51 protein-coding genes and 1 tRNA gene (1 of these 52 running past the window's edge) are annotated in these 57,531 nt (G+C 70.3%); 31 read left to right on the forward strand and 21 right to left on the reverse strand.

The features are described 5' to 3' along the window. The 5 genes from ASG96_RS01005 to ASG96_RS01025 all read left to right on the forward strand — a co-directional run. A protein-coding gene (locus tag ASG96_RS01005) for an aminoglycoside phosphotransferase family protein (protein ID WP_057586014.1) crosses the window boundary here: on the forward strand, positions 1-567 show its 3' portion. It extends 486 nt beyond the left edge of the window; only the last 567 of its 1,053 coding nucleotides appear in the window; the start codon falls outside the window, past its left edge; the stop codon is at positions 565-567. Between the two features lie 92 nt (positions 568-659). Continuing rightward, entirely contained in the window at positions 660-1,964 is a 1,305-nt protein-coding gene (locus ASG96_RS01010) for an O-antigen ligase (RefSeq protein ID WP_057586015.1), read from the forward strand. A 59-nt stretch (positions 1,965-2,023) separates the two neighbouring features. Then, on the forward strand, positions 2,024-3,292 hold the full coding sequence (locus tag ASG96_RS01015; protein ID WP_162261997.1) for a polysaccharide biosynthesis C-terminal domain-containing protein: 1,269 nt from the start codon (positions 2,024-2,026) through the stop codon (positions 3,290-3,292). Next, a complete protein-coding gene (locus ASG96_RS01020; protein WP_057586019.1) occupies positions 3,289-4,320 on the forward strand; it encodes a hypothetical protein in 1,032 nt (343 codons plus the stop codon). Before ASG96_RS01015 ends, ASG96_RS01020 begins: the two co-directional genes overlap by 4 nt. A gap of 45 nt (positions 4,321-4,365) precedes the next feature. Beyond that, the gene (locus ASG96_RS01025) at positions 4,366-4,995 is read left to right on the forward strand and encodes a sugar transferase (RefSeq protein WP_056756136.1); all 630 of its coding nucleotides are present in this window, start codon (positions 4,366-4,368) and stop codon (positions 4,993-4,995) included. Here ASG96_RS01025 and ASG96_RS01030 read toward each other — a convergent pair. After that, positions 4,958-6,622 carry an MBL fold metallo-hydrolase gene (locus ASG96_RS01030; RefSeq protein WP_369813556.1) on the reverse strand — a complete coding sequence of 555 codons (1,665 nt, stop codon included), beginning with the start codon at positions 6,620-6,622 and terminating at the stop codon, positions 4,958-4,960. The two genes, ASG96_RS01025 and ASG96_RS01030, sit on opposite strands and share 38 nt — an antisense overlap. A gap of 115 nt (positions 6,623-6,737) precedes the next feature. Further along, the gene (locus ASG96_RS01035) at positions 6,738-6,986 is read right to left on the reverse strand and encodes a hypothetical protein (RefSeq protein WP_057586026.1); all 249 of its coding nucleotides are present in this window, start codon (positions 6,984-6,986) and stop codon (positions 6,738-6,740) included. A gap of 378 nt (positions 6,987-7,364) precedes the next feature. Here ASG96_RS01035 and ASG96_RS01040 point away from each other — a divergent pair, with 378 nt between their 5' ends. Next, positions 7,365-8,234: an alpha/beta fold hydrolase gene (locus tag ASG96_RS01040; protein ID WP_056756146.1), complete on the forward strand. Its 870-nt coding sequence runs from the start codon at positions 7,365-7,367 to the stop codon at positions 8,232-8,234. A 1-nt stretch (position 8,235) separates the two neighbouring features. On the opposite strand, the gene ASG96_RS01045 is transcribed toward ASG96_RS01040, so the two are convergent. Both ASG96_RS01045 and ASG96_RS01050 read right to left on the reverse strand, forming a co-directional pair. Further along, positions 8,236-9,093, reverse strand: coding sequence for a hypothetical protein (locus ASG96_RS01045; protein WP_056756149.1), 858 nt, complete (start codon positions 9,091-9,093; stop codon positions 8,236-8,238). Between the two features lie 145 nt (positions 9,094-9,238). Beyond that, complete coding sequence (locus ASG96_RS01050) at positions 9,239-9,682, reverse strand: MarR family winged helix-turn-helix transcriptional regulator (protein ID WP_057586027.1); 444 nt, start codon at positions 9,680-9,682, stop codon at positions 9,239-9,241. An 80-nt stretch (positions 9,683-9,762) separates the two neighbouring features. On the opposite strand from ASG96_RS01050, the gene ASG96_RS01055 reads away from it, so the two are divergent. The 11 genes from ASG96_RS01055 (at position 9,763) to ASG96_RS01105 (ending at position 22,772) form a co-directional block, all read left to right on the forward strand. Further along, the gene (locus tag ASG96_RS01055; RefSeq protein WP_056756153.1) at positions 9,763-10,389 is read left to right on the forward strand and encodes a DsbA family protein; all 627 of its coding nucleotides are present in this window, start codon (positions 9,763-9,765) and stop codon (positions 10,387-10,389) included. 55 nt (positions 10,390-10,444) lie between these two features. Further along, a complete protein-coding gene (locus ASG96_RS01060) occupies positions 10,445-11,128 on the forward strand; it encodes a maleylpyruvate isomerase family mycothiol-dependent enzyme (RefSeq protein ID WP_057586030.1) in 684 nt (227 codons plus the stop codon). Between the two features lie 112 nt (positions 11,129-11,240). Continuing rightward, positions 11,241-12,884 carry an AMP-binding protein gene (locus tag ASG96_RS01065; RefSeq protein WP_057586033.1) on the forward strand — a complete coding sequence of 548 codons (1,644 nt, stop codon included), beginning with the start codon at positions 11,241-11,243 and terminating at the stop codon, positions 12,882-12,884. A gap of 272 nt (positions 12,885-13,156) precedes the next feature. Continuing rightward, complete coding sequence (locus ASG96_RS01070; protein WP_057586035.1) at positions 13,157-15,049, forward strand: hypothetical protein; 1,893 nt, start codon at positions 13,157-13,159, stop codon at positions 15,047-15,049. Between the two features lie 188 nt (positions 15,050-15,237). Further along, complete coding sequence (gene argS / locus ASG96_RS01075) at positions 15,238-16,998, forward strand: arginine--tRNA ligase (protein WP_056756164.1); 1,761 nt, start codon at positions 15,238-15,240, stop codon at positions 16,996-16,998. 55 nt (positions 16,999-17,053) lie between these two features. Beyond that, a complete protein-coding gene (locus ASG96_RS01080) occupies positions 17,054-18,265 on the forward strand; it encodes an alpha/beta fold hydrolase (protein ID WP_057586038.1) in 1,212 nt (403 codons plus the stop codon). Between the two features lie 57 nt (positions 18,266-18,322). Next, the gene (locus tag ASG96_RS01085; RefSeq protein ID WP_082591548.1) at positions 18,323-19,567 is read left to right on the forward strand and encodes an alpha/beta fold hydrolase; all 1,245 of its coding nucleotides are present in this window, start codon (positions 18,323-18,325) and stop codon (positions 19,565-19,567) included. A gap of 113 nt (positions 19,568-19,680) precedes the next feature. Continuing rightward, entirely contained in the window at positions 19,681-20,859 is a 1,179-nt protein-coding gene (locus tag ASG96_RS01090; RefSeq protein ID WP_057586045.1) for an NAD(P)/FAD-dependent oxidoreductase, read from the forward strand. A 68-nt stretch (positions 20,860-20,927) separates the two neighbouring features. Beyond that, positions 20,928-21,488, forward strand: a complete 561-nt coding sequence (locus tag ASG96_RS01095) for an OsmC family protein (protein WP_057586048.1) — start codon at positions 20,928-20,930, stop codon at positions 21,486-21,488. Positions 21,489-21,568: 80 nt separating this feature from the next. After that, entirely contained in the window at positions 21,569-22,279 is a 711-nt protein-coding gene (locus tag ASG96_RS01100; protein ID WP_057586051.1) for a flavodoxin family protein, read from the forward strand. A 109-nt stretch (positions 22,280-22,388) separates the two neighbouring features. Next, positions 22,389-22,772, forward strand: coding sequence for an SHOCT domain-containing protein (locus ASG96_RS01105; RefSeq protein ID WP_057586054.1), 384 nt, complete (start codon positions 22,389-22,391; stop codon positions 22,770-22,772). A 125-nt stretch (positions 22,773-22,897) separates the two neighbouring features. Here ASG96_RS01105 and xylB read toward each other — a convergent pair whose 3' ends face one another. The 6 genes from xylB to ASG96_RS01135 form a co-directional block, all read right to left on the reverse strand. After that, a complete protein-coding gene (xylB, locus tag ASG96_RS01110; protein ID WP_057586057.1) occupies positions 22,898-24,343 on the reverse strand; it encodes a xylulokinase in 1,446 nt (481 codons plus the stop codon). Then, positions 24,316-25,842 (reverse strand): mannitol dehydrogenase family protein, encoded by a 1,527-nt coding sequence (locus ASG96_RS01115; RefSeq protein WP_057586060.1) that lies wholly within the window; start codon positions 25,840-25,842, stop codon positions 24,316-24,318. Before ASG96_RS01115 ends, xylB begins: the two co-directional genes overlap by 28 nt. Positions 25,843-25,939: 97 nt before the next feature. Continuing rightward, entirely contained in the window at positions 25,940-26,725 is a 786-nt protein-coding gene (locus ASG96_RS01120; protein WP_056756193.1) for an SDR family oxidoreductase, read from the reverse strand. Next, the gene (locus ASG96_RS01125; RefSeq protein ID WP_057586063.1) at positions 26,722-27,573 is read right to left on the reverse strand and encodes a carbohydrate ABC transporter permease; all 852 of its coding nucleotides are present in this window, start codon (positions 27,571-27,573) and stop codon (positions 26,722-26,724) included. The genes ASG96_RS01120 and ASG96_RS01125 overlap by 4 nt, the downstream gene beginning before the upstream one ends. Then, complete coding sequence (locus ASG96_RS01130; RefSeq protein WP_057586066.1) at positions 27,570-28,514, reverse strand: carbohydrate ABC transporter permease; 945 nt, start codon at positions 28,512-28,514, stop codon at positions 27,570-27,572. The genes ASG96_RS01125 and ASG96_RS01130 overlap by 4 nt, the downstream gene beginning before the upstream one ends. Positions 28,515-28,635: 121 nt before the next feature. Then, a complete protein-coding gene (locus tag ASG96_RS01135) occupies positions 28,636-30,000 on the reverse strand; it encodes an ABC transporter substrate-binding protein (protein ID WP_057586069.1) in 1,365 nt (454 codons plus the stop codon). Between the two features lie 336 nt (positions 30,001-30,336). On the opposite strand from ASG96_RS01135, the gene ASG96_RS01140 reads away from it, so the two are divergent. From ASG96_RS01140 to ASG96_RS01155, 4 genes are all read left to right on the forward strand, one after another. Next, positions 30,337-31,260 (forward strand): AraC family transcriptional regulator, encoded by a 924-nt coding sequence (locus tag ASG96_RS01140; protein WP_056756204.1) that lies wholly within the window; start codon positions 30,337-30,339, stop codon positions 31,258-31,260. A gap of 150 nt (positions 31,261-31,410) precedes the next feature. Continuing rightward, positions 31,411-32,976 carry a Re/Si-specific NAD(P)(+) transhydrogenase subunit alpha gene (locus ASG96_RS01145; RefSeq protein ID WP_057586072.1) on the forward strand — a complete coding sequence of 522 codons (1,566 nt, stop codon included), beginning with the start codon at positions 31,411-31,413 and terminating at the stop codon, positions 32,974-32,976. A 6-nt stretch (positions 32,977-32,982) separates the two neighbouring features. Next, positions 32,983-34,371 carry a Re/Si-specific NAD(P)(+) transhydrogenase subunit beta gene (gene pntB / locus ASG96_RS01150; RefSeq protein WP_057586076.1) on the forward strand — a complete coding sequence of 463 codons (1,389 nt, stop codon included), beginning with the start codon at positions 32,983-32,985 and terminating at the stop codon, positions 34,369-34,371. A gap of 196 nt (positions 34,372-34,567) precedes the next feature. Then, positions 34,568-35,239, forward strand: a complete 672-nt coding sequence (locus ASG96_RS01155; protein WP_057586079.1) for a helix-turn-helix domain-containing protein — start codon at positions 34,568-34,570, stop codon at positions 35,237-35,239. A gap of 70 nt (positions 35,240-35,309) precedes the next feature. Here ASG96_RS01155 and ASG96_RS01160 read toward each other — a convergent pair whose 3' ends face one another. The 3 genes from ASG96_RS01160 to ASG96_RS23715 all read right to left on the reverse strand — a co-directional run bounded on the left by ASG96_RS01160 (position 35,310) and on the right by ASG96_RS23715 (position 37,975). Then, positions 35,310-36,809 carry an APC family permease gene (locus ASG96_RS01160; RefSeq protein WP_057586081.1) on the reverse strand — a complete coding sequence of 500 codons (1,500 nt, stop codon included), beginning with the start codon at positions 36,807-36,809 and terminating at the stop codon, positions 35,310-35,312. Positions 36,810-36,985: 176 nt separating this feature from the next. Continuing rightward, the gene (locus ASG96_RS01165; RefSeq protein WP_057586084.1) at positions 36,986-37,786 is read right to left on the reverse strand and encodes a PH domain-containing protein; all 801 of its coding nucleotides are present in this window, start codon (positions 37,784-37,786) and stop codon (positions 36,986-36,988) included. Between the two features lie 18 nt (positions 37,787-37,804). Then, positions 37,805-37,975, reverse strand: coding sequence for a hypothetical protein (locus tag ASG96_RS23715; protein ID WP_200958604.1), 171 nt, complete (start codon positions 37,973-37,975; stop codon positions 37,805-37,807). A gap of 188 nt (positions 37,976-38,163) precedes the next feature. On the opposite strand from ASG96_RS23715, the gene ASG96_RS01170 reads away from it, so the two are divergent. Beyond that, positions 38,164-39,153: a small ribosomal subunit Rsm22 family protein gene (locus ASG96_RS01170; RefSeq protein WP_235509015.1), complete on the forward strand. Its 990-nt coding sequence runs from the start codon at positions 38,164-38,166 to the stop codon at positions 39,151-39,153. A 31-nt stretch (positions 39,154-39,184) separates the two neighbouring features. Here the strand turns inward: ASG96_RS01170 and upp are convergent, their stop codons facing one another. Further along, positions 39,185-39,823 carry a uracil phosphoribosyltransferase gene (upp, locus tag ASG96_RS01175; protein WP_056756223.1) on the reverse strand — a complete coding sequence of 213 codons (639 nt, stop codon included), beginning with the start codon at positions 39,821-39,823 and terminating at the stop codon, positions 39,185-39,187. A gap of 17 nt (positions 39,824-39,840) precedes the next feature. Here upp and ASG96_RS01180 point away from each other — a divergent pair, with 17 nt between their 5' ends. Continuing rightward, on the forward strand, positions 39,841-40,347 hold the full coding sequence (locus ASG96_RS01180; RefSeq protein WP_057586086.1) for a nucleoside deaminase: 507 nt from the start codon (positions 39,841-39,843) through the stop codon (positions 40,345-40,347). A gap of 33 nt (positions 40,348-40,380) precedes the next feature. Here the strand turns inward: ASG96_RS01180 and ASG96_RS01185 are convergent, their stop codons facing one another. Continuing rightward, positions 40,381-41,742, reverse strand: coding sequence for an RNA polymerase sigma factor (locus tag ASG96_RS01185; protein WP_057586088.1), 1,362 nt, complete (start codon positions 41,740-41,742; stop codon positions 40,381-40,383). A 159-nt stretch (positions 41,743-41,901) separates the two neighbouring features. Here ASG96_RS01185 and ASG96_RS01190 point away from each other — a divergent pair. Next, a tRNA-Ser gene (locus ASG96_RS01190) sits at positions 41,902-41,991 on the forward strand. 151 nt (positions 41,992-42,142) lie between these two features. Here ASG96_RS01190 and ASG96_RS01195 read toward each other — a convergent pair. Genes ASG96_RS01195 through ASG96_RS01205 form a run of 3 tightly spaced genes read right to left on the reverse strand, consistent with a single transcriptional unit; the run spans position 42,143 to position 45,839 of the window. Then, a complete protein-coding gene (locus ASG96_RS01195; RefSeq protein ID WP_057586090.1) occupies positions 42,143-43,660 on the reverse strand; it encodes a sensor histidine kinase in 1,518 nt (505 codons plus the stop codon). A gap of 11 nt (positions 43,661-43,671) precedes the next feature. Next, the gene (locus tag ASG96_RS01200) at positions 43,672-44,025 is read right to left on the reverse strand and encodes a response regulator transcription factor (RefSeq protein ID WP_056761406.1); all 354 of its coding nucleotides are present in this window, start codon (positions 44,023-44,025) and stop codon (positions 43,672-43,674) included. Next, complete coding sequence (locus tag ASG96_RS01205; protein ID WP_162261998.1) at positions 44,022-45,839, reverse strand: TRAP transporter substrate-binding protein; 1,818 nt, start codon at positions 45,837-45,839, stop codon at positions 44,022-44,024. The genes ASG96_RS01200 and ASG96_RS01205 overlap by 4 nt, the downstream gene beginning before the upstream one ends. A 315-nt stretch (positions 45,840-46,154) precedes the next feature. Between ASG96_RS01205 and ASG96_RS01210 the strand changes: the two genes are divergently transcribed. The 5 genes from ASG96_RS01210 to ASG96_RS01230 all read left to right on the forward strand — a co-directional run bounded on the left by ASG96_RS01210 (position 46,155) and on the right by ASG96_RS01230 (position 53,162). Next, the gene (locus ASG96_RS01210) at positions 46,155-47,939 is read left to right on the forward strand and encodes a histidine kinase (protein ID WP_057586094.1); all 1,785 of its coding nucleotides are present in this window, start codon (positions 46,155-46,157) and stop codon (positions 47,937-47,939) included. A 162-nt stretch (positions 47,940-48,101) separates the two neighbouring features. Next, positions 48,102-48,749 carry a response regulator transcription factor gene (locus ASG96_RS01215; protein WP_057586096.1) on the forward strand — a complete coding sequence of 216 codons (648 nt, stop codon included), beginning with the start codon at positions 48,102-48,104 and terminating at the stop codon, positions 48,747-48,749. Between the two features lie 254 nt (positions 48,750-49,003). Continuing rightward, on the forward strand, positions 49,004-49,234 hold the full coding sequence (locus tag ASG96_RS01220; protein ID WP_157610587.1) for a hypothetical protein: 231 nt from the start codon (positions 49,004-49,006) through the stop codon (positions 49,232-49,234). 310 nt (positions 49,235-49,544) lie between these two features. Further along, positions 49,545-52,181 carry an adenylate/guanylate cyclase domain-containing protein gene (locus ASG96_RS01225; RefSeq protein ID WP_057586098.1) on the forward strand — a complete coding sequence of 879 codons (2,637 nt, stop codon included), beginning with the start codon at positions 49,545-49,547 and terminating at the stop codon, positions 52,179-52,181. A 144-nt stretch (positions 52,182-52,325) separates the two neighbouring features. After that, the gene (locus tag ASG96_RS01230; RefSeq protein WP_056761426.1) at positions 52,326-53,162 is read left to right on the forward strand and encodes a helix-turn-helix transcriptional regulator; all 837 of its coding nucleotides are present in this window, start codon (positions 52,326-52,328) and stop codon (positions 53,160-53,162) included. Positions 53,163-53,247: 85 nt separating this feature from the next. Here the strand turns inward: ASG96_RS01230 and ASG96_RS01235 are convergent, their stop codons facing one another. The 3 genes from ASG96_RS01235 to ASG96_RS01245 all read right to left on the reverse strand — a co-directional run bounded on the left by ASG96_RS01235 (position 53,248) and on the right by ASG96_RS01245 (position 56,538). After that, positions 53,248-54,318 (reverse strand): hypothetical protein, encoded by a 1,071-nt coding sequence (locus ASG96_RS01235; protein WP_057586105.1) that lies wholly within the window; start codon positions 54,316-54,318, stop codon positions 53,248-53,250. Then, positions 54,311-54,814 carry an RNA polymerase sigma factor gene (locus ASG96_RS01240; RefSeq protein WP_057586107.1) on the reverse strand — a complete coding sequence of 168 codons (504 nt, stop codon included), beginning with the start codon at positions 54,812-54,814 and terminating at the stop codon, positions 54,311-54,313. Before ASG96_RS01240 ends, ASG96_RS01235 begins: the two co-directional genes overlap by 8 nt. Before the next feature lie 134 nt (positions 54,815-54,948). Further along, positions 54,949-56,538: a helicase HerA-like domain-containing protein gene (locus ASG96_RS01245; RefSeq protein WP_057586109.1), complete on the reverse strand. Its 1,590-nt coding sequence runs from the start codon at positions 56,536-56,538 to the stop codon at positions 54,949-54,951. 51 nt (positions 56,539-56,589) lie between these two features. Here ASG96_RS01245 and ASG96_RS01250 point away from each other — a divergent pair, with 51 nt between their 5' ends. After that, positions 56,590-56,886 (forward strand): type II toxin-antitoxin system VapB family antitoxin, encoded by a 297-nt coding sequence (locus tag ASG96_RS01250; RefSeq protein WP_020145941.1) that lies wholly within the window; start codon positions 56,590-56,592, stop codon positions 56,884-56,886. Positions 56,887-56,931: 45 nt separating this feature from the next. Beyond that, a complete protein-coding gene (locus ASG96_RS01255; RefSeq protein WP_057586111.1) occupies positions 56,932-57,468 on the forward strand; it encodes a LytR C-terminal domain-containing protein in 537 nt (178 codons plus the stop codon). Positions 57,469-57,531: the final 63 nt, after the last annotated feature.

Here is a 57,531-nt window from a genome sequence, read left to right on the forward strand (position 1 = left end):
CAGGCGCTCGCGAGGCGCCTGCGCGAGCGGTGGCCGGCGGGCGAGGCCTCCTCGGACGTCGCCTCCGATGTCGCCTCCGATGTCGCTGAGAGGGTCACGGACCTCGACTCACGACTCCTGATGCCTCCGGGGTCGCCGCTGTCGGTGGTGCACGGCGACTTCTGGTGCGGCAACGTCCTGCGCACCGGTCGTCGCGTCACCGGGGTCGTGGACTGGGAGCATGCGGTCATCGGCGGCGACCCGGTCAGGGACCTGGCCCGTTTCGTCGTGAGCTACCTGCTCTACCTCGATCGGCACACCCGGCCGGGACGCGCCGTCCGTGGACACCCCGGCCTGACGGCGGGCGGCTGGGGGGAACCGATCCGGTATGCCGCCCACGGCGTCGGGTGGCTGCCATCACTCGTCGGGCAGGTCCTCTCCGAGGCACTCGTCGCAACAGGGCGAGACGGTCACCTGTGGCGCGACGTGCTCGCGCTCGCCACGGTCGACGTCGCGGCGCACAGCGACCACGCCGACTTCGCGGCCCAGCACCTGCTGCTTGCCGAGGAGCTGCTGCGATGGCCGTGACCACGCGTCCAGCGCCGCCCCTGACGCCGACGTCCCGTGCGGGCCGGCGACCGTCGCCTGCCCGTCGCGCGGACGGGGGCCGCACGAGCGGCGTGCCGACACGAGCCGTTACCTGGCATCCGGCCGACCGGCTCCCGCTCGACGACCCGTACTTCGCGCGCGGGCCACGCCACGTCGGATACGTCCTCGCCGCATCCGTGGTGATGCTCCCCCTCCTCGTGCCGAGCGGTCCCGGCAACACGGCACTCGCCGATGTCGGGATCCTCGCGCTCGTCGTGGTCGTCGTCCTGTGGTTGCGGCACGAGCACGTCCCCGTCGGGGTGCCGTACCTGCTGCCCATGGGCCTGCTCGTGACGGCGGGCGCCACGTCGGCCTTTCAGTCCGGTGCCGAGTCGGCGGTCCTGGCGGTTCTCCAGGACATCTTCTGCCTGCTGTGGGCTGCTGCGATCGCGAATGCCGTCCGTCGCCGGCGGTGGCTGCTCGACGTGCTGCTCCGCGCCTGGGTGTGGTCCGGCGTCTTCTGGGCCGGCGTGCTCTGTGCCGGTCGCATCGCCGGCATCTCGTGGATGGCCGGTCTCAGCGCCAAGGACGGCGGGCGTGCCTCGCTCACGTTCGACGACCCCAACCTCGCGGCCAACTACTTCCTCGTGTGCATCGCCCTCATCCTCGCGACGTCCGTCATCCGACACCGGGTGGCCCGGGGCCTCGCCGTCCTCCTGGTCCTCCTGGCCATCGTCTTCACGGGGTCGAACGGCGCCGCCGTCGGCCTCGCGGTGATGGCCGGTGTGGGAGTGCTTCTGCGACTCCGACGACGGCAAGGCGTCCTGGCGGCCCTGGCAGCCGCGTTCCTGGCCGCGGCCGGTGTGGCCCTCGTCGTCCCGCAGGTGAACCTCTCCGCGATCGGGCAGAAGGCCGCCGACAGCGTCCAGATCCTCAAGGACTCCCTGGGTCGGTCGGACGAGTCGAGTGGATCGCGCGAGGCACTGGCCTCGGAGACCCTCGGCCTCTACCTCGGCGGGGACCTCGTGGGTGTGGGGCCGGGGCGGACCAAGGCCGCCCTGAAGGGGGAGGCCGCTCCGTACGTCAAGGAGGCCCACAACGACTACCTCGCCACGCTCGTCGAACGAGGCGCGCTCGGAGGGCTCGGGCTGGTCGCCCTCATCGCGGTGACCGCCGTCAGGCTCGGGCGGGTCGCGACGTGGACCCAGTCCCGCTGGGTGAGCCACGTCGTGCCGCGCCCCGAGTTCCTGCTCGCGCTCGGCTGCGCTCTCGCCGCGGCTGCCCTGTTCTACGAGGTGCTGCACTTCCGTCACATCTGGGCCCTGCTGGGCCTCGTCGCCGGGATCGACCCAGCGGCGTGGGGCTTCGAGCGCCGAAACCCGGGGCCGGTCCGATGAACCGGGGTCGGCCCGGCGTCCTGCGCCGTAGGGCGTTCCGGGGCACGGCGGCGCGATCCGTGGTGGGCAACATCGGCGCCCGGCTCGTGGCGCTGGTCTCGGTGGCGCTGGTGACCGTGCTCGTGGCCAGGTCGGGCGGCGCCGAGGACGTCGGGCTGCTCGCCCTGATGCGTGTCCTCCCGGGCCTTGTCGGCGTCGTCGCGGCATGTGGGTTGCCCGGGTCGATGGGGTTCTTCGTGGCGGGCCCCGAGGCGGCACACCCACGGCTGTGGCCGACGATTCACGCCGCGCTGCTTGCCGGCGCTCTCGTCGGCACGGCCGTGTGGCTCGTGCTGACGCCCGTCATCCACGACCACCTCATGAGCTCGACCTCGTATGCCGTCGTCGCCGTCACCGGCATCACCGTGGCCACCCAGCTCCCTGTCGCTGTCGGGAAGGCATGCCTCCAGGCCCTCGACGACTCACGCGGTTCGAACATCGTCACCGCCGCGGAAGAGGCCGCCTTCGTACCCGTCTACCTGCTCCTCTGGGTCTGGGGAGTGCGCGGTGGATGGCTGCTGCTCCTCTCCCTGCTGGTCGCAGACGTCGTCGTCGCGGCACACGCCTGGGTGCGCATCGGTCGCAGGGTGCACCTGCGAGGAGCCGCGCTCATCGGGCGCCCGGACCTGGCGCTCGGCCGGCGGATGGCTGCCTTCGGGCTCCGCAGCCAGGTGGGCGGCATCCTCAACCTGCTCAACCTGCGTCTCGACGTCGTCGTCCTCGGGGCGATGGCCGGCCCTGCCCAGGTCGGTGTCTACGTCGTGGCCTCGAAGTACGCGGAGCTGTTGCGCCTGCCGGGTCTGGCGCTGACGTGGGTCACGTATCCGAACTTCTCTCGCCGAGCCGCATCGGTCGCGTCGGCTGGCTCTGTGGCTCCGGCGGCTCGGGCGCCAGCCCCTCCGGCGCGGCGGCCGTTCCCGACCGTCGGCCAGCTCCTCGCGTTCGGCGTGCTCGCCGGGGTGCTCCTGGCCGCCAGTGCCTTCGTGGTGCTGCCGGCCGTCTACGGGGAGCAGTTCAGTGCCGCCGCGTTGCCGGCGGCCGTCATCTCGCTCGGCCTCGTGGCCGAGCCCGCGGCAGGAGTCGCGTCCGGGTTCCTGCTCGGGTCGGGTCGACCTGGGCTCAACTCCGTCGTCCTCGGCGGCGGCTTCGCGGTCACGCTGGTGCTGGACCTTCTGCTCATCCCGCGCCACGGCTCGTTGGGTGCGGCCTGGGCAAGCGCCGTGGCCTATCTGACGACGGACGTGCTCCTCATCCGGGCCTGGAGACGACTTTCACAGGAGCAGCCATGAGCAGCAGGGTCCCGCGCTCCCTCCGCGCCGCTCTGCGCGGGGGCCTGCTCGTCCTCGTCGTGTCCTCGGCCGCCTGCACGACAGCCGGGGGCCAGGCCGGTCCGGCCGCCCCGATCCCCGCACCGTCCACCGTGCGACCTCAGTACGTCGCCCTGGCGCAGGCCGTGGTCGCCCAGCACGCCACCGCCTGGGTCGAGACCGACCTGCTCGCGGCCTGGGTCAAGGGACCCTCGCGCTACGAGGCGGTGCTCGCCACGGTCATCCAGCTCGCCGACCGCCCGGGCGTGGCCGGAGTCAAGATCGCGGACGAGCTGGGCTACGACGACGGGACGGACCCGGCCACTGCACTCGCCTTCCTCAAGGCGACGACCGCTGCGCTGCACGCGCGGCTGCCCGGCCGCAAGGTGCTCATCGACGTCATCGTGCCGCAGCTCGGCTGCCTCGGGTGGCAGCGCGACACCGTGCCTTCGGTGTCCACCGAGTGCGCCGCTCGGGAGGTATCGAAGAACCCGGCGACCTCGCTCGCGGCCGTCGACTCGTACGTCGCACAGGGTGGCCTGGACGTCATCGACCTGAGCCCGGGCCTGCGGTCGAGCGCGGAGTATGCGGCCCGGGGCACGACGCGGGACGAGGCGATGGCCGCGGTGTGGGACGAGGCGACGCGTCGTTGGGGCGGCACGGTGCGGTTGCAGGCGCGCAAGGCGCTGGCCCATCCCGGGCGCTATGACGGCACCGCTGCCGATGCCGCCGCGGACGTCCACACCTTCGTGGACATCCCGCTCGCGCACGGGGCGAAGGCCGTCGACATCTGGGCGTGGAGCCAGCCCTACAAGGGTGGCACCTACACGATCACGGACCCCGGCCTCCGGACGAACCCGCTCGTGGAGGCCCTTCGCGCCCGTCGTGCTCGTGGAGCCCAGCTGTGGACCCACATGACCCCGTCGTCGCTCCAGGTGGGGCTCGAGGCGGACGTCGCGTCGATGCGGACCATGTTCGGCACCGTCTTCGTCGCGTCAGGGACGGGGTGACTTGTGACTGGATTGACCCGGCACGCCGCGCTGCGGACGCCGCGGGTGGGAGCCATCTCGACGGGACGACGAGCGCTCGACCTCGTCGTGGCCCTGACCGCTCTCGTCCTGCTGTGGCCGGTTCTTCTCGGTCTCGCCCTCGTCGTGCGTCTGTCGAGCCCGGGGCCCGTCATCTTCCGCCAGCAGCGACTCACGAGGGGGCACGCGGCCTTCACCATGTACAAGTTCCGCACGATGCGGGTGGGTGTCGGCGGCCCTGAGGTCACGAGGGCCGGCGACTCACGAGTGACCGGGCCGGGTCGTCTCATGAGGCGCACCAGCCTCGACGAGCTCCCGCAGCTCATCAACGTCCTTCGTGGTCAGATGACCCTCGTCGGGCCGCGTCCGGAGACGCCGGCGCTCGCGGCCAAGTACCCCGCCGCGCTCCAATGGGTCCTCGACGAGACGCCCGGCCTGACCGGTCCGGCCCAGATCACCCTGCGTGACGACGTGACCATCTCGGGGTCGGCGGACGACGTCGAGCAGTGGTACATCGAGCGCCTGGTGCCCCGACGGGTCGCGGCCGACCTGACCTTCCTGTGCCGCCCGACGCTGCTGGCGACGCTGCACGTCATCGCGATGACGGTCCGCTACCTGCTCAGGGGACGACGGCCGGGGATCCGAGCGGGCGCGTGACGAGGGGATCGCAGCGGGCGTTGAGACACTCGCCCGTCGCGAGGTCGAAGTCGAAGTTGTGACCCAGACACCGCAGCACACCGTCGCGGATGACCGCGCCGTGCGTGAGGTCCTCTCCTGCATGCGGGCAGTACCTGCTGACCTGCCACCCGTGGTCGCCGTCGGTGAGGACGACGCTGTCGTTCGGGTTCCGCTCGGCCTCGAACGACTCCACGGCCGCGAGGGCGCCGGCATCCGCGTGCTTGAGCAACCCGACCAGGTAGTCGTTGTAGCGGTCCGGATCGCGCCACGCGGAGATGCGGAGGGAGAGGAACAGGTCCTCCCAGCGCACCCGGCCCATCAGCACCGCGTCGAGCCAGCGGGCCTCGACCGTGATCTGGTAGCCGGGGTGCGACGTGCTGCCGGTCAGGTCGACCCGGCACTCCGACGGTCCGAGCTCGACGTCCCACGTCCCGCCGTCGTCGCCCGTGACGACGAAACGGACCGTCATCCCGATGCGGTGCAGGAAGTAGTCGGAGAGCGTCCCGAGCTCGGTGAAGTGGTCGGCGAAGCGTTGCGAGAGCCCACTGCCCCGGGGCGGATCGGGGTTGGCGGCATACACCGCGGCCACCTCGTGCGCCCGCCGCTCCGCATACTCACGCAGGTAGTCCCGCAGGGGGTCGGGCAGCCCCGCGTCGAGCGTGCCGTCGTGAGCGCCGCCCGCGAGGCTGAAACCGTCCCAGCGCGGGTCTCGGTCGACCACGCCGGTGCCCACGTCGATCCGGTCGCCGGGCATGAGCGGCTCGACGGCCATTCCGGGGAGCCTCGACCGGAGGAAGGCGGCGGCCTGCGCGGTGTCGGGGAAGATGCCGGGCGGTGCCATGCGCTCGTTGTGGTGGACGAGCACGGGATCGAGGAAGCAGGGCGGCCCGGCATACGGCATCACGGTCCGGGGCGGTGCCGCCCGCAGGAGCCGACTGAGGGCCTTGAACTTGCCCATGCGCTTGTCCGCGCTGATCGAGGCGACGACCTCCGGTGGGTACTCGTAGCAGATGGGGTGCCACGACGCGCCCGACATCTGCACGCCCATGAGGTCGAGGGGGCGTCCAGCCTCCTGGGCGGCCCGCCGCAGCTGCGCCACCGAGAGGCGCGCGTCGTTCGTGTGGAGGATCGCGTGGCCGGCCGCGACGACGAGGATCGCCGAGTCGTGGCACATCGGCGACAGCTCCTGGATGACGGTGACCCAGTCCCCGCGGTCGTTGAGCGCCAGCCGCTCCCAGCTGCGGAGCTCGATGAGGACGTTGCGGATGCCGGCCGCGCGGATGCGTTGGACCATCTCCGGCGCGGGATAGCGAGGGACGACGATGCGCACACGCTCGGGAAGCTCCCGGAGGAGGTCGAGATCGAGGTGGTCGAGGTGCTCGTGCGAGATGGCCACCCAGTCGGCGTTCAGCACATCCGCTCGTCGCAGGTGCGAGTTGTCGGGGAACGGGAACCATGAGCCGAGGAAGGCCCCTCCGGGCGACATCCACGGATCACACAGCATGGTGAGGTGGGGAGCGTCGATCCGCAGCCCAGCGTGCCCGAGAGAAGTGACAACAGGTGCGACCACGCGGCCATCGTCACGGACGGCGGGTGCAGCGGCCACCGTCCCCTGTGTGACTCGCTTCTACGGCAGGTGCTGTACGCGACGCCTCGACACCTGTGCCCACGCCCGAGCCCGCTGGCGGGTAGGCACCGGCGTGGGTCACCCGGTCACGTGGTCACCTGGGTGACCCAGGTCCTCCGGGAACGGTCGGAGGAGCACTCGGGTGCACGCGGCGGGTGGTCGAGGGCATTCGCTCGGTCGCGAGCAGGCCGCTGGCGAGCGAGATCGCGACGGACGGCATCTGGACGAGGAAGTCACGCAGGTCGCCGAACCCGGAGACGACGTCGTCGCCGAGGAGCGCGGTGGCGCCGCGCAGGCCCAGGCCCCCGACGGTGAGCACGAAGAAGCCACCGAGGAGGAGCACGAGACGCGGTGGCCGGCCGGCCGCGACGCGATCCCCGCCAAGGTGCCGAGGGCGATACCGGCCAGGAGGGTGCCGGTGATGTCTCCCACGAGCCGCGTGGCGCCCTGCTGGACCAAGTAGGTGCCGATGACGGTCGGGACGAGCCAGGGCAGCGTCGAGAGCGGGGCGAAGGCGCCGCCGAAACCACGCGAGTCCGGAAAATCTCGGTGTCTATGCCCTGGATTCCCACGCTGGTCGATAGCGTGCGAGGCACCCTGAGGTGAGGAGAGTCCATGTCGAACCAGTCGCATACGGACCGGCACGGGCACGGTTCTCGTGTTGATCGCCCGTTGACGGCCGGCGCGCCGTTCTCCACGGCGCGCGGGGAGGTGTGACGCGGTGACCACCTCCGGGCTGGCCGAGCGATGGACGTCCAACGACGGCGTCAAGGTCTTCTACCGCGAGTCGTCGGGGCCGCCGGGTGCGGCCCCGATGATGCACCTGCACGGCTTCGGGCTCTCAGGTCGTTACCTGCTCCCGACGGCCGAGCTGCTCGCCGGCGAGTTCCGGACGCTCGTGCCCGACCTCCCGGGCTTCGGGCGCAGCGGACGGCCGCGTCAGCCCCTAGACGTGCCCGAGCTGGCCCAGGCGGCAGCGGAGTTCCTCGACGACCGGGGCATCGAGAAGGTGACGCTCGTCGGCAACTCGATGGGCTGCGCCGTCATCTGCGAGTTCGCGCACCTCTACCCGGAGCGGCTCGAGCGGGCCGTGCTCGTCGCGCCTGCGGGTGGGCTCCACAACCAGCCGCTGCCCCGGGCGCTCCGACAGCTCGCGCGGGACGGCATACGCGAGCCGTTGGGGCTCATGCAGGTGGCGGTGCCGGACTACCTGAGGTTCGGGGTGCCGAGCACGCTGCGGATGTTCCGCGCCCTGACCCGCTACCCGGCGCTCGACCGGCTGCTGCAGCTGCACATCCCGACCCTCGTCGTGCTCGGGAGCGCCGATCCGCTCATGCCCGCGCCGCCGAGGGTCAAGGAGGTGGCTGGGCAGATCGACAACTCGGTCCTGCTCGTCGTCATCCACGGAGCCGCCCACGCCATCAACTTCAGCCACCCGGGCGAGCTGGCCAACGTCATCCGGCAGTTCATGTCCGACGAGCCGATCGTCGACGACCCGGACTCACCGGGGCAGGCCCGCGTCTACGAGATCCACCGGGGTGTCCACCTGCCCGGCCCGACGGACGGGCAGGTGGACGACGGCTCGGCGTGACTCAGGCGCGCGGCCTGCGCAGGCGGAACGAGTCCGAGTCGGTCGCCTGGACCTGCTGACCGGTGAAGGCGTCGTTGGCCGTCGCCGTCGTGCTCACCGTGACGCTGCCGGCCTGGAACCGCTCGGCGCCGACGTAGACGGGGAAGTCCCAGGTATACGTCCGCCCCACCCAGCAGTCGACGTACACCGAGGCGGAGCCGGCCACGGTCGTCTTGCGGACGGTCTGCGAGACGACCCCACCGACGACGGTCGGTGCGTCGGAGGAGCACGTCAGCGTGCCGGTGACGACGACGCCGCCCTCCTGGGTGAGGGTGGCCTCGGTGTTCGCGACGGTGAGCTGCAGCAGCGGCGCGGCGGTGGCCAGCCCGACGTCGATCTGGCCGCGGGCCGCCGGCGTCTGGTCGTCGCAGTGCTGCTCGAAGGTGGCCGCGAACCGCGTCACCGCGCCCGAGGTGTCGGTGGTGATCGTCTGGACCGTGAAGGTCGAGGACGACGTGTTGCACCCACGGCCGTTGCCGCCGTAGTCGAACCCGGCCACTCCGACGTCGTTGAACGGGTATCGGGTGGCCGTATAGGTCGTGCCGGACGTCAGCGCCTGGCCGGTGGGTGCGGCGGCGTCGATGGTCCAGCCGTCGCCGTTCGCGGCCTGGATCGTGACGGCGACGTGCTGGGCGTCGCCGGACAGTGAGATCCGGTCACCGGGGGTGCTGTACGCGTACGACAGCCCTTCGGTGATGTAGTCGCCGGCATCCCCCTGGATGGCGACGGTGCCCGCCCCCGGAGCGGCGTGGACCGGAGCGGCCAGCGTGACCGCTGCGACGACGGCGAGGCTGAGTGCGGATGTGAGTGTGCGCAGCAAGAGGTGCTCCCCTGCTCGGTGCCCGTTGGGGCTGATCCGTCCGACCCCTGCTTGATCGGTGGACGAACGCTATGCCTGTGACGGGTCTCCGTGGGGCCTTGTGGGGTCGCCGTCTTCGAACGGCCCGCGTGTCGTCCGGGTCGGCTCACGCGTCGTCGCGGTAGGGGTCGGTGATCTCGCGCAGGAGGGTGAGCGCGTCGCGCAGCTCCCGCATGCGCCTCGGGCCGAGGTGGCGCTCCCACTCCTGCTCGATGCGTCGCTCCTCGGCGCGGGCGATCGGCAACAGGGCCTCGGCCTTCCCGGTGAGCCGGACGAGGCGGGCCCGGCCGTCCGTCGTGTCAGGCACCCGCTCGACGTAGCCGGCGTGCTCGAGCCGGTCGACGATCGCGGTGGCCGTCTGCTTCGTGACCTGTGCCTGCTCGGCGAGGTCCGTGAGGCGGGTCCCGTGTGGTCCGATGCGCGCGGCGACGCGCGCCTGGGCCAGGGTGATGTCGTCGATGCCGGCGCGGCGCATCGCCGCGACGACTCGCGTCTCGACGTCGCGCGACGCGATGAACATGAGGAGGCCGACGAACGGCTCGGATGTCATGACACCTCTTGAAACTAGTCATATAGTCGAACTATATTGGTCAGGCTATCGAACTAGATGATAGCGAGAGGAGTAGAGCGATGAGCGCTCGACCTGCCGTCGTCGACCTGTGGTTCGACCCCGTGTGCCCGTACTCGTGGACCGCGTCTCGCTGGCTCGAGGAGGTCCGGGCGCGCCTGCCCCTCGAGGTCCACCACCACGTCATGAGCCTCTACCTGCTCAACGAGCGCCGCACCGACGTCGCTCCGGAGTACCGCCGGAACGTGGAGGACTCGCGAGGGCCGTCACGCGTCGCCACCGCGCTGGTGGAACGCTGCGGCGAGGAGGCCCTGGGTGCCTTCTACACCGCGTTCGGCACCCTGGTCTTCGACGTGTGGCGCCGCCCCACGAGTGCGGAGTACCACGTCGCGGTGCGGTCGACGCTCGCCTCGCTCGGTCTCTCCGCCGACCTCGAGGACGCCATGGAGACCGACGAGCACGACGAGGCCATGCGCCGCAGCCACGACGCGGGACTCGCCCGGGTCGGTGGAGAGGTCGGCACTCCGACGATCCACCTCGACGGCACGGCCTTCTACGGGCCCGTGCTCAACGCGATCCCGCGCGGCGACGACGCGCTGCGTGTCTTCGAGGGTGCTCGGCTGCTCGCCGGCTACCCCGAGTTCTTCGAGCTGAAGCGGACCCGGTCGCGGCCGCCCGTCTTCACCTGATCCAGACCATGCCGCGCGCGCAGCTGCGCCACGATGACAGACAGGAGGGATCGACATGGGACCTGACGTCACACGACCGGACCTCGACGAGATCTGGACCGCGATCGACGACCAACGCGTCCGCACCGTGGAGATGCTCGAGGAGCTCACCGACGAGCAGTGGGAGCATCCGTCGCTCTGCGAGGGCTGGACGGTGCGGCACGTCGCGGCGCACCTGACCCTCCAGCGCCAGCACCTGCCGGACGTCGTCCGTCTCCTGGTCGAGCACCCGCGCCTGCTGCGCAGCGTCGGTCTCAACCGCATGATCCACGACTCGGCCGTGGTCCGGGCCGCGCTGCCGACCGACGAGATCGTCGTGCGCATCCGGGCCGGCGTCGGGTCACGACGGCACAACTCCTTCGTGACGCCACGCGAGACCCTGACCGACAGTCTCGTCCACGCCCAGGACATGGCGATCCCGCTCGGCATCGACCTCGAGATGCAGACGGTCGGCGCGCTGATCGCGCTCGACCGCACGTGGGCGACCCGACACACCTGGCTCGGCACGGTGGTCCGACAGCTGCCGATCGACGGCTACCGACTCGTGGCCACCGACGCGGACTGGACGGCAGGCAGTGGTCCGCCGGTCATCGGACCCGTCGCCGCGCTCCTGCTGCTCGTCACCGGCCGTCCGGTCGCGCTCGCGCGACTCGAGGGGGACGGCGCCGCCCAGCTGAAGATGCAGGCGCAGCCCGCCTGACGGCATACCTCCGGGGGTGGCGACGGCCACGGCGGACATCCCTTGCGCCCGCGGGGACGCGGGCGGTTGGGTGTGGTGAGACCGTCCACCGCCGCACGCCGGGAGGCCACCGATGACCGCCGCACCGCCCGCCACGCTCGACCCGAGCCTCTCGCACACGCGGGGCGAGACCGACACCCCACTGCTCGAGACGACGATCGGCGACAGCTTCGACGCCACGGCCGAGCGGTTCGGCGAGCGTGACGCCCTCGTCGACGTCACGCAGGGCCGTCGCTGGACGTACGCCGAGCTGCGGGGCGACGTGGACCGGCTGGCTCGCGCGCTGCTCGCCGTGGGCGTCGTCACGGGGGACCGCGTCGGCATCTGGGCCCCCAACTGCTCCGAGTGGACGCTCGTGCAGTACGCGACCGCGAAGATCGGCGCCATCCTCGTCAACATCAACCCGGCCTACCGGTCCCACGAGCTGCAGTACGTCCTCGGCCAGGCCGGCATCTCGACGCTCGTCGCGGCCGAGTCGTTCAAGACGAGCAACTACCGGCAGATGATCGACGAGGTGCGCGACGAGGTCGGCGGCCTCGAGCGGGTCGTCTACATCGGCACCTCGGACTGGGACGAGCTCGTGGCCCGCGCCGACGAGGTGGCGCCCGAGGAGCTCGCGCGCGTGCAGGCCGGACTCGCGAACACCGACCCGATCAACATCCAGTACACCTCCGGCACAACGGGATTCCCCAAAGGCGCGACGCTGAGCCACCGCAACATCCTCAACAACGGCTACTTCGTCGGCGAGCTGTGCGACTACACCGAGGCCGACCGGGTCTGCATCCCCGTGCCCTTCTACCACTGCTTCGGGATGGTCATGGGCAACCTCGCCTGCACGACCCACGGCGCCTGCATGGTCATCCCGGCACCCGGCTTCGACCCCGCCCTGACCCTGCAGGCGACCCAGGACGAGAAGGTCACCTCGCTCTACGGCGTGCCGACGATGTTCATCGCGGAGTGGAACCTGCCGTCGTTCGCCGACTTCGACCTGTCCACCGTGCGCACCGGCATCATGGCCGGATCTCCTTGTCCCGCAGAGCTGATGAAGAAGCTCATCGCGGCCGGCATCGAGGAGATGACGATCTGCTACGGCATGACGGAGACGTCGCCGGTGTCGACGCAGAACCGCACCGACGACTCGTTCGAGCAGAAGGTCGGCACGGTCGGCCGCGTCGGACCGCACCTCGAGATCAAGATCGTGGATCCCGTGACGGGAGAGACCCTTCCGCGGGGCACGGCCGGCGAGTTCCTGACCAAGGGCTACTCGGTCATGCTCGGCTACTGGGAGCAGCCGGACAAGACGGCCGAGGCCATCGAGGACGGGTGGATGCACACCGGCGACATCGGCGTCATGCACGACGACGGCTACGTCGAGATCACCGGCCGCATCAAGGACATGGTCATCCGCGGCGGCGAGAACGTCTATCCCCGAGAGATCGAAGAGTTCCTCTACACGCACCCTGACATCCTCGACGCCCAGGTCATCGGCGTCCCGGACGAGAAGTACGGCGAGGAGCTCTGCGCGTGGGTGCGGATGAAGGACGGTGCGACGCCGCTCACCGCCGAGTCGCTGCGCGAGTTCTGCACGGGTCAGCTCGCCCACTACAAGATCCCGCGCTACGTCGAGATCGTCGACGAGTTCCCGATGACGGTGACCGGCAAGATCCGCAAGGTCGAGATGCGTGAGACCACCGCCAAGAAGCTCGGCCTCGGCTGAGCGCCGGGGTCGACCTGCGGGCGCGTCCGTGGAGCAAGCGGATTCGCGGACGCAGGCGTCTCGGGAGGTCGTGCCGCCCGGCGATGGCGTATGCCGTCGGGCCGGCCGGACGGCATACGCCCGCTCGCGAGGGAGCGAACCCGGGCAGCCGCGCGCGGCGGATCGGGGTAAGTCCGTGACGAGGGCGGCGCGCTGGGTGCCACCGGGGTCCCTCAGCGCAGTAGGTTTCGGGGGAAGTGGTCGTGAGGGCCCGTAATCCGTAAGGGGATGGCATGTCCGACTCAGGCAAGACGATTCTGTGGATCGTGGTGGCGATCGTCGTCATTGCAGTGATCATCTGGTTGTTCGTCTCGGCAGGACGGCGCCGCGAGGTCGAGGCGCGCCGCTTCGAGGCCGGCGAGCTCCGGGCCAAGGTCGAGGAGCGCCTGCCCGAGGTGCAGGACACCGAGGACCGCGCGTCGGTGACGGCGGCCATGGCCGCCGATGCGCGCGCCGAGGCCGAGCGGCAGGCCGCCGAGGCGAGGCGCCTCGAGGAGCAGGCCCAGGCGCACCGGGCCACCGCCGAGTCCGCGCGTGTCGAGCACGCGGGCCTCGAGCGCGAGGCCGACCGCGTCGACCCCGACGTCCCGACCGACGACGAGGGCTACCGCGTCGACGACGCCGGCAACCGCCTGCCCGGCCAGGAGCCGCCACGCGCTGCCGGGGTCGCTGCTGGTGCCGCCGGCGCTGCAGCCGTCGGTGCGGCGGCATTCACGCACGACGACGACGAGGACGACCTCGCCGACGCCGAGAACCCCTTCGCGCCCAGCGGTGCGGTCACCGACGACGAGCAGGCCGACGAGACCGCGGACACCGAGCCCGTCGCGTCCGAGGACTCTGAGCCGCCGCTCGTCGAGGGCACGGACCTCGCGAGCGACGCCGACCGCCAGGCCGACGTCGAGCAGTCGTCCTACGCCGCCGAGGAGTCCGACGTGGCGGGCGAGCCGTCGACGACCGCGGTGTCCACCCGTGCCGATGCCGATGCTGGTGCCGATGCTGGCGCGATCGCGTCAGAGGAGACGGGCGACCACGACTGGTCCACGACCGACGCTGACGCCGACGCTGACTCGGGCGCTGACGCCGGTGCCGACGGTGGTGCCCACGTCGGCGAGGAGACCGGCGACCACGACTGGTCCGCGACCGACGCGGATGCCGGTGCCGACGCGGGAGCGGATGCGGGTGCCGATGCCGGTGCCGGTGCGGGCACCGATGACCGTGGCGAGGCACCCGAGCCCGGGAGCCCAGCGCTAGGCGGGGCCGCGGCCGGAGCGGCCGCCGTGGGTGCGGCGGCGTCGCACCACGACGACGATGACGAGACGGCGGACGGTGGCGCGCCTGCCGACGCGTCGACCGACGACCTGCCGGGTACGGGGGCTGCGACGCACGAGCCCTCGGACGAAAGGCCCACGACGGTGGACGACACGCAGACGGACGACACGACCGACGCCGCTGGAACCGCCGACACGTCGGAGGTGCAGGAGACGACGCCGCCCGTGGCGGACGAGCATGAACCGCACGACGTCGCCGTGCCCGCCCTCGACGAGCGCGACGAGGTGGTGACGGACGGAGGCACGCCGACCGAGGACCCCGGCGACCACCGCGGCCAGCCGTGGGCGACCACGCCGGGCGAGCCCGGACCCGATGAGGGCACTGACCTCGACGACGACACCGTCGACGACGGCCTCGACGTCGACATGGCTCCGCACTCGCACGCCAGCGAGCAGGACGACGAGCTCGCGGAGCCGGCGCACGAGCCCGACACCGAGCCCGAGACGGCGACCGCCACCGACACCGAGCCCGAAACCGCGACCGCCACCGACACCGAGACCGAGACGGCGACCGCCACCGACACCGAGACCCCGGACTCCGCGGACGAGGAGGAGCCGGCCACCTCGGGTCGACGGGTCTCCGGCTTCGACGAGGTCGTCGACGGCGGCTTCGGACTGGGCTCGGCTGCCCCCATCGAGGACGGCGCGCAACCGCTCGGCCACGCCGTCAAGGGCACGCGTGAGGGGACGGCCTTCGTCCGTCCCGACGACGCCGGCTACGACGACGTCGAGCCCGACGTGTGGTTCTACAGCGAGGAGGCGGCCCGCCGAGCGGGTTTCCACCGACACGGGGAGTGACCGCTCCCTGACGGACAGTGGCCACGTGCACAACGGTGTGCGCGTGGCCACGCTCCTGTCCGGGGGCTCGTCGCCGCCGGCGCACACCGGCGCCGGCGCGCGGTCCGGGGCACACGTCATACGCCCTCGGTCGGCCCCGGACGAAACGGTGGCGCGGGCACCCGGTCGGCGCAAATAGACTTGCCGGCATGGTTTCCCCGCTCGTCGCGCTCACGCCCAAGGTCCAGTCCGCGATCGCCACCGCCCTCGGTGACGACTTCCGCGAGGCCGACCCGGTGCTGCGTCCGTCGCAGTTCGCCGACGTGCAGGTCAACGCCGCGCTCGCGCTGGCCAAGAAGGTCGGGCTGCCGCCGCGCGAGGTCGCCGCCAAGATCGTCGACGCCCTCGAGCTCGACGGCGTGTGCGACGCCGTCGAGGTGAGCGGGCCCGGCTTCATCAACCTCACCTTCTCCGACGCCTGGATCGCCGGCCTGCTGCAGGACGTCGAGGCCGACGAGCGGGGCGGTGTCGCGCTCCAGCCGACGCAGAACATCCCGATCGACTACTCCGCGCCCAACGTCGCCAAGGAGATGCACGTCGGCCACCTGCGCACGACCGTCGTCGGCGACTCGCTGGCCCGCACGCTCGAGCACCTCGGGCACCAGGTCATTCGCCAGAACCACATCGGTGACTGGGGCACGCCCTTCGGCATGCTCATCGAGCACCTGCTCGACGTCGGCCGCGACTCCGAGGAGGCCGACCTCCTCGTCACCGACCCCAACGCCTTCTACCAGGCGGCCCGCGTCAAGTTCGACCGCGCCGACAAGGCCGAGCCGGCCGGCAGCGAGGGCGACTTCAACGTGCGGGCGCGCACCCGCGTCGTCAAGCTCCAGGCCGGCGACCCCGACACGCTCGCCCTGTGGCGTGAGCTCGTCGACCTGTCGAAGATCTACTTCAACAAGATCTACTCGACGCTCGGCATCACGCTCACCGACGACGACCTCGCCGGTGAGTCCACCTACAACGACGTGCTCGCCGACCTCTGCGCCGAGCTCGAGGCCAAGGGCATCGCGACCGTGTCGGACGGAGCGCTCTGCGTGTTCCTCGACGGCTACACCGGCCGTGAGGGCAAGCCCGTGCCGCTCATCATCCGCAAGAGCGACGGCGGCTACAACTACGGCACGACCGATCTCGCGACGATCCGGCACCGCGTCGAGGACCTCAAGGCGCACCGCGTGCTCTACGTCATCGGCGCCCCGCAGGCCCTGCACCTCAACATGGTGTGGGACACCGCCCGCAAGGCCGGCTGGCTGCCCGACGACGTCGTGCCCGTCCACGTCCAGATCGGCAACGTGCTGGGCGACGACCGCAAGATCCTCAAGACCCGCTCCGGCAAGCCGCTGCGGCTCATGGCCCTGCTCGACGAGGCCGTCGAGAAGGCCCGCACCGTCATCGACGGCACGCGCCCCGACCTCGACGACACCGTGCGCGCGACGATCGCCCGCCAGATCGGCATCGGCGCCGTGAAGTACGCCGACCTGTCCGTGGCGCACGACAGCGAGTACGTCTTCGACCTCGACCGCATGGTGGCGCTCACCGGCAACACGGGCCCGTACCTCCAGTACGTCGTCGCGCGCATCCGGTCGATCTTCCGTCAGGTCGGGCTCGAGCCGGTGGCGCAGCACGCGCCGATCCTGCTCGGCGAGCCCCACGAGCGCGCCCTCGCGATGCACCTGCTCGGGTTCGGCGACGTCGTCGCCGAGGTCGGCGACACCTACGAGCCGCACCGGCTCGCCGGCTACCTCTTCGAGCTGGCGCAGGCGTTCTCGGCGTTCTACGAGAACTGCCCCGTGCTCAAGGCCGAGCTCGACGAGGTCAGGGAGTCGCGGCTGACGCTGTGCGCGTTGGTCTTCCGGGTCATGACCACGGGCCTCGACCTGCTCGGACTGGAGTCCCCCGAGCAGATGTGACCGCTCGCGGGGAGCGACGACCCCGCGACCGGGCCGGAGCCTGCGACAATCGAGCGTGCGGTTCACGTTCGGGGAGCACGTCCTCGACACCGACAGGTACCTGCTCGAGCGGGGCGGCGAGTCGTTGCACGTCCAGCCGCAGGTCTTCGACGTCCTCAGCCACCTCGTCCTGAACCGCGAGCGGGTCGTCCCGAAGACCGAGCTGCTCGACACGGTCTGGGGTGACCGCTTCGTCAGCGAGTCCACGCTGACGAGTCGCATCAAGGCCGCCCGGCAGTCGGTCGGCGACGACGGCATCCTGCAGACCGTCATCCAGACCGTGCACGGCCGTGGCTACCGCTGGGTGGCCGCCGTCGACGTCGACACCGACCAGCCCGCGACCACACGCGAGGCCGCGGGCGCCGGCTCGGCAGCCCCACTGCTCGAGCAGAAGATCCACTTCTGCCGGACACCGGACGGCGCGCGCCTCGCGTACGCCACCGTCGGCGACGGGCCCCCACTCGTCCGGGCCGCGCACTGGGTGACCCATCTCGACTACGAGTGGGAGAGCCCCGTGTGGAGGCACTGGATGGAGGGGCTGTCGCGCGGCCGGATGCTCGTGCGCTACGACGAGCGCGGCTGCGGTCTCTCCGAGGCCGACCCCGAGGACATCTCGTTCGAGGCGTTCGTCCGTGACCTGGAGACGGTCGTCGACGAGCTCGGCCTCGAGCGCTTCCCGCTCATGGGCCTGTCGCAGGGTGGCCCGGTGGCGATCGAGTATGCCGTTCGCCACCCCGAGCGGGTGAGCCGCCTCGTGCTCGTGGGCGCCTTCATGCAGGGCCGGATCGTGCGCGCCCGCACGGAGGAGGAGAGCCGCGAGGCCGAGCTGCAGCGCGACCTCATCCGGATGGGTTGGGGGCGCGACGACCCGTCGTTCCGGCTCTACTTCTCGTCGACGTTCATGCCCGACGCGCCGCCCCAGCTGTGGAGCGACTTCGCCGAGCTCATGCGGCGCACCACCTCGGCCGAGAACGCCCTGAGACTCAATGACGTCTCCGTCCGGTTGGACGTGTCGGAGTCGGCGACCCGAGTCGACGTGCCGACGCTGATCCTGCACGGGCGCCACGACACCCGCATCCCGTTCAGTCAGGGCGTCGAGCTCGCGACCCGGATCCGGGGCAGCCGACTCGTGCCCCTCGACACGCGCAACCACCTGCTCCAGCCCGACGAGCCGGCCTGGCACGACCTCCTCCGCGAGCTGGAGACGTTCCTCGCCGAGGATGAGTAGCCGCTGTCCCACTTTGTCCATGTCACCCGGCGGGGCGGCCCTGTCACAATCCGTCGTATGCGGTTCACGTTCGGGGACGTGGTCCTCGACACCGACCGGTTCCTGCTCGAGCGGGACGGGCAGCCGGTGCACGTCCAGCCGCAGGTCTTCGACGTGCTGAGCCACCTCGTGGCGAACCGGGAGCGCGTCGTCCCGAAGACGGAGCTGCTCGACTGCGTCTGGGGCGACCGCTTCGTCAGCGAGTCGACCCTGACGAGCCGGATCAAGGCCGCGCGCCGGGTCGTCGGTGACGACGGTGTGCTGCAGCGGGTGATCCAGACGGTGCACGGGCGTGGGTACCGATGGGTGGCGACCGTTGCCACGGAGCCCGGCCCGACCGAGCGGGCAGGCTCCTCCGCATCCGCACCGGCATCCGCGGCGGACGGCCGGCTGGAGCAGCGCCTCCACTTCTGCCGTACTCCCGACGGGTCGCGGATCGCCTATGCGACGGTGGGCGAGGGACCGCCGCTCGTGCGGGCCGCGCACTGGCTCACACACCTGGTCTACGAGTGGGACAGCCCCGTCTGGCGGCACTGGATGGAGGGTCTGTCGCGCGGCCGGATGCTCGTGCGCTACGACGAGCGCGGGTGCGGACTGTCCGACCAGGATCCGACGGAGGTCACGCTGAACGCCTTCGTCGAGGACCTTGAGACCGTGGTCGACGACCTGGGCCTGGAACGCTTTCCCCTCATGGGAGTTTCGCAAGGTGGCGCCGTGGCCGTCGCGTACGCGCACCGTCACCCCGAGCGGGTCAGCCGCCTCGTGCTGGTGGGCGCCTTCGTCAAGGGAGGCCGGCTCGCCACGTCACCCGAGAAGCGCGCCGAGTTCGAGATGGAGCGGGACCTGATCAACGTGGGGTGGGGACGCGACGAGCCTTACTTCCGGCTGTTCTTCTCGTCGCTGTTCATGCCCGACGTGCCACCCCAGCTGTGGTCGGACTTCGCCGAGCTGATGCGCCGCACGACCTCCAGCGAGAACGCGGTGAGGATCTTCGACGCCCACCTCGCGATGGACGTCCGCGAAGCCGCTGCCGAGCTCGATGTGCCGACCCTCATCCTCCACGCGAGGGACGACCAGCGCGTGCCCTTCAGCCAAGGGGTCGCGTACGCCTCGCTCATCCGCGGCAGTCGGCTCGTTCCGCTCGACACGCGCAACCACCTCATGCGCCCCGACGAGCCGGCGTGGAGCCAGTTCCTCCACGAGGTGGACAGCTTCCTCGGCGAGGACGTGTCCACGCAGGGTCCACGGGAAGTCCACGACTAGTCCAAGGTCAGCTCGCCGCCCGGGGCGATCGTGGTCCTCACAACTCATCTGTGAGGAGGACGACCGTGCCTGGGACCGCCACGACACGTGAGACCCACCGACCCGACGGGAGGATGCAGACACACGACGTCGACGTCGTCGTCGTCGGAGCCCGCTGCGCCGGGGCCGGGACGGCCCTGCTGCTCGCGCGAGCGGGTCACGACGTGCTCCTCCTCGACCGGGCGACGTTTCCCAGCGACACCGTCTCGACGCACGTCATCGCCCGGTCCGGCATGGTGCAGCTGCACCGTTGGGGTCTTCTCGAGGCCGTCGTCGCCAGTGGGGCACCGCGACTGTGCCGGGTCGAGTTCACGAGCGAGCTCGGCTTCATGGCGCGTGAGGTGAAGGACCGCTACGGCGTCGACTTCCTGCTCGCGCCGCGCCGCGTCGTGCTCGACGAGATCCTGCTCGAGGCGGCGCGTGCTGCAGGAGTCCACGTGCGCACAGGAGTGTCGGTCGACGGCGTCGTCCGTGACGGCGAGGGCCGGGTCACCGGCGTGCACGCGCATGACGTCCACGGTCCCGTGGAGGCACGAGCGCGATACGTCGTGGGCGCGGACGGGCTCGGTTCACGGGTGGCACGTGCGGTGGGAGCGCCGCTGCTCCTCGTGCGGCCGTCATCGGGAGCAGCGCAGTACGCGTACCACGCCGGCAACTGGCCGGCCATCGAGCACCACCTCGCCGATGACGCCTTTGCGGGCATCTTCCCGACGCACGGGGGCCAGGCGTGCGTCTGGGTCTGCGCCCCCGAGCAGGTGGTTCGCGCGCACCGACGGAAGGCGGGCCGGGCCGGGGACCCGCTGCTGCAGATGCTGGAGCTCGCCGCGCCGGGGATCGCGGCGCGGGTCGACGCGACGACCCGCCGCTCCCCGGTGCGTGGGATGCTCCGCATGCCCAACCACATTCGCCAGGCGTCCGGTCCCGGCTGGGCACTCGTCGGCGACGCCGGCTGCCACCGCGACGCGATCACCGGTCACGGCATCAGTGACGCCTTCCGTGACGCCGAGCTGCTCGCCAGCGCCCTCGACACGGCACTGCGCGACCCCGCCTGCGAGACCGACGCCCTCACGGCTTACGGGCTCGAGCGCGACCGCATGGCGCGCGACGTGTTCGACCTGACGTGCGAGCTCTCGACGTTCCCGCGGCAGGCGCGCTTCCTCGAGCTGCAGAAGCGGCTCGCACTCGCGATCGACGTGATGGCCGGCGAGCTGAGCGGCCGCCGGCTGCCCGGTGCCGCGACGGCCGCGGCCTGACCCACGACCTCCTCGAACCCGAGGACCGCCGGATCCCGGCACCACCACCATGAAGGAAAGAGACCACCATGAGCACGGACACCGCCCACCGCAACGGCGTGGACACCGCGACCCTCTTCGCGACCCTCGACGCCGTCAAGCAGATGCCCGCAGCAGCCAGCTTCCAGTTCCGCGCCCACAACGAGTGGGTGGACGGCACCAGCAGCAGAACCACGATCTCCGACTTCTTCGGCGTCGGTGAGGAGCGCTCGCACGCAAGGGAGTTCGTCTTCGACGCCGACCACCCGGCCGTGCTCGTCGGACAGGACCGCGGTCCCACGCCGGTCGAGTTCCTGCTCCACGCCCTCGCGGCCTGCCTCACCGCCGGCATCGCCAACATCGCCTCGGCGCGCAAGGTCACCCTGACCGAGGTGCGGTCGACGGTGACCGGCGACATCGACCTCAACGGCATCCTCGGACTCCAGGACGTCCGCAACGGCTACCAGCAGGTCAGCGTCAGCTTCGTCATCAAGGGCGACGCACCCGAGGACGTGCTCCGTCAGATCGTCGAGCAGTCCCGGCAGCGGTCGGCCGTCTTCGACGTCCTGACGAACGGCGTCCCGGTCGACATCGAGGTCGAGGTCGCCTGACGTCGACGTCACGACTTCGTCAGCGGTTCGTCATCTCCGGACCCGTTGTGGGGTGCCGCGAGCGGGAGGACAGTCGTCGCATGAGCGACTGGGACTTCAGCGGCCTCAAGGCCACGTACGTCAACTGCACCCTCAAGAAGAGCCCCGAGATGAGCCACACGCAGGGGCTCGTCGACGCGAGCGCCGCCATCATGCGTGAGCACGGGGTCACCGTCGACGAGATCCGCTTCGTCGACCACGACGTCGCCACCGGCGTCCATCCCGACATGCGCGAGCACGGCTGGGAGACCGACGCGTGGCCCGACCTCTACCCCGGGATCCTCGACAGCCAGATCCTCGTCGTCGCCGGACCCATCTGGCTCGGCGACAACTCGAGTGTCACGAAGCGTTTCATCGAGCGCATCTACTCCCTCAGCGGGCTGCTCAACGACCGGGGCCAGTACCTCTTCTACGGCAGGGTCGCCGGCTGCCTCATCACGGGCAACGAGGACGGCATCAAGCACTGCGCGCAGAACGTGCTCTACAGCCTCCAGCACGTGGGCTACACGATCCCGCCCAACGCCGACGCGGGCTGGATCGGCGAAGCCGGCCCCGGACCGAGCTACCTCGACGCCGGGAGCGGCGGCCCCGAGAACGACTTCACCAACCGCAACACGACGTTCATGACGTGGAACCTCATGCACCTCGGGGGGATGCTCCACGACGCGGGCGGCGTGCCGGCATACGGCAACCTGCGCTCCGCCTGGAACGGCGGCGAGCACTTCGGCTGGCACAACCCGGAGTACCGCTGAGTCGCCCCGAGTGGGCAGTCACCCCGTGCGGATGATGCCGAGGGCGACGGCGGGTGGCGACCATGGAGCGAGCACCGATGAGGTGCTGCCCTCCGAGAAAGGTCGCCCCATGTCGTTCTGGGACATCGTCTGGTTCATCGTCATCTTCTTCGCGTTCGCGTCCTACCTCCTGGTGCTGTTCTCGATCGTCGCCGACCTGTTCCGCGACCCCGAGGTCTCCGGCGGGATGAAGGCCGTCTGGGTCGTGTGTCTCATCTTCTTCAGCTTCATCACCGCGATCGTCTACCTCATCGTCCGCGGTCGCGGCATGAACGAGCGCTCGGCGAAGAAGTACGCGGAGGCCCGCCAGGCGCAGGACGAGTACGTCCGAGATGTCGCGGGGGGCTCGACCATCTCGGCGCCCGAGCAGATCGCCAAGGCGAAGGAGCTGCTCGACGCGGGCACCATCACCTCCGACGAGTTCACCGCCCTCAAGGCGAAGGCCCTGGCCTGACCGCTGGGCCCGCCGCTCGCTGACGGCACCACTCGCAGGCGCCCTCCCGGAGGACTCGGCCGAACGCGCCGAGCGCCTCCGGGAGGCATGAGGGCGTATGCCGCCCGCTTCCCGGTGCGTCTCGCTCAGACTCCGTGGGTCGCGGCGACGAGGGCCTGGTAGCGCGCCACGACGTCGGTGTGCGCCTGCTCGTCCCCGGGCGGGACGGCATACTCCGAGTCGATCTCGAGGGCCCACGTCGGCGGGTCCTGCTCTCCCGACAGGGCCCACGCCGCCTGGCGGGCAGCCCCGACCCCGACGTACTCGGCCGGCGCCGGCACGACGACCGGCGCGCGGAAGAGGCCCGGTGCGATCTCGCGGACGGCGCGTGAGGCGGCCGCTCCGCCGATGAGCATGACGCGTCCGACCTCGACGTCGTGGTCGCGGAGGGCGTCGACGCCGGCGACGAGGTTGCACAGCATCCCCTCGACCGCGGCACGGGCGAGGTTCTCCGGCGTCGCGTTCGAGCGGGTGAGCCCGCTCAGCGTGCCCGTCGCGTCGGGCAGGTCGGGGGTGCGCTCACCGTCGAGGTAGGGCAGGAGGGTGAGGCCGCCGGCACCCGGGCTTGCCTGCAGGGCAAGGCGATCGAGCTCGGCCAGGTCGACGCCGAGCATCGAGGCGGCTGCCGTCAGCACCCGGGCCGCGTTGAGCGTGCACATGAGTGGGAGGTGGTGGCCGGTCGCGTCGGCGAAGCCCGCGATGGCACCGGTCTCGTCGCGGATCGCCGAGCGGTGCGGCGTGAAGACCGTGCCGCTCGTGCCGAGCGAGACGACGACGTCACCGGGACGGAGCGTCAGGCCGAGGGCAGCGCCCATGTTGTCGCCCGTGCCGGCGGCCACGAGCAGGCCTTCTGAGGTGCGACCGGCGGCCTGGTTGGGCGCGAGGACCTCGGGCACCTCGAGGGACCGGCCGAAGGCCCGCTCGAGCAGGTCGAGCCGGTAGTCGCCGTCGGCGGCCGACCAGTATCCGGTGCCCGACGCGTCCCCACGGTCGGTGCTCCATCGCTCGAAACCCTTGCCCTGCTGGAGGATCCGACCGGTCATCCAGTCGTGGGGGAGGACGACACGGGCCACGCGTGCGGCGTGGTCGGGCTCGTGCTCGGCGAGCCACCGCAGCTTCGTCACGGTGAAGCTCGCGACGGGGACGAGGCCCACCGCGTCGACCCAGGCGCCGACACCGCCGAGCTCGGCCGTGAGGTCCGCGGCCGCGCCGGCGCTGCGGGTGTCGTTCCAGAGCAGGGCGTCTCGCACGACGGTGTCGTCCTCGTCGAGCGTGACCATGCCGTGCTGCTGGCCACCGACGGCGAGCGCCGAGACCCCGTCGAGGATGCCGTCGCCGGCGGCCAGCGCGTAGGCCTCCCACCAGCGGTCGGGGTGCACCTCGGTGCGGTCGGGGTGTGGGGCCCGGGCCGTGCGCACGACCTGCCCCGTCTCGGCGTCGCAGACGACGATCTTCGTCGACTGGGTCGAGCTGTCGACCCCCGCGACGAGCGTCCGGCCTTCGGTCACGAGGTGCTGCTCCGCCCGGTCCATGACTGCAGCGTCTCCCGGGAGCCCCTGCTGCGCAAGGCCCCCAGCGCTCTCGTGAACACGGAGGTGAAGCGTGCGTCGTCGACCAGCGCCCCGAAGAGGTCGCGGTCGCGCAGGAAGGCGAGCGGGTCGTCCCCCTGTCTGGCCGCAGCGGCCATGACGCGCTCCTTGATGCGGTCGACGACCTCGATCGGCTCGCCCTGCTCGTCGACGCCTTCCGCGTAGCGTGCCCACGAGGCGACGACGAGAGCCGACCGGTCGATCTCGCCGCCCGTCTCGAGGTTGCGGTTGATGACGGGCACGAGCCATTTGGGGATGCGGTCCGAGCTCTCGGCGCAGAGCCGGGCCAGGGTGTCGCGCACCTCGGGGTTGGCGAAGCGAGAGACGAGCTCGTGACGGTACGCATCGAGGTCTACCCCCGGTACCTCCGGCAGCGTCGGGCTGCCCTCGTGCTCCATGTAGCCGAGGAGGAAGTCGACGAAGAGCGGGTCCTGGCACACCTCGTGCGCGTAGCGGTAGCCGGCGAGGTAGCCGAGGTAGCACAGCGCCTGGTGGCTCGCATTGAGCAGGCGCAGCTTCATCAGCTCGTAGGGCACGACGTCGTCGACGACCTGCACGCCGGCGTCCTCGAAGCGTGGCCGCCCGTCGGTGAAGTGGTCCTCGAGGACCCACTGCGTGAAGGGCTCGGACACCACGGGCCAGCCGTCCACGACCCCGACCTCCTCGGCCAGCCGGTCGACGTCGTCCTGGGAGGTGACCGGTGTGATGCGGTCGACCATGCCGTTCGGGAACGACACGTGCTGCGCCATCCAGTCGGCGAGGTCGGGATCCTTGAGCCGGGCGAAGGCCGTCATCATCCTCCGCGCGACGTCACCGTTGCCGGGCAGGTTGTCGCACGACATGACCGTGAAGGGCCGCTCGCCGGCCGTCCGCCTCGCCGCGAGACCCGCGACGACGTAGCCGAAGACGGTGCGCGGGACGGCACCCTCCTCGAGTTCGGCCCGGATCGACGGGTCGTCGGCGTCGAACTCGCCCGTCACCTGGTTGACGAGGTAGCCGCCCTCGGTGATCGTCAGCGACACGATGCGGGTGCGCGGGTCGGCCAGGCGGTCGACGACGGCCTGCGGGTCGTCCGGCGCGAACATCATCTCGACGATGCTCCCGATGACGCGTGGCTCCCGGTGACCGTCCGGGTGCTTGACGACGAGCGTGTAGAGGCCGTCCTGCGCCGTCAGGGTGTCGACGATCCGCCGGTCGTGGGGCAGGGCGCCGACGCCGCAGATGCCCCAGCCGAGTGCCCCGTCGACGCCCTGCTCCATCAGCCGGTCGACGTACATCGCCTGGTGGGCCCGGTGGAAGCCGCCCACGCCGAAGTGCACGATGCCCGCCGTGACGGCCGCGCGGTCGTAGGTGGGCCGGCCCACCCCGTCGGGGAGGTCGTCGAGGGTCGCGCCGTTGAGGGCGGTGGGCCGCGGGGGCGAGGGGGCGGGCGTGGTGGTCATGGTCGTCTGGTCCTCTCGGAGGTGTCTGAGGCGTCGGCGCCGGGGCGGCCGGTCATCGGGGTGGTGCCGGTCGTCGTCGACGCGCGGCTGACCGTGGTCAGTGCGTCTCGGACAGGCTCCACATCGTCCACAGCTCGGTCCGCATGCGTCGTGGCTGTCGCAGGGTGTAGGTGACGGCCTGCGCGATGTCCTCCGGCTCCATGAAGTCGCCCTCGGACGGGTCCCGGTCGCCGAAGCGGCCGTCGGCGGCGGCAAAGGGGGTGTTGACGCCGGCCGGAGCGATCGTCGTCGTGCGGATCCCCTCGGACCGCAGCTCGCGGTCGAGGGCGTAGCCGAGGTTGATCTGGGCAGCCTTGGTCGCGGAGTAGACCGCCTCCTTGCCGCCCCCGATGAGGAGACCGGCGACCGAGCCGATGATGACGATGTCGCCACCGTCGCCCTGGGCGCGGAACTGGCGCACGGCGGCCCGCGCGAGCCACACGGTCCCCTTGACGTTGACGTCGACCATGAGCGAGACCTCGTCGGCCGAGTAGTCGAGGACGCCGCCGTAGAAGCCGACGGCGGCGTTGGCCACGACGGAGTCGATCCGGCCGAAGGCCTGCACGCCCGCGGCGACGAGCGCATCGGCCGTGGCCTCGTCCCGGACGTCGCCGAGGCCGGTGGCCAGCCGGTCCTCGCCCCAGGCGTCGCGCAGCGGGGCCAGGGCCTCGGGCCGGACGTCACCCGCGACGACGCGGCCGCCCGCCTCGAGGACGAGCCTGGCGATCGCGCCACCGATGCCACCCCCGGCACCGGTGACGACGACGACCGTGTCCTCGAGGCTCCGTCCGCGGTCGACGGTACGGAGGGTGGTCGGACCCGGCGCGGAAACGATGCCGGTCACTTGATGGCTCCCATCGACAGGCCGCGGACGAGCTGCTTCTGGGCGGCCCAGCCGGCGAGGATGACAGGGAGGGCGGCGATGGTCGCTGCGGCGGACAGGACCGCGAGGAACTGGCCTCTGCCGTCGACGAAGCTGCCGAGGAAGGGTGGTGTGGTGCGGGCGGCGGAGCTGGTCAGCAGCAGTGCGAGGAAGTACTCGTTCCAGGCGAAGATGAAGCTGATGAGCGCCGCGGCCGCGACTCCGGGCAGCACGAGCGGCAGGACGATCCGCACGATCTCGCGGAACATGCCGGCCCCGTCGACCCGGGCCGCCTCGATGATCTCGTAGGGGACCTCGAGGAAGAACGAGCGCATCATCCACACCGTGACGGGCAGGTTCATCGCGCCGTAGACGATGCCGAGCATGTAGATGTTGTCGAGCAGCCCGATGGTCTTGAAGATCATGAAGAGCGGCAGCACGATCGCGGCGAGCGGCATGAACCGGGTCGAGATGAAGAAGGACAGGGAGTTCTCGACGTTCTTGACCCGGCGGATCGACAGCGCGTACGCGGCGGGGATGGCGAGCGTCACCGAGATGATCGTCGCGATGACCGCGGCGGTCAGCGAGTTCTGGAGATAACCGGCCATCCCGCGGTCCATCGCGAGCTGGTAGCCCTCCGTGACGGGCTTGAAGATGAACGTCGGGTCGACCGACGACGCGAGGGACTCCGGCTTGAACCCGTTGAGGACCATCCAGAAGACCGGGAAGAAGAAGATGAGCACGAGGATCCACGTGACGAGGGTCGTGAGGGCCCCCCGGGCCGACCGGGTCGACCGGGTCGAGCTGGTGGTGTCGGTACGGCTGTTCATCGGCTTCCTCCTGCCATGAAGACCTTGAAGACGCTCTTGAGAGCGATGGTCGCGACGATGATCGTGAGGACGACGGTCACGACGCCGTATGCCGCTGCCTGCCCGACGTCGAGGCCGATGAAGGCTCGCTCGTAGAGGAGGTACGCCAAGGTCTTCGTGCCGCCGGTTCCCTTGGTGAGGATGGCGATCGGGTCGAAGACCTGCAGGATGATGACCGAGCCGAGGAGCACCCCGATCTCGATGTACATCCGCAGGTGGGGCAGCGTGATCCACGTGAAGGTCCGCCACGTGCCGGCCCCGTCGACCTGGGCCGCCTCGAGGATGCCCTTGTCCTGGCCCTGCAGCCCGGCCAGCAGGATCAGCATCATGAACGGCGTGAACTGCCAGGTCAGCACGATGACGACCGTGGCCATCGGGTGCTCGGTGCTCCACGCCACGACCGGCAGGTGCAGGGACCGGAAGACCCAGTTGATCATCCCGATGTTGGTGTCGAACATCGAGTACTTCCAGATGAGCGAGGCGGCCGCCGGCATGATGAGGAACGGCGTGATCATCAGGGTGCGGGCGAGGGCGCGACCGCGGAACTGGCGGTCGAGCAGGACGGCGAAGAGCAGGCCGAACAGGACGGCCAGGGTGACCGAGAAGGCCGTGATGAGCACCGTGGCCCGGATCGAGGGCCACAGGTCACCGGAGGTCAGCGCACTGGTGTAGTTGTCGAACCCCGCGAAGGCGCGGTCGTTGGGGTAGAGCAGGTTCCACTTCGTCAGCGAGAACCCGATCGTCGTCAGGAACGGGATCTGCGTCAGCAGGATGAGGAAGACGACGGCCGGCAGCAGCAGGCCCCGGTTGCGCCAGAGCTCCTTCTTCTGCACGCGCCGCTTGTCCGTCGCTGTGGCCGCTCGGACGTCCTCGAGCTCGATGGGTTGTGTGGTGGTGGTCATGTCGGCACTCCCTCGTGCGACTGGTGCGACTGGTGCGACTGCAGGGTGGAGAAGGTGGGTGGTGCCGGGTCCGGGGTGTGCCGGACCCGGCACCACCTGTCATCGGGGCTTCATCGGGGCGTCACTTCTTGTGCTTGTCCCCGGCCGTCTGGGCGATGGTCTGGCACTTGCCGAGCGCGTCGTCGATCGTGCCGCGGTTGGCCAGGTAGTCCGCGACGAGCTGGGCGCACTGGTTGCCGACGTCCTGGAATTCGGGGATCGAGACGTACTGGATGCCGACCCAGGGCTGCGGGTTCACGCCCGGCTGCTTCGGGTTGACCGAGCTCATGACGTCGAGGGTGATCGGCGCGTACGCCTTGGCGGCGTCCTTGTACTCGGGCAGCTCGTAGGTCGAGGTGCGCGAGCCCGGCGGGACGTTGGACCAGCCGATCTTCGTGCCGACGAGCTTGATGTACTCCTTGCTCGTGGCCCACTTGACGAACTTGACCGCCGCGTCCTTCTGCTTGGTCGAGGTCGGGATGGCCAGGTTCCAGCTCCAGAGCCAGCCGGACTCCTTCGTCTTGTCGACCGGCATGTGGGCGTAGCCCATCTTGCCCTTCACGGGCGAGTCGGCTGCCTCGAGCATCGAGGCGGCGACGGAGGCGTCGGCCCACATCGCGGCCTTGCCCTCCTTGAGCGCGGTGAGGCACTCGTTGAAGCTGTAGGAGACGGGGTCCTTCTCGCCGGACTCGTCGAGCATCGTCTTGTAGAAGGTGACGGCTTCCTTCCACTCCGGGGTGTTGACGGTGGCCTTCCAGCTGCTGTCGTACCAGTTGCCCCCGAAGGTCTGCACGACCGTGGTGAGCGGAGCGAAGAGGTCACCCCAGCCGGGCTTGCCGCGCATGCAGATGCCGGCCATGTCGGCGGTGTTGACCTTCTTGGCCGCGGCCGCGACCTCCTGCCACGTGGGGTTCTGCGAGATCGTGACGCCGGCCTTGTCCAGGACCTCCTTGTTGTACATGAGGATCGAGGACTCGCCGTAGAACGGGACGGCGAAGAGCTTGTTGTCGAAGGTGTTGACGTCGCGCACCGGAGGGAGCAGGTCGTTGACGTCGTACGACGCGTCGGACTGCAGCTCGGGGGTGAGGTCGACGAGCCACCCGTTGGCGCCCCACTGGGGAGTCTCGTAGGCGCCGATGGTGACGATGTCGTACTGCCCGGCCCCGCTCGCGACGTCGGCGGTCACCGCCGCACGGAGGTCGCCCTCCTCCATGACCTGGAAGTTGACCGTGACGCCGGGGTTCGCCGACTCGTACTCGGTCTTGAGCTTCTCCATGTCCTTCATCTGGCCGTTGTTCACGGTGGCCACCTTGAGGGTGACGGCCCCGCCGGCGGCGCCGGTCGAGCCGCTGCCGGACTGCACCGCCCCGGAGGAGCAGGCAGTCACCGTCATGGCGACCGCGACCGCTCCCGTCCCCAGCGCGAGCATGCGCTTGTTCGCAAGCATTCCCAACTCCTTTGGTAGGCATATCTCGTTCCGTCGGCCCGGTTCGACCGGCCCTCGCGGTGTGATCTCCGCTTGGTTCTCTTGACGGGAACTTGCCGGAACGGTATTGAGCCCGGAGCCGGACCAACAAGCACCATCAGCCCTCTGTCGTTGATACGATTTTGCGCAGGGGATGGTGTCGGCAAAGACATTTCGGGCACCGCCCCGCATGAACTGGTGACGATGAGGTCCCGCGCGGCAAAGGAGACGAAGATTTCGTATCGATCCGGCCAGTCTTCCGATGGCGAGCCACGCACGCCCGACCACGAGTCGGCGCGCTCGGTACCGTCCAGCCTCATGCTGGGGCAGCCGGTGCGGCGCGAGTACATCCCGCACCACCCGCAGGCCTCCGTGCGCGTCCTCACCCATGACTTCCCGAGCGAGATCTGCGGTTGGGGGTCGCATCCCGAGTACGAGATCCACCTCATCACCAAGACGCGTGGCAGCTTCATCGCGGGCGACCACATCGGCACGTTCGCGCCGGGCCACGTCAGCCTGATCGGGCCCAACCTCCCGCACGACTGGGTCAGCGACCTCGCCGAGGGGCAGGTGGCGGTCGACCGTGACGCCGTCATCCAGTTCAGTGACGAGTGGATCCGGGCGGCCATGGAGCACCTGCCCGAGCTCGCCGAGGTCTCCGAGGTGCTCGCGCGCTCGACCCGGGGCATCGTCTTCTCGGGGGCGACTGCCTGGCGCGCGGCCGAGACGATCATCGCGTGCGTCCACAGCCAGGGGGTCGAGCAGCTCGGCCACCTCTTCAAGCTCCTCGCTCTCTTCGCCCACGCCCAGACCGACGAGTACGAGCTCGTGGCGAGCGAGTGGATGGGGCGTCCCACCGACGCCGCGTCACGCGACGCCGGCGAGGCCGGGCTCAGCTACATCTTCGACAACCTGACGGGCGACATCCGCCTGTCGACCGCTGCACGGCTGGCATACATGTCCGAGCCGACGTTCTCGAAGTACTTCAAGACCGCCACGGGCATGACCTTCTCGAGCATGGTCAAGAAGCTGCGGATCGCCTACGCCCGTCGCCTGCTCGACACGACCGAGCACTCCGTGGCCCAGGTCGCCGAGATGAGCGGCTACCACAACATGGCGAACTTCAACCGTCAGTTCCTCGCCGAGGTGGGGACGACGCCGACCGCCTACCGCCGGCTCGAGTCCGACCAGAAGCCGCCTCCCGAGCTCTTCAGCCTGGGTCGACGGGCGCCGTCGCACTGACCGCCACCCACCCGTTGCCCACGATCAGAGACGTTCGGGTCCGGTCGCGCGTCATTTGTGTGACGTGCCCGGCAGAGCCGCCGCTACCCGCGGGTCGTGCCCTAGGTTCGTGAACCAGTGCCCACACCCCTCCGTGCGAAGGAGCCCAGCGTGCAGATCGGTGTCCCCCGTGAGACCCGCGCCCGCGAGACGCGCGTCGCCGCGACGCCCAAGACCGTCGAGCAGCTGATCGGGCTCGGCTACGACGTCGCCGTCGAGAGCGGTGCGGGGGAGCGGGCCAGCTTCTCCGACGAGGCGTATGCCGCCGCGGGGGCTCGTGTCGTCACCGCCGAGGACGCGTGGGGCTCGCCGATCGTCCACCAGGTCAACGCGCCCTCCGACGAGGACATCGCGCGGCTCCGCCCCGGCACCGTCCTCGTCTCGCTCCTGGCGCCGGCGATCAGCCCCGACCTCGTCGAGAAGTTGCGTGCCGCGGGTGTCACCGCGATGGCGATGGACGCCGTCCCGCGCATCAGCCGGGCCCAGTCGCTCGACGTCCTGTCGTCGATGGCCAACATCGCCGGCTACCGCGCCGTCGTCGAGGCTGCCCACGAGTTCGGTTCCTTCTTCACCGGCCAAGTCACGGCGGCCGGCAAGGTGCCGCCGGCGAAGGTGCTCGTCGCCGGGGCCGGCGTGGCCGGCCTCGCCGCGATCGGCACGGCCCGCTCGCTCGGGGCCATCGTCCGCGCGACCGATGCCCGGGCCGAGGTGGCCGAGCAGGTCGAGTCGATGGGCGCCGACTTCCTGGCCGTGCAGCTGCCCGAGGTCGATGCCGCCGCTGCGTCGAGCGACGGCTACGCCAAGGAGATGGGCGAGGAGTACAACCGGCGGGCCGCCGAGCTGTATGCCGCCCAGGCTCCTGACGTCGACATCATCGTCACGACCGCGCTCATCCCCGGACGCCCCGCGCCGCGACTCATCACCGGCGAGATGGTCGCCTCGATGAAGCCGGGCTCGGTCATCGTCGACATGGCGGCGGCCAACGGCGGCAACGTCGAGGGCTCCGTGGCCGACGAGCTCGTCGTCACCGACCACGGCGTCACGATCATCGGCTACACCGATCTCGCGGCCCGGCTGCCCACGCAGGCGTCGCAGCTCTACGGCACGAACCTCGTCAACCTCATGAAGCTGCTGACGCCGGGCAAGGACGGCCAGCTCGTCCTCGACTTCGACGACGTCGTGCAGCGCAACATGACCGTGGCGCGTGACGGCGAGCTGCTCTGGCCCCCGCCCGCCATCCCGGTGAGCGCGGCTCCCGTCGCGCAGACGGCGGTCGGCACCAAGGTCGTCAAAGAGCCTGAGCCACCGAAGGATCCACGACGAAGGTATGCCGCGATGGTGATCGGCGCGGGCGTGTTCGCCGCGGTGGCGGCCGTCTCGCCACCGAGCTTCCTCGGGCACTTCACGGTGTTCGCGCTCGCCGTGGTCATCGGCTACTACGTCATCGGCAACGTCCACCACGCGCTGCACACGCCGCTGATGTCGGTCACCAACGCGATCAGCGGCATCATCGTCGTCGGCGCCCTGCTCCAGCTCGGTGCGGCCGGGTCGATCGGCGGCACCAAGGGCGTGGTCATCATGGTGCTCGGCTTCGTGGCCGCGCTCCTGGCGAGCATCAACATCTTCGGTGGCTTCACCGTGACCCGCCGCATGCTGACGATGTTCCGGAAGGGCTGACCGCACATGGACATCGCACTCATCCAGGCGGCATACATCGTCGCGGCGCTGCTCTTCATCATGTCGCTCGCCGGGCTGTCGAAGCACGAGACCGCCCGCGACGGCAACGTCCTCGGCATGGTCGGCATGGGCATCGCCCTCGTCGCCACGCTCTGGCTCTCCCTGCGCGATGCCGCGTGGTCGGCCTGGCTGCTCATCGGTGTGGCGATGGTCATCGGTTCCGCGATCGGCATCGCCCGGGCCCGCAAGGTCGAGATGACCGGGATGCCGGAGCTCATCGCGATGCTCCACTCCTTCGTCGGCGCGGCGGCGGTGCTCGTCGGCATCAACACGTTCGTCGCCACGTCCGATCTCGTCGGCGTCGAGGGCGAGGCGGTCCACCTCGTCGAGATCTTCCTCGGCGTCTTCATCGGAGCCGTGACCTTCACCGGGTCGATCGTGGCGTTCCTCAAGCTGTCGGCCCGCATCTCGAGCAAGCCGCTGATGCTGCCGGCGCGCCACTGGCTCAACCTCGCTGCGCTCGTCGTCTCCGCGGGCCTGCTCGTGTGGTTCGTGGCGGCGCACTCGATCGTGCCGCTGCTCGTCATGACCGCTATCGCGCTCGCCTTCGGCTGGCACCTCGTCGCCTCGATCGGCGGCGGTGACATGCCCGTCGTCGTGTCGATGCTCAACAGCTACTCGGGTTGGGCGGCTGCCGCGGCGGGCTTCATGCTCGGCAACGACCTGCTCATCGTCACCGGCGCGCTCGTCGGCTCGTCGGGTGCCTACCTCTCGTACATCATGTGCAAGGCCATGAACCGGTCGTTCGTCTCGGTCATCGCCGGGGGGTTCGGCTCCGACGGCGCGGTCTTCGACTCGGACGTCGACTACGGCGACCACCGCGAGACGAACGCATCAGAGGTCGCCGACCTGCTCAAGAACGCGTCGTCGGTCGTCATCACGCCCGGCTACGGCATGGCGGTCGCACAGGCGCAGTACCCCGTCGCCGAGCTGACGGCCAAGCTCCGGGAGCGCGGCGTGGACGTCCGGTTCGGCATCCACCCGGTGGCCGGCCGCCTCCCCGGCCACATGAACGTGCTCCTCGCGGAGGCTCGCGTACCCTACGACATCGTCCTCGAGATGGACGAGGTCAATGACGACTTCCCCGCCACGGACGTGGTGCTCGTCATCGGCGCCAACGACACCGTCAACCCGGCGGCCGCAGAGGACCCGACGTCGCCGATCGCCGGCATGCCGGTCCTGCAGGTGTGGAACGCCAAGGACGTCGTCGTCTTCAAGCGCTCGATGAACGCCGGCTACGCTGGCGTCCAGAACCCGCTCTTCTTCCGCGACAACTCGGCCATGCTCTTCGGCGACGCCAAGGAACGCGTCGAGGACATCATCAAGGCCCTCTGACCAACGCCGAGCTCTGCGCGACCCCGATCCCCGCGACCATCGGATCCTGCTCCGTTTTCGGGAGCAGCTTCCGAGTCGCGCGGGGATTGGTCCGGGACGTTGCGTATCGGATCCTGCTCCGTTTTCGGGAGCAGCTTCCGAGTCGCCCACTGTCACCGGTCACTGTCAGCATCGCCGGATATTGGAGGTGGGGTCGATGGGCGACACGCAGCGAGAGACTCCCGGCGCCGACATCGGTGGCGGTGACCTGGACGAGGTCTTCGACGGAGCGCGCTACATCGTGCGGGCACGTCGCCTCGCTGATCTCAGCCAGCGCGAGCTGGCCGACTCGATCGGCGTGTCGAGGGCGACCGTCGGCCGGCTCGAGTCAGGGGCAGCCCGGGTCGACACGGGCACGCTCTCGGTCATTCTCGCGAGAGCCGGTCTCCGTCTCGCGGTCCTGGATCGCGAGGGACGTGAGATCGCGCCGTTCCCGGTCGATGTCCTGCGAGACCATGCCGATCGGCGTTTTCCCGGGCATCTCGACGCCAGGCCACCACAGGATGCGCCAGCCGACCGCGTCCACCCTCGGCGCGGTGCACCGGAGCCGTTGGGCTGGTACCAGCAGCGCCCGTCTCGGGCCCGTCGACGCGTCCGGTTGGGAATCCCCGCCGACCATCCGACGGTCAGCGGGCTGCGCGAGAGCCGACAGGCGGCGTACTGGAAGGGCGTGGCGAGGGCGGAGGCCCGTCGAGCTGCCGACCCCCAGCCCGAGTGCTCGTGCTTCGACGGCTGCTTCGAACGCGCGTGCCTGACCAACTGCCCGTGCCAGTGCGAGCCGGACCACCGGTCGAGCCTCCGATCGGTGCGCCCGACGGACCCGGACTAGGCCACAGCGGACAGCCGACAGCCCGCCCGTGACGTCACGAGCGGGCTGTGCAGGCGTACGTGCCGCCCGGTCAGCGTTCGCTGAGGACCTCGGGGGCTTCTCGGCTGCCTTCTTCCTCCTCGCCCGTCGCCAGCTTGCTGTGCTGGCGGGAGTAGAGGAAGTAGATGAGGAAGCCCAGCAGCATCCAGATGACGAACCGGATCCACGTCTCGACCGAGAGGTTGAGCACGAGGTAGAAGCAGGCGGCCGCGGACAGCCACGGCACGACCGGGTTGCCCGGCACCTTGAACGAACGCTTGAGGTCGGGACGCCGCTTGCGCAGGATCGGGACGGCGAGCGAGACGAGCATGAACGCCGTCAGGGTGCCGATGTTGACCATCTCCTCGAGCTTGCCGATGGGGGTCAACGAGGCGATGAGGGCGACGACCGTGCCGATGATGAGCGTGAGCCTGACCGGGGTGCTCGTGCGCGGGTTGGTCCGGCCCAGTCCGGCCGGGATCAGGCGGTCACGGCTCATCGCGAACGTGACGCGCGTCGCGCCGATGATGAGGGTCATGACCACTGTGGTGAGGCCGGCGACGGCGCCGGCCGAGATGAGCGTGGCGTAGCCCTCCTTGCCCACGGACTTGAACGCCGTGGCGAGCGCCGCATCGGGGTCGATGTCCTTGTAGTTCTGCATGCCGGTGATGACGAGCGTGACGGCCACGTAGAGCAGGGTGCAGATGGCGAGCGAGCCGAGGATGCCACGGGGCAGGTCACGCTGCGGGTTCTTGGCCTCTTCGGCCGTCGTCGCGACGACGTCGAAGCCGATGTAGGCGAAGAAGACGATGGCGGCGCCGGCCATGATGCCCATGACGCCGTACGTCGCGGGAGTCATGCCGGTGATGACCTGGAGCAGCGGCGTCGTCAGGCCCTCTGCGGCCTTGCCCGGCTGGGACGGCGGGATGAACGGCGACCAGTTGTCGCGGTTGATGAACTGGATGCCCGCGAAGATGACGAAGAGCACGATGAAGAGCTTGACGCCGACGAGCACGAGGTTGACGCGCAGCGACTCCTTGATGCCCCAGGCGATGAGCAGCGTCAGGCCGGCGATGAGCAGGAACGCCGGCAGGTCGAAGTGCGACCCCGGCCCGACCGATTCCGGCCAGGTCACTCCCAGCTGCTCCAGGAAGGTGACGAAGTACTGTGACCACCCCTGGGCGACCACGCTCGCGCCGAGCATGAGCTCGAGCAGCAGGTCCCAGCCGATGATCCACGCGATGAGCTCGCCCAGCGTCGCGTAGGAGAACGTGTAGGCCGACCCGGAGACGGGGACCGTCGACGCGAACTCGGCGTAGCAGAGAGCTGCCAGACCGCAGACGATCGCACCGATGACGAACGACAGTGCGATGGACGGACCGGCGTAGTCCTTGGCGGCTCTGCCGGTCAGCGTGAAGATGCCGGCGCCGATGATGACACCGATGCCGAAGACCGTGAGGTCAAGGGCGCTGAGTGTCCTCTTCAGCTTGTGGTCGGCCTCTTCGGACGAGGCCATCGAGGCCTCGACCGACTTGGTGCGGAACACGCTCATGCTGTCCTCCGAGCGGTCGGTGACGGGCGGATCATCACAAACTAGCGGTGAGCGCGACCGCCTGCGAGTCCTGCCCGGGCGTCGTGGGCCGCGCGGCGCGGGGAGGCCGCGGCTACCCAGTGGTACCCGCCCGGCCCACATCTGTGTCACCCGGAGCCGGGACCCCGGAGGACCGGTCAGTCGTCGGAGCGCGGCCAGATCGGGCCGGTGTCGGCCCCGCGGCGGCGGCGCTTGAGGTCGTCGCTCTCGTAGACCGTCTCGGACCGGTCGGACGGCCGCTGGATCGGGACCGCCCGGGAGTAGGAGTCGAGGCGGTCCTGGATCGGGTTGTGGGTGCGGTGGACATCGGGGTACGCCGAGCCACCGCTGGGAGCGATCGGGCTGGCGGGGGGCGTCGGTCCGCCGGGTTGCCCTGTGTCGTCGGGGAACTCGCCGTCGAGCTCCTCGAAGTCCTCATCGCCCGGGGGCGGCACGATGTGGAAGATCTCGGCGCAGATGTCGCGGTAGGTCTGGTCGGGGTTGGGCACCCACTTGACCTCGCGCAGGGCCTGGTCCTGGCCGGCGCTCTCGAGGACGAACTTGCCGTAGCCGAGGAACTGGCCCGGGATGGAGCGGACGTAGCTCATGTCGGTGACCTTGAGCAGCGGCATCATCGCGACCTTGTGCGAGATGAGGCCGTAGCGCAGCAGCAGCCGCTTGTCGGTGGCCACGAACCAGTTGTGGCTCCAGTCGAGCAGGCACCAGAGGAGCCGGGCGAGCAGGGCGAAGAAGAGCCACCAGAAGATCGTGCCGAGGGCCTGCGTGGCCTTGGTGACGTTGGAGTCGACCCACACCGCCGCGATGAGACCGAGCAGGGTCGTGGCCACGGGCTCGGCGAGCTTGCCCCAGTGGGCCCGCACGGCGGTGACCAGCTTCTCGCCCGGGAGCAGGATCGGCGCCAGTCCCGCCGGTACCTCCGTGCTCCGCATGAACGCCATGAGCTCAGTGTGCTCGCATCATCGGTTGAGCAGGGACCCGAAGAACTCGAGGATCGCGTTGAAGCCGTCGACGAGGACACCCCAGATGTTGGTGACGATGTCGGCAGCCTTGTCGGGGGACGTGAACACGGCGTAGGCGAAGAACGCGAGCACGATGATCAGGATGATCTTCTTGGCCTTGGGGCCCATGGTGTGTCGCTCCTTGGAGGGAAGGTGCTGGGGCTGCCTGACAGCCCCACGGCACAGGGGTGGGACCAGTGTGCCGTACGTGGCTGGTGGGGTGCGTCACCAGCGTCCGCGTGTCGGTCCGGTGGGTCCGGTGGGTCCGGTCGGTCCGGTCGGTCCGGTGGGTCCGGCCGCGCCGCTATCCTCCTCGCGTGTCGCGAACGCCAGCGTATGCCGCCGAGCTGCGCACCGCGCTGACCCGCGCCGTGCGCGGGATCGACGAGCGTGACCTGACCCGCGCGACCGCGGCCCTCGTGTCGCGCTACCGGTCCGTGGCGCCCGCCTCGGCGCCGATCCTCGCGTCGCGGGTGCACGTGGCGGCCTATGCCGCCTACCGGATGCCGGCGACGCACGCCGCCCTGTCGAGGGTCCTCGTCGACGTCGCAGGTCGGGGTCTGGAGCCGCGCTCGATGCTCGACCTCGGAGGGGGCACCGGCGCGGCGGCATGGGCGGCGGCAGGCGCCTTCGAGTCGCTCGAGACGATCACGGTGCTCGACCAGGTCGAGGACGCGCTGGACCTCGGGCGCGAGCTCGTCGCCGACGCGTCGTCGCCCGCGCTCGCGAGCGCGACGTTCCGGCGCGCCGTCGCCGGCTCCTGGCCTGAGCTCGACGCCGACCTCGTGACGGTGTCCTACGTGCTCAGCGAGCTCGACGAGGCGCAGCAGGACGCCCTCGTCGCCGATGCGATGCGTCGGGGCCGTGCCGTCGTGGTCGCCGAGCCTGGGACGCCGGACGGTTACGCCCGCGTGCTCCGCGTCCGGTCGGTCCTGCTCCGAGCCGGCTGGACCCTGCTGGGACCGTGCCCACACTCCGCGGACTGCCCTCTCGCCCGAGGCGACTGGTGCCACTTCGCGGCACGCGTGAGCCGCTCCGCCGAGCACCGTCGCCTCAAGGGAGGGGAGCTGTCCTATGAGGACGAGAAGTTCTCATGGGTCGCAGCTGCCGCACCAGGGGTCCTCGACACCCTTACCGCAGAGGTGAGTTCGGGTCGCATCCTCCGACATCCCTTGAAGCGCAAGGGGTTCGTCGAGTTCCAGGTGTGCCGGCCCGACGGGACCGCGGGCCGCGAGGTGGTCTCGAAGAAGGCGGGGGAGCGCTACCGGGGGGCGCGCGACGCCGACTGGGGCGACGCGCTGCCCTGACCCGGCGGCATACGCCATCGGTGGGGTGGGCTCAGACGACGCCGTAGAGGCGGTCGCCGGCGTCACCGAGACCGGGGACGATGTAGCCCTTCTCGTTGAGCTTCTCGTCGATGGTGCCGAGGACGACCTTGACGGGGATGTCGGAGTCGGCGAGCTCGTCCTCGAGGTGCTTGATGCCTTCGGGAGCGGCGAGCAGGCAGACGGCCGTGATGTCGCGGGCGCCCTTGGCGGTGAGGTAGTCGATCGCCATGACGAGCGTGCCACCGGTGGCGAGCATCGGGTCGAGGATGAACACCTGTCGGCCGTTGAGGTCGTCGGGCAGGCGGTTCGCGTAGGTCGAGACCTCGAGCGTCTCCTCGTTGCGGATCATCCCGAGGAAGCCGACCTCGGCGCTGGGGAGCAGCTTGACCATGCCGTCGAGCATGCCGAGGCCGGCCCGCAGGATCGGGACGATGATCGGCTTGGGGTTGGAGAGCTTGATGCCGGTCGTCGGCGCGACCGGTGTCTCGATCTCGAACGGCTCGACGCGGACGTCGCGCGTCGCCTCGTAGGCGAGCAGCGTGACGAGCTCCTCGGCGAGGCGCCGGAAGGTGGGACTGTCGGTCCGCTTGTCGCGCAGGTAGGTCAGCTTGTGGGCGATGAGCGGGTGGTCTGCGACATGGACGTCCATGGGTGGAAACTTAGCGCGTGGCGAAGAGATCCGAGACCCCCGGCAAGAGCTCCGTCCCGACACCGGAAACGTATGCCGCGTGGGTCGGCCAGGCGCTCGACCTCGCGGCGGCGACCGTGGGCTCGCAGGACGTGCCCGTCGGGGCGCTCGTCGTCGACCCCGAGGGTGACGTGGTCGGCCGCGGGCGCAACGTGCGCGAGGAGCGCGGCGACCCGACGGGGCACGCCGAGGTGGTCGCGCTGCGGGAGGCCGCGCAGGCGGTGGGTTCGTGGCGGCTGGACGGCTGCACGCTCGTGGTCACGCTCGAACCGTGCGTCATGTGCGCGGGTGCGGCGATGGCGGCGCGGGTCGAACGGGTCGTGTTCGGCGCCTGGGACCCGAAGGCGGGGGCGTGCGGATCGGTCTGGGACCTGACGCGGGACCCCCTCGCGACGCACATCGTGGACGTCGTCGGTGGGGTGCGGGCGGAGGAGTCGGCGGCCCTGCTGGTCGACTTCTTCGAGGGCCGGAGGCTCGGCGACTGAGACCAGCGGTGCTCGTAGAGCGGCCGCGTGTCGTCAGCGTCCCGGTGGCCGCTTCTTGAGCGCCGTCACGGTCATGCCGGGTGGACCGGCGACCGGCAGCGAGGTGTACGACGAGGCGCTCCAGCCGTCAGCCGGGTTGGCCCAGTGAATCGTCCACGAGCGTCCCCGGTCGGTCGAGACGGCAACTTGGGCGAAGCCCGACTGGCTCGAGAACCAGACCGCGACCGACCCGTCCTGCCCGTTCGCGGCGTACGGAAGGGCACCGTCCTCGCTCGGGGACTTGACCGTGACGTCGACGGTGGCGAACGTCTCGTCGTCCTGCTGGATGAACACGCGCGCGGACCCGCTGGAGTTGTCGAGGTGCTGAGTGCCCACCCAGCCCTTGGTCGTGTTCGAGTCCCACTGGACGTCGCCCGGGAGATCGAGTGCGTGCACCGTCCCGTGGAGGTCGACGAGGCAGGGCCCCGAGGCGCAGGTGCTGAACTGCTGCCCCGGTCGGGGTCGAGCACCGGTCTTGACCTCGAACGGCTGTGGTTCCTTCATGGTCGGTGAGATCAAGGCGTAGTCGTCGCCGGCCCACGCGGCGATGATGGCGAAGTTGCCGGCGAAGGCTGGCCTCACGACCTGCTCGCTCTGCAGCAGGTGGGTCAGGCGGTGGCCCTTGCCGTCCACCACCTCGACGGCCAGCGCTGCGTTCTCCTGGTCACACGTGGGGGAGCTGCCGGAACCGGGGCGGCACCGTTGCCAGACGATCGCTCGCCGGGACGCGACCTGTGGTGATGTCACCACATAAGCCTGCCGGGCGTCGGGGTGGCCGACGACCGCTTGAGGGGTCACGGGCGGCCATGGCTCCGGTGCCGACGTCGAGGGTGACGGGATGGCGTGGGTCGGGATGAGGGGCGGTGAGCTGCGGACCCGCGACGGGGTGGGGGAGGTCGTCGGTAGCGCGCTCGTCGGCGCCCACGGTGAGACGGACGTGGCGGCGAACAGGGCGACCACGGCAAGCACGGTGCCGGCCGCGCCCAGGCCCACTCGGCGCGCCATGTGCCGTCGGTGCGCGCGCGCGGCCCGGCTCAGGCTGCCCGAGAGCGAGGGCCGCTCGAAGCTTGCCGCGGCCGGGAGACCCCGACTGCCGTCGAGGTCGTCGCGGCGGAAGGAACGCCGCACGACCTGGTTGCGGGCGGTCACGCGCAGCCAGTCGAGCGGGCGCCCGATCTCGGCGAAGTCGGGCAGTGCGGCGGCCCGGCGGAAGGCCTCGTCGACCGCGGCCTCGGCGGCCCCCGCGCTCCCGCAGATCGCGGTGAGCTCGCCGACGAGCTCCGCGTGGTACCGGTCGAAGGCCTCCTGCACGGCGACCGGCGCCGGGCTCGGCATCAGTGGCGAGGCGTCAGCCATGGTTTCCAGCCTTCTGCGGTCTCCGTCGTGATTTCCGTGGCCCTCTGATCGTGACCCGTCGGCGGGGTCTCGCGTGGGGGATTGGCGATGTCCGGGCTGCTCGGGGACGCCACTGGTCGATTTCTTGGAGGGCCGGAGGCTCGGGTAAGGTCTCCTCTCGGTGGCGTGTCCGAGCGGCCTAAGGAGCACGCCTCGAAAGCGTGTGTGGGGGTAACTCCACCGTGGGTTCAAATCCCACCGCCACCGCCAGAACGACGAAGGACCCGACGTGCTTCACCGTCGGGTCCTTCGTCGTTCTACCGGAAGCACGCGGGATTTGGGAGGAGCGAGCGGTCGGGTGAGGAACGAACCCGCCCGCTCGTGACGGTTCCCACCGCCACTGATCGCCGAAGGCGATGCGCTACCGCCCGTTGCCCGCGGCGCGATCCTCTGCCGGTCGCGGTATGCGCGCCTCGAGACGGGTGCCACCGTCAGGCGGGCTCGTCACGATCAGCCGTCCCCCCATGGTCTCGATCCGGTCGGTGAGGCCGAGCAGGCCTGATCCGTACGGGTCCGCCCCACCGATACCGTCGTCCTCGACGACCGCGATGATCAGGTCCGGCCCAGCCGTGATGATGACCCCGCACCGGGTCGCGCCGGCGTGCTTCGCCACGTTGGTCATTGCCTCGGAGCAGAAGAAGAGCAATGCCCCCTCGAGCGCGTCGGGAAGCCGTCCCACATCGACTCGTACATCGACCTGGAACGGAAGGTGCCCGGCCATGTCACGGACAGCCGCGTCGAGGCCACCCTCGACGAGGGCTGAAGGGCGCACCCCCCGGACGAACCTCGTCAGGTCCTCCTGCGCCTGCATGACCTCCGCACGTACCAGCGTGAGGTGCCGGTCACCTGACAGATCCGCAGTCGCGGCGTGGTCCAGGATGTCGGCGACGCGGGCAAGTCGTCTTTGAGCGCCGCCGGCGAGCTCGTCAGCGATCCGTGCCCGCTCGTCGTCGACGGCTTCAACGATGCGTTGCCTGGACTGCGTGAGGTCGCCGACCCGGGAGCGGATGTCAGCGAGCATCTGCGCGTTGGTCATCGCGAGCCTGGCCGCCGTTGCCACGCCGCTCACCAGCCCGGGGTCCTCGAGCAGCGCCCGGTCGTGGACCAGCACGGCGACATGCCTCCCGTCGTCGTCGATGGGGGTCGCCATGCGACCACCGTCATGCGCCGGCAGCTCGATCGGCTCACCCTGGTCATCGACGTAGGCCGCCCTCTCCGGGATCCAGTAGCCGACCGTGAGCCCGGGGTCGCCCAAGGCTCGCTGCAGCCGTCCGGCCAGCCCGCTCGTATCGGAGGTTTTCCCGAGGTCGGCAACGAGATCACTCAGGGTCGCTTCAGTCCAGCGACCCCACCGTAGGTCGGCAGCCAGCACGACAGCGGCGCCCGCGACGACACCGTCGTATGCCAGCAGGACGGGCACGTCGATGTTCCAGGCCAGTAGCTGGTTGAGGGCGCTCGTCATCAGCACCGCGGAGAACCCGAGGGCTGCCCCCAGGGCCGGGCGTCCCGCCTTGCGGGCGGGGCCCGTGGTGCGCACGAAGACGTCGATCGCCGCTGCGGCGACCAGGAGCGCGAGTGCCAGGGTGAGCGCGGCAGCGGGCACGAACGCCTCGACAACGCCCAGGACGTATGCCGCCCCGATGACGACCGTGACGTAGCGGCGCCTCGCGTGCCCGGTGGGATAGGTGAGGTGCAGCTGCACCAGCGGACCGCGGTGAAGGAAGACGGCTGCGGAGAAGACGCTGCCGACCAGCCACGTCGCCCCGACGAGCAGCATCAGCCGGGCGACCCTGCCGGACCGCATCGACGCCAGGCCGGCGGAGATCACGACCACACCGACCAGCAGGTCGACGACTTGGAGGAACCGACTCCCGACCATGGGTCACCCGGTCACCCGGTCAGCAGGTCCAGCGCAGAGCCGCTGAGCTCGCTCTTGCCGACGAAGCCGCGAGCGGGGCTGGCGGCAACGCGCGCTCCGTAGGATCTGCGCCCGCGAGTTGACGTCAGCACGACCGCACAGTGAGGCGCCGTGTCCGCAATGCGCTCGGACACCGCGAACCCGTCGACGTCCGGCAGAACGACGTCGAGCAGCACGACATCGGGTTGCAGGCGGCCGACCAGCTCAGCACCCGAGGAACCGTCGGCGGCTTCTCCGACGACGTCGTAGCCCTCCGTCTCGAGCAGCGCTCTGGCGAAAGCCCGGAAGCCGGCGTGGTCGTCGATGATCACGAGCGTCGGTGTCATGGCGCCCTCTTCGTCAGGGTCCACGGGTGGCGGGTCCACAGGACCCGGCTCTCACACCGCCAGGACCCCACGGGTGTGAGCGTCAGAGTCCTGCCGACGAACGTGAAGGTAGCGGTCATGGGGCCGCGGCGGTCAGTGCCGGCCGGATAGTTCGCTGTGCTCCTGAGACCGGTCAGCTCGAAAGTGTTGCCGTAGACGCGGTAGCTGCCCACCCATCCCATGCGGGCGATCGCCGTAGGGCTGACTTCGCTCTCGTGCTCCGTCACCACTCCGCCATCGAGAGTGAAGCTCAGGTACCAGGTGCGGGGGTGGTCCTGCGGGACGAAGAGTTCCCTGTTGAGAAGGTATTCACCCAGCTGGCCGTCGCAGAGGTGGCGGTCGGCTGGAGACAGAACCGTCTCGTACGTGCCCTCCGGAACCACCGGCGCGCCCGCCGCAGGGGGTGTCCGGAGGACCCAGGGTTTGGTCGTCCAGATGACGGTCTCGCCGCACGAGCCACCGGTCATGTCGCTGAACCGTAGGGCATTCCCGTCGAAGGACCACCTCGCGTTGAGGCTGTCTATCCGGATCCGGTCGCGCAGGGTGGAGTACGCCCCGTTGTATGCGGACTCCTTGGGCGCAGTCTGGCTGTCGACGCGTTGGCGAATGGTGACCTTGTCGCCTCTCACCTCGAGCGAGAACCAGGACCTTCGACCTGGAGTGCCCTGCCGCGGGCCGCCCGGGCACTGCCATCTGGCATCGTTGTCGAGCGCCATCTCGTAGGTTCCCTCGGGGAACGACCCGCGCGCTGAAACGGCTCCCGGCATAGGACAGACCGAGAGGTCCGGCGGCGCGGCGACGGTGGCCCTGAGAGCAGCGAGCCGGTCGAGCATGCGGGCGTTGTCCGGGTCGACGGCGGCGATCTGGTTGTAGACCGGTTGGACGGCCTGGCGCAGGGCGGCGAGCTGGAGGTCCGACGAGGCCGGGAACGCGACATCCTGACCACACAGCTTGGCGACCGCGGAGACGTCCTCCGTCCGAGCTGCCTCGAGAGCCGCCGGGACCGCAGTCGTTGCGGCCGTGCGCAAGACTTCCCGCTGGGCGTCGGTCAGCCCGCGGTAGGCCGCCTCGTTGAGGACCACGGTCATGGCCGCCGGCCAGAGGTTGAGGTTCGCGGTGACGTATCTCGCCTCGAGTCCGTAGAAGCTGCCGAAGATGCTGTCGACCTGTTGCTCGTAGGCGTCGAGCCCGCTGAGGCTTGCTCCGGACGACATTCGGGTGAGGGTCGCCCCGAGCGCCTTCGCCGTGGCCTCCGGTATGTCGCCGCCCTGGACTCCGAGTTCGGCGCCCCAGAAGTCCACGGGCTCCCGGAACGGCCTGCGCACCCCGAGCACCTTGCGCATCGGACCCGGCAGGACGGCGACCGCCATCAAGCCGTGCCCCTCGAGGCTGCGCGCCATCTCGAGCGGGATGCCCTCCGAGAAGATGCGATCCTGCATGTCGTGGCTGTCGACGAGCAGCGGGGCAACCAGCGGCTGGAACGAGGTCACCCCGATCAGGTCGAGCGACCGCACGCCGACCCAGGCACCCGGCACGCGACCGCTCGTCACGTCTTCGAGGGTGTTCTTCTCGAACAAGATCTCGCCCTGACGCCAGTCGTCGTTGAAGTGAAGGCGCAGGGCCCCGTGCGACTGCTTCTCCACCTCTGACGCATACGCCTGCACCTGCGCGGGCGCAGCGTTGTCAGGCTGGGCGATCTCCAGCACGGTCACCTCTTGGAGGCCACGGCCGCCGGCCCGGTCCGGTTCCGTGGTGGTGCACCCGGCGGCGACCACGGCCACGGCGGCCAGGAGCGCCCAGGTCGATCTCTTCACCAAGCAGCCGGCCGTCATGACAGTCGGCATGACTCCTGCGGTCGATGTCGTGCTTCGGATCATGGCCGGCACGTCCCTTCGGTGCCACAACGGTCCATTGTCTCGCTCCCAGGCCAGTGTCGTCCGGTCAATCGATCGAGCGAATCAGTGCCAACCCTGAGTCGCGAGGCTCGTCCTGGGTGGACGCTGGGTGACATGAGGGGTCCGCAGAGGGCGCGACGTGCGTTCGTCCCGGCGGCCGGGGGCGTCGCAGGCGGGCACGCGCCACGACGGGCGATGTCCGTCGATGCCGCACAGATCTTTCGGTCGGCCGTGACGCTGGGCATCACCGCTGGTCTCGCGTGGCTCACGGCACGCGTCGTGGCCGCGTCGCCGGGCTTCTCCGACAGCGGTGAGTCAGTTCGCTCCGAACTCGCCTTCTTCTGCACTGTGTCCTGGCTCGTGACCGTCGGAATCGTCCATCGGCTTGCCAGACCGGTGAATCCGTTCGGCTGGCTGCTGATCCTCGTCGCGAGCCTCATGCTTACGACCGAGTGGGACATCCCTGGTGCCGCAACGGCTGGATTCCTGTCTGCGGCAGTGTTTTCGGTGGGGCTGCCTCTCGCTGTCGCCGTTCCTGTCGCCGCGACCTGGACGGTGTTTGCCTTCCCATCCGGACACATCGACTCGCGTGCGGAGCGTTACCTGCTCGCGGCGGGAGCCCTCGTGCTCGTCGGTGCACTGGGACTCGTGCCCATGCTGTTCTTCGACCCGCAGGCCCTGGGCTGCTCGGACTGCCCGAGGAATCTTCTTCTGGTGCTTGACGACCCGGACGTGGCAGCAACATCCGCGCGACTGGCGATGATCGCCGCGCTCGCGTGGGCGATCGTCACCATGGTCGTCCTGGCCGTCGGCCTCGTGCGCATGAGTCCCGCGTCGCGACGGGCGCGTGGCGCGGTGTGGACGATCGGCTTCCTGTACCTGGCGGCGGTCGTGGCGCACCTCGTCATGAGCCTGGATCGCGGCTTCGTGGGAGGTTCGGCGGCGGAACAGGCTCTCTGGTGGGCGCAGCTCGTGGGTCTGGCCGCACTGGCAGCCGCGGTGGCGTTCAGCCTGCTGCGATCTCGTGCCATGCGCCGGGGTGTCACGGGCCTCGTCGTCGACCTGCACCGGGAAGCCGCCGCCGGAGGTATGCGTGAGGCGCTGGCCGCGTGGCTGCACGACCCATCGCTCCTCGTGGCCTATCCCGTCGACGGCACCTACCGCGACGTCCACCTCGCGGCGGTGGACGTGACGGCCGGGTCGGGACGAGCCACCAGCCGCCTCGAGCACGACGGCGACGAGATCGCCGTGCTGGTGCACCTGCCGGGCCTGCTCGACAACCCGGATGCGGTCCGTGAGGTCGTGACCGCAGCCCGGTTGGGGCTCGAGAACGAGCGGTTGCGCGCCGAGGGGCTCGCCCAGGTGCGCGCCCTCGCGGGGTCGCGTCTCCGCATCATCGAGGCAGGCGACCGCGAACGGCGTCGGCTGGAGCGCGACCTTCACGACGGTGCGCAACAACGTCTCGTCGGTCTTCTGCTGGGCCTACGCCTGCTGCGGGCGAGCATCGGGAAGGACCAGCCCGAGGTGGCAAAGACGGTGGATGTGGCGGAGGCCGAGGTTCAGGGTGCCGTGCGCGATCTCCGGGAGCTGGCCGCGGGGTTGTTCCCGAACGTCTTGGTGACCGAAGGGCTCGCAGGCGCGTGGGAGGCGCTGAGCGAAACACTGTCTCTGCAGGTCGTGGCCGCCCCGGAGGGGCGGCTTCCGACGGCGGTCGAGGCGACGGCATACGTCGTCGTCGCAACCGCTGCGGCACATGGGCCCACGACGGTTCGCGCGACATGCGACGGGGGCTGGCTCCGTGTCTGCGCGGACGTCGCGGATGCCAGCCTGGGCTTCTCAGGTCTCGAGGACCGGGTGGCCGCCATCGGCGGGCGCATCGAGTTGACGCACGTGGACGGCGGCAGCCGCGTCGACCTGGCGCTGCCGCTCAGGCTGGACGTGTCCCCTGACGCGGAACCCGCCGATGGCGTGCGGACGTGAGTCGACGATGCCCCTTGACCGTCGCAGAGGGATGATCCACTCCTCGGGGGCAAGCCTGCTCGGACTCAACCCCAAGTGCGCGGACGGCGGGGCTGACACACTGGCACGGGGACCAGGGCGACCGCCGAGATCGGTGTCGACTGGCCTCCGAGCGGAGGTGGCATGCGAGCCGTTGTTGCGGACGACACACTCCTGACGCGCGAGGGCGTCGTCGCCCTGTTGCGGTCCGGCGGGGTCGATGTCGTGGGCCAGGCGGCCGACGCCTCGGCGCTCCTCCACCTGGTGCGAGCCCACCGTCCGGACGTCTGCGTCGTCGACATCCGCATGCCTCCGACGCATACCGACGAGGGCCTGGTCGCGGCAGCCACGATCCGGTCCGAGTTCCCGGCCACCGGCGTGCTGGTGCTGTCCCACTACGTCGAGTCGGCGTACGCGTTGCGTCTCATCGAGGACCAGCCCGAGGGCATCGGCTACATCCTCAAGGAGAGGATCTACTCGGGCGACGTCCTCGTCGACAGCCTGCGGCGGGTGGCGGAGGCGGAGACGGTGATCGACCCGACGATCGTCGCGCGCCTCCTGCACAAGCACCGCGACGCGGACCCGCTCGACGAGCTCAGCGTGCGTGAGCGCGAGGTGCTTGCTCTCGTCGCTGAGGGCCTGACCAACCAGGGCATCAGTAGGCGGCTGTTCATCACCGACCGCACGGTCGAGGCGCATGTCCGCCAGATCTTCACGAAGCTGGGGCTCGACGAGTCGCCGGAGAGCAACCGCCGGGTCCTGGCCGTCCTGACCTTCCTGCGCAGCGCCTGACGCCGGGACAGGTCAGGCCCCATGGGCCTGGCCGACGCCTGGTCGCGGACGCGCGGTTGATGCGCATTTCACAGCCTTTTGCGACGCCGCGATGCGGGGAAACCCCAAGACCGCGGTGCGCGGTCAAGTGCTACTCCGCATGTGCGCCAGGCCTCCCTGAGACGACTCTGGACGTGGATCACCCGGCGCGAGCCGCGACATCGATCCCGACCCACATCGCTTGACCCACAAGCGAACTCATCCAGGAGATGATCATGAACGTTCGCACCGCCACCGTCTCACTCGTCGCCTTCGGCCTGTTGGCACTGCCCGTCGCCGCTACCGCCTCGCCGGTTCCGGATCCACCGTCACGGCAGACGTCCGACATGGTCCAGGTGGCGATCGACGAGCTGACCGAGGCCTACGCGCAGGCGCGGCCCTCGGACAGACGCGGCATCCACAACGAGATCGTCCTGCTGACCAACGTCGGTCACGCAGCGCTCTGAGAGATGCAAGGAGCGTGGTGGGTCGCCGGCACCCGGTGCCGGCGACCCACCACGGACCCGCGCGGATGCATCCTCCGGCACGCTCCCTGTTCGCCCGGCCGGCCCTCCTCCTGCGTTCCACGCCTCCACCTGGACGAACCGCCCGGTATGCCGTTCGGTTGCATCGGCAGGAAAGGTGGCTCGGGTGCCCGGTGACGGGGGACGAGCGGCATACGCGATCACTGTTGGCAGGGCCCTCCACCGCAAATTCCTTGACGAGCTGCGATCCCAGGACCCACGCTCGGAAACGGCAGAGTGGGAGGGAGGCGCCGTGCGCGAGCTGCCGTCCGGGACGGTGTCGATGCTGTTCTCCGACATCGAGGGGTCGACGCTGATGCTGAGCCGTCTGGGGCGCCGGTACACGGAGGCCCTGGACAAGCACCGGGACGTGCTGCGTTCGGCATGGGCCGCCCACGGGGGCACGGAGATGGGCACCGAGGGGGACAGCTTCTTCGTCGTGTTCCCCACCGCCGAGGGCGCGGTGAGCGCCGCCGTCCAGGCCCAGCGCGGACTGGACACCCAGCCGTGGCCCGGGGACGAGCGCGTACGCGTACGCATGGGCATCCACACGGGGTCACCGCAGGTCCACCACGACGACTACGTCGGGATGGACGTGCACCGCGCGGCCCGCATCGCCTCCTCTGCCCACGGGGGGCAGGCCGTCCTGTCGTCGGTCTCGGCGGGGCTCGCTCGGGGCGCTCTTCCCGACGGCGTCGGACTGCGGGACCTCGGCAGCCACCGCCTCAAGGACATCCCGGAGCCGGAGCGGCTCTTCCAGCTCACGGTCGACGGCCTGCAGAACGACTTCCCGGCGCTCAGGACCCTCGGCGCTGCGACCCGCCTGCCGATCCCGACGACCCACCTGGTCGGACGTGAAGAGGCGGTAGAGGAACTGGTCGACCTAGTGCGGTCGCCCGAGGTCCGACTGGTCACGCTCAGCGGACCCGGAGGATCGGGCAAGACGCGACTCGCGACGGAGGTGGCGACCAACCTCGTGACGGCCTTTCCCGACGGGGTCTACTTCGTGCCCCTGGCGGCGGCCACCACCCCCGAGGTGACGTGGACGACGCTCGGCGACGTGCTCGAGGTGCCGCGGAGCAGCCGCCTGCCACCGCGACTGTTCGAGCAGGTGGCGAACCGGACGGCCCTCTTCGTCCTGGACAACCTCGAGCAGCTCAGCGACGCCGACGAGGTCGTCTCGGAGCTGCTGCAGGCGGCGCCCCGAGCAGCGGTCGTGGCCACCTCGCGTCGACCGCTGGCCGTGCCGGGGGAGCACCTCTACCCGGTCCTGCCCCTCGGCCTGCCGACCGGTTCGACGGTGGCTGCCGTCGAGAGGTCCCCGGCGGTGCAGCTGTTCCTGCAGCAGGCCCGTAGCGTGCGCCCGGACTTCCGGCTGACGCCGGAGAACGTCGACGCGGTCGTCGCCATCTGCCGGCGCCTGGACGGGCTACCGCTGGCCATCGAGCTGTCCGCCGCGCGGACCCGTCTGCTCGGTCCGCAGGCGCTCCTGCGTCGGATCGACACGACGCTCGACCTCGCGTCGATGAGCAGGCACGGCCCGATGAGGCACCGGACGCTGCGCGAGACCATCGCCTGGTCCTACGACCTGCTCCCCGGGCGTCATCAGGCGTTCTTCCGGCGGCTGGGGGTGTTCGCAGGCGGGGCAGACCTCGAGGCGGTGAGGGCGGTCGCGCTCCCCGCCGGGTCGGGGGACCCGCCCAGCGAGCCCCTGGACCTCGTCGCCGACCTCGTCGACGCCAGTCTCGCGCTCGTGTCCGAGGCGCCCGACGGCGAGCCGCGCATCACCCTCCTGGAGACGATCCGATCCTTCGCACTGGCGGAGCTGCGCGGCACGGGTCAGCTCGACGAGGCACGCTCCGCGCACGCCGACCACTACCTGGAGGTCGCCGAGAGCCTCAGGGTGACGCGCGACTCCGACCACCTCCTCGCCCTCGGCCAGGCGGAGGCCGAGCTCGACAACTTCCGTGAGGCCCTGGGGTGGGGGCTTCGCCATGGCGGGGCGACCGAGGGCCTGGATCTCGCCGCGACCTCGACCGCGCTCCGGTTGTCGACGTCGCTCGGATGGCTCTGGTACACGGGTGGATACGTCATCGAGGGATGCCGTTGGTTGGAGCTGGCTCTCGAGCGCGCCGGGAGCGCGCCGTCGGGGGAGCTCGCCGCATGCCTCGGGACCTACGCCAACCTCCTGATCGCGCGGGGTGAGGCCGATCGCAGCGCTGAGTACGCCATGCAGAGCCTGTCCATGGCGCGCGCGGTCGCCGACGAGGAGCGGGAGGCCTTCGCGATGGGGGTCCTCGGGACGGCGCAGCTGCACCAGGGGGACATCCACTCCGCCCATCGGACGTTCGAGGAGTCCCTCTCGCTGCACCGGCGGATCGGCAACCAGTCGAGGCTCACCCGTGCCCTGGGCAACCTCGCCGGGGTCGAGGAGGAGCTGGGCCACTACGCACGCGCCGAGGAGCTGACCCACGAGGCGCTCGAGATCGTCCGGGAGGCCGGCGATGAGCACGAGTCAGCGGTCCAGGGCCAGAACCTCGCCAACCTCCTGGCGGCGAGCGGGCGGGCGGAGGAGGCCGGCCGGCTCGCACAGTCGCTCGTCGACCAGGTCGTGCGGCTGCGCAGCCCGAACCTCACGATGGCCTTCGCCAACACCTACATGACCATCCTCATCGGGCTCGGGGATCCGGTGGGCGCCGCGCACCTGATCGGAGCCGAGGAGGCCATGAGGGACCGTCTCTCGCTGCCGAACCCCTACCGGGACGAGGAGCGGGCCGAGGCCTGGACCGCGGTGGAGGGGCACATCTCCGCCGAGGACTGGGCGCGCGAGATCCGGACCGGGCGGGAGTCCTTGGTGGAGGACCTGCTCCTCGGACTCGACGACGGCTGACCCCCGCCGACCGGCGTCCACCGCCGGGTGCAGTCGCGTCCGATCGACGCACAGGCAGGCACGTCGGAGACCCGAACCCGAGCTGCACGGTTCGGGACGCCACGTGGCGTCTCGTGGTGGCGCACCACTGGCAGGATGTGCGGCATGACCACGGACGTCCCCCTCAGCGTGCGCACCCCCTCACCCCTGGGCGAGTTCCTCCGCGCGCGCCGGCACGAGCTGGCCCCCGAGGAGGTCGGCATCAAGCGGGCCAAGGGTCGGCGCCGGGTGGGCCTCAGCCGCACCGAGGTGGCCGAGCTCGCGAACGTCTCCGTGGCGTACTACGACATCATCGAGCGCGGCCGCGACCTGCGTCCGAGCCAGAGCGTCATCGACGGCCTCGCCCGTGCCCTCAAGCTCAACGCCGACGGGCGCGCGCACCTGCACGCGCTCGCGACGGGCGCCCCGTCGCGGCGGCCGCAGGCGCACGAGGAGCTGACCGAGGAGCTCGAGGAGCTGCTCGACTCGATCGACCCGAACCCGGCCTACGTCGTCGGCGCTCGCTGGGACGTGCTCGGCGCCAACCACACCGCCTGCCAGCTGTTCACGGACTGGGAGAGCAAGCGGAGCAAGCGCGAGCGCAACCTGCTCTGGTTCTACTGCTGCGACCCGGCGGCCCGGAGCCTCTTCGTGGACTGGGAGCAGGAGGCGGCCGACCAGCTCGCGCTCTTCCGCGAGGCGTACGCGCGGCACCCGGACGACCCGTCGTTCAAGCGGATCCTCGATGAGATCTTCAAGACCAACCCGGACACCGTCGAGTGGTGGGAGCGGCACGACTCCGACCCGACCCGCGGCCGCACCAAGCGGATCCGCCTCGACACCGGCCAGGTGATCCAGCTGCGCCAGCTCGTGCTCCAGGTGCTCGACGAGCCGGACATCCGCATCATCAGCTACTTCGCCGACGTCGACGGGGACCTCGACGACGTCGAGCTCGACGCGTAGCCGAGGGTCGCCGGTCGGGTTGTCCCGGTGAGCCGTCCGCGCCAGAGCGCCCCGACCCTCGAGGTCGGGGCGCTCTGGCGGCCCACTAGCGAGCGATGACGGGCCACGCCCGCCAGTCGTCCGGCAGGACCGCCCGAACCACGAGGGGGTCCTGACTCGTCTCGTTGACCCAGTCGTAGGCGGCTTCGGCGTCCTTCGGTACGGACCTCAGCGTCCAGGTCCGTCCTCGGTCGCTGCTGAGCAACGCGGTGAGCGGCGTGCCAGCGACCACGTCCTCCTCGGTGCTCAGGTACCAGCCGATCGTGCCGTCCACGGCGTCCTCGACGAACGCCCGCGTCGGGCTCGCCACGAGCTCGTAGAGCTCGGGGCGCAGGAGGGTGCCGTCCGACTGCTCGACGACGGCCTGCCCGGTGTCCAGGATTCCCCACCAGCCGGCCTGATTGGTGATGGCCCAGGCCCCGGTCGGCAGATCGTCGACCGGGACCAGGACGTTCGCTGACAGGTCGACCACACAGATGCGCCAAGGCTGGTCCGGGCAGGTGACGTGCGGTCGCCCTATGGCCGACTGCATGTCCGTGGTGCGTACCGGGTCGACGGCAAGTGTCACGGGTGCGGCCAGGCGGGGGGACGCTGCGACGGTTCGCCACAGGGCCGGGTGCTGCGGCGAGGCCAGACGAAGGACCCAGACGCCACCGCCGGCGTACCTCAGGTCGTCACCGTCCCCGGGCGGTAGGAGCTGCTGACGTCCCGTGCCGTCCGTGACTTCCCAGGCGTCCACGAGCAGTGCCGGGTCGCACTTCGTCACCGTGAGGGTGTCATTGCTGCACTGTTGCCAGTCACGGATGACGAACTGTCCGGATCGTTCTGGGGCGATGCGCGTCCACCGAATGGTGGCGTTGCGACCGTTGACGATCTGCTCGGGGGGCCGGGCCGTGGCAGCCACAGAGGTCGGCGGATGCGTGGCGGGCAGCGCCCGAGGGCGACCTGACGTCGAGCTCAGCGCGATGACGGACACGACGGCGGCGAGACCGACGGCCGTGACAGTGGTACCGACGCGACGCACGCGCCGGGTCCGCGCCCGGCGGGTGATCCCCTCGAACGCCGGCTCCTCGACCCGCTGGGCCACTTCGTCGACGAGTGACGTGAGGTCAGACATGGTCGGCTCCTTCCCGGTCCGAGAGCAGGTCGGCCAGCGCGACCCGTCCGCGCGACAGACGCGCCTTGACGGTGCCCTCGGCCACGTTGAGCTCCGAGGCCACGGTCGCGACGGGCAGGTCGATGACGTAGTGCAGGACGAAGGTCTCGCGCAGGACCGGGGTCAGGCGTCCGAGGGCGGCGACCAGCGCCACGTGGTCGGGGTCGAGCCCGAAGCCGTCGTCCGGCGCGGCCGCGCTGGACTGCGACAGGACACGACGGGCGAGCGCGCGGCGCCGCCACCCCTTGCGGATCCGGTTGAGGGCCACGGTGCGCAGCCACGCCTCCGGCCTGTCCATCTCGAGGAAGCGGCGTCGGTGGTAGACCGCCTGAACGAACGCCTCCTGCACGGCGTCCTCCGCGTCTCCGCGGTTGCCGCACAGGGCATACAGCTGCCCGACGAGTCTTCGGTACGACGCGTCGTAGATGACCCGGATCGGGTCCTCGTCCTCGGGCATGGCCCACCTCGGTTCCCGCTGATCAATCCTGACAGCGGAACAGTCCCTGCCGAGGTCGTTTGGTTGCGTCCGAGCACGCGAGAGCGCCCCGACCCACGAACGGTCGAGGCGCCCCGGTCAGGGAGTCGGTGGTGTCAGCGTTTGCGGGTGCCGAAGATGCTGCGGGTGATCTCGCGGCCGATGACGGTGCCCGCCGAGCGGAGCATCGACTTGAACGCCGAGCTCCCGGCGACCTGCTCGATGATGCTGGGCTCCTCCTTGGGCGCGCGCTTCGACGCGGGCACGGGCGCAGGGGTCGGGGCGGCGGGGGTCGGCGCGGGCGCAGCCGGGGCGGCAGGAGCCGCCTGGAGCCGGGCCGCCAGCTTCTCGTACGCCGACTCGCGGTCGACGACGTCGGCGTACTTCGTCCTGAGCTGGGACGCGGCGGTCACCGCGTCCATCGTCGCGGGCGACGAGGGGTCCATGAGCGAGTTCGGGGCCTTCATCCGGGTCCACGCGACGGGCGTCGGCACGCCCTTGTCGGACAGGACGGTCACGACGGCCTCGCCGATGCCGAGGCTCGTGAGGAGCTTCTCCATGTCGTAGGCCGTGTGCGGGTAGGTGGCGATGGCCTGCTTGAGCGCCTTCGCGTCGTCGGGGGTGAACGCTCGCAGGGCGTGCTGGACGCGGTTGCCGAGCTGGGCGAGGACTCCGGACGGGACGTCCTTGGGCGACTGGGTGACGAAGAAGACGCCGACGCCCTTGGACCGGATGAGCCGGACGGTCTGCTCGATGGCCTGCAGGAACGCCTTGCTCGCGTCGTTGAAGAGCAGGTGCGCCTCGTCGAAGAAGAAGACGAGCTTCGGCTTGTCGACGTCGCCCTCCTCGGGCAGGTCGTGGAAGAGGTCGGCGAGCATCCACATGAGGAACGTCGAGAACAGCTGCGGGCGGTCCTGCACCTGCGGCAGCTCGAGGCAGGAGATGATCCCCTTGCCGTCGGCGGTGGTGCGCAGCAGGTCGCCGGTCTCGAACTCGGGCTCGCCGAAGAAGGCGCCGGCGCCCTGGTCCTCGAAGGTGATGAGGTTGCGCAGGATGACGCCGGCCGTCGCGCTCGAGAGCCCGCCGAGGTCCTTGAGGTCGGCCTTGCCCTCGTCGGACGTCAGGTGGCTGATGACGGCGCGGAGGTCCTTGAGGTCGAGGAGCGCGAGGCCGTTCTTGTCGGCGTAGTGGAAGATCAGCCCGAGGCTGCTCTCCTGCGTGTCGTTGAGGCCGAGGACCTTGCTGAGCAGGGTCGGGCCGAAGCTCGTGATCGTGGCGCGGACCGAGATGCCGTCACCCTTGCCGCCGAGCGAGTAGAACTCCGTGGGGTATGCCGTCCCCGTCCACGGCATGCCGACGTCGGCCGCGCGGCTGGTGATCTTGTCGCCGCCCTCGCCTGGGCTCGCGAGGCCGGACAGGTCGCCCTTCATGTCGGCGAGGAAGACCGGGACACCCTGGTCGGCGAGCTGTTCGGCCATGAGCTGGAGGGTCTTCGTCTTGCCGGTGCCGGTCGCGCCCGCGACGAGCCCGTGGCGGTTGAGGACGCTGAGCGGGATCTGCACGGGGGCGTCGGCGTGGGCCTGGCCGTCGACGACCGCGGCGCCCAGCTTGAGCACCCCGCCGTCGAACGCGTAGCCCGCCCGGATCTCGTCGATCTGGGTCGTGTCGCCGGTCCCCTGGGCTCCTGAGGCGTCAGTCTCGGTCACGGTTCGAACTCTAGTGGCCGGTCGTCCACGTTCGACGCCTATGCTGACCCGGTGATTTTCAAGGCCGTCGGCGACTCGCGCCCGTACCCAGACCATGGACTCGAGACGACCAAGGACTGGTCGAACGTCCCGCCTCGGGTGGTGCAGCTCGGCGAGCTCATCACGACCAAGAGCACGCTCGACCTGCGCGGCCTGCTGGCCGACGACTCGACGTTCTACGGAGACCTCTTCCCGCACTGCGTCGAGTGGGAGGGCGAGCTCTACCTCGAGGACGGGCTGCACCGGGCACTTCGTGCCGCGCTGCAGCAGAGACCTGTCCTTCACGCCCGAGTCCTCGTACTCTCCTGACACAGGGCCGCTCGACCGCGGGGGCCGACGGACGAAGGAGCGTGGATGTCGGAGGTCGTTGACGAGGACGACCGCACCTACCGGGTGCGACGTCAGCGCCGATCGACGATCGTCATCGCGGTCGTCCTGCTGAGCCTGGCCGGGGCGTTCTACTACGCCTCGACGTACTTCCGTGACACGACCCCGACTCCGGGGCCGTGCACGACGGAGGTGCCCACCGCCGCCCTGCGGCCAGCCGACGTGAGCCTCAACGTCTACAACTCGACCGAGCGCAAGGGGCTGGCCGCGGCGGTCGCCAAGGCCGCAGACAACCGGGGCTTCAAGGTCAAGGCGGTCGGCAACGACCCCAAGGACGCCAACGTCAAGCAGGTCGCCCAGATCCGCTTCGGCCCCGAGGGCGCCGCGTCGGCACGCCTCGTCAAGGCACACGTGCCGCAGGCGGTCTACGTCAACGACAAGCGCAAGGGCGACACCGTCGACCTCGTCGTCGGTGCGGCGTGGAAGAGCTTCGGCAAGGTGCCGGTCACCCCGACACCGACCCAGACGCTGCGCCAGTGCCCGACGATCACCGTCCAGCAGTGACCGCCCGACCCGCCGGTTCGAGGTAGACGCGCGGGAAGAACTGCGGCGCGTCCACCTCAGACG

It is taken from the genome of Terrabacter sp. Soil810, assembly GCF_001429645.1.
Lineage (GTDB): Bacteria > Actinomycetota > Actinomycetes > Actinomycetales > Dermatophilaceae > Terrabacter.

Coding starts and splice junctions, on each gene's coding strand:
- ASG96_RS01155 (WP_057586079.1), top strand. CDS start 34,568: ATGGGCGACACGCAGCGAGAGACTCCCGGCGCCGACATCGGTGGCGGT.
- ASG96_RS01100 (WP_057586051.1), top strand. CDS start 21,569: ATGAGCGACTGGGACTTCAGCGGCCTCAAGGCCACGTACGTCAACTGC.
- ASG96_RS01105 (WP_057586054.1), top strand. CDS start 22,389: ATGTCGTTCTGGGACATCGTCTGGTTCATCGTCATCTTCTTCGCGTTC.
- ASG96_RS01230 (WP_056761426.1), top strand. CDS start 52,326: ATGACCACGGACGTCCCCCTCAGCGTGCGCACCCCCTCACCCCTGGGC.
- ASG96_RS01215 (WP_057586096.1), top strand. CDS start 48,102: ATGCGAGCCGTTGTTGCGGACGACACACTCCTGACGCGCGAGGGCGTC.
- ASG96_RS01070 (WP_057586035.1), top strand. CDS start 13,157: ATGTCCGACTCAGGCAAGACGATTCTGTGGATCGTGGTGGCGATCGTC.
- ASG96_RS01130 (WP_057586066.1), bottom strand. CDS start 28,514: ATGACCACCACCACACAACCCATCGAGCTCGAGGACGTCCGAGCGGCC.
- ASG96_RS01140 (WP_056756204.1), top strand. CDS start 30,337: ATGCTGGGGCAGCCGGTGCGGCGCGAGTACATCCCGCACCACCCGCAG.
- argS (WP_056756164.1), top strand. CDS start 15,238: ATGGTTTCCCCGCTCGTCGCGCTCACGCCCAAGGTCCAGTCCGCGATC.
- ASG96_RS01065 (WP_057586033.1), top strand. CDS start 11,241: ATGACCGCCGCACCGCCCGCCACGCTCGACCCGAGCCTCTCGCACACG.
- ASG96_RS01210 (WP_057586094.1), top strand. CDS start 46,155: ATGTCCGTCGATGCCGCACAGATCTTTCGGTCGGCCGTGACGCTGGGC.
- upp (WP_056756223.1), bottom strand. CDS start 39,823: ATGGACGTCCATGTCGCAGACCACCCGCTCATCGCCCACAAGCTGACC.
- xylB (WP_057586057.1), bottom strand. CDS start 24,343: ATGGACCGGGCGGAGCAGCACCTCGTGACCGAAGGCCGGACGCTCGTC.
- ASG96_RS01090 (WP_057586045.1), top strand. CDS start 19,681: ATGCAGACACACGACGTCGACGTCGTCGTCGTCGGAGCCCGCTGCGCC.
- ASG96_RS01255 (WP_057586111.1), top strand. CDS start 56,932: ATGTCGGAGGTCGTTGACGAGGACGACCGCACCTACCGGGTGCGACGT.
- ASG96_RS01165 (WP_057586084.1), bottom strand. CDS start 37,786: ATGGCGTTCATGCGGAGCACGGAGGTACCGGCGGGACTGGCGCCGATC.
- ASG96_RS01160 (WP_057586081.1), bottom strand. CDS start 36,809: ATGAGCGTGTTCCGCACCAAGTCGGTCGAGGCCTCGATGGCCTCGTCC.
- ASG96_RS01195 (WP_057586090.1), bottom strand. CDS start 43,660: ATGGTCGGGAGTCGGTTCCTCCAAGTCGTCGACCTGCTGGTCGGTGTG.
- ASG96_RS01055 (WP_056756153.1), top strand. CDS start 9,763: ATGAGCGCTCGACCTGCCGTCGTCGACCTGTGGTTCGACCCCGTGTGC.
- ASG96_RS01135 (WP_057586069.1), bottom strand. CDS start 30,000: ATGCTTGCGAACAAGCGCATGCTCGCGCTGGGGACGGGAGCGGTCGCG.
- ASG96_RS01235 (WP_057586105.1), bottom strand. CDS start 54,318: ATGTCTGACCTCACGTCACTCGTCGACGAAGTGGCCCAGCGGGTCGAG.
- ASG96_RS01050 (WP_057586027.1), bottom strand. CDS start 9,682: ATGACATCCGAGCCGTTCGTCGGCCTCCTCATGTTCATCGCGTCGCGC.
- ASG96_RS23715 (WP_200958604.1), bottom strand. CDS start 37,975: ATGGGCCCCAAGGCCAAGAAGATCATCCTGATCATCGTGCTCGCGTTC.
- ASG96_RS01060 (WP_057586030.1), top strand. CDS start 10,445: ATGGGACCTGACGTCACACGACCGGACCTCGACGAGATCTGGACCGCG.
- ASG96_RS01020 (WP_057586019.1), top strand. CDS start 3,289: ATGAGCAGCAGGGTCCCGCGCTCCCTCCGCGCCGCTCTGCGCGGGGGC.
- pntB (WP_057586076.1), top strand. CDS start 32,983: ATGGACATCGCACTCATCCAGGCGGCATACATCGTCGCGGCGCTGCTC.
- ASG96_RS01185 (WP_057586088.1), bottom strand. CDS start 41,742: ATGGCTGACGCCTCGCCACTGATGCCGAGCCCGGCGCCGGTCGCCGTG.
- ASG96_RS01240 (WP_057586107.1), bottom strand. CDS start 54,814: ATGCCCGAGGACGAGGACCCGATCCGGGTCATCTACGACGCGTCGTAC.
- ASG96_RS01115 (WP_057586060.1), bottom strand. CDS start 25,842: ATGACCACCACGCCCGCCCCCTCGCCCCCGCGGCCCACCGCCCTCAAC.
- ASG96_RS01125 (WP_057586063.1), bottom strand. CDS start 27,573: ATGAACAGCCGTACCGACACCACCAGCTCGACCCGGTCGACCCGGTCG.
- ASG96_RS01095 (WP_057586048.1), top strand. CDS start 20,928: ATGAGCACGGACACCGCCCACCGCAACGGCGTGGACACCGCGACCCTC.
- ASG96_RS01085 (WP_082591548.1), top strand. CDS start 18,323: ATGCGGTTCACGTTCGGGGACGTGGTCCTCGACACCGACCGGTTCCTG.
- ASG96_RS01200 (WP_056761406.1), bottom strand. CDS start 44,025: ATGACACCGACGCTCGTGATCATCGACGACCACGCCGGCTTCCGGGCT.
- ASG96_RS01220 (WP_157610587.1), top strand. CDS start 49,004: ATGAACGTTCGCACCGCCACCGTCTCACTCGTCGCCTTCGGCCTGTTG.